General features: G+C 54.0%; 56 protein-coding genes, 2 tRNA genes and 1 pseudogene (1 of these 59 cut by a window edge). 15 read left to right on the forward strand and 44 right to left on the reverse strand.

Going from position 1 to position 57172, the window contains the following annotated elements; all coding sequences use genetic code 11:
- The 3 genes and pseudogenes from AC2FLB_RS05990 to AC2FLB_RS06000 all read right to left on the reverse strand — a co-directional run.
- Positions 1–3129 (reverse strand): calcium-binding protein (locus AC2FLB_RS05990; RefSeq protein ID WP_496708841.1); only part of this gene is annotated, 3129 nt, incomplete at its 3' end.
- Positions 3130–3167: 38 nt separating this feature from the next.
- Complete coding sequence (locus tag AC2FLB_RS05995; RefSeq protein ID WP_496708842.1) at positions 3168–3614, reverse strand: hypothetical protein; 447 nt, start codon at positions 3612–3614, stop codon at positions 3168–3170.
- Between the two features lie 172 nt (positions 3615–3786).
- Positions 3787–3996, reverse strand: a pseudogene (locus AC2FLB_RS06000) (transposase); the annotation flags it as partial.
- 535 nt (positions 3997–4531) lie between these two features.
- Here AC2FLB_RS06000 and AC2FLB_RS06005 point away from each other — a divergent pair.
- Positions 4532–4717 carry a hypothetical protein gene (locus AC2FLB_RS06005; RefSeq protein WP_496708843.1) on the forward strand — a complete coding sequence of 62 codons (186 nt, stop codon included), beginning with the start codon at positions 4532–4534 and terminating at the stop codon, positions 4715–4717.
- Positions 4718–5115: 398 nt separating this feature from the next.
- On the opposite strand, the gene AC2FLB_RS06010 is transcribed toward AC2FLB_RS06005, so the two are convergent.
- Positions 5116–5541 (reverse strand): hypothetical protein, encoded by a 426-nt coding sequence (locus tag AC2FLB_RS06010; RefSeq protein WP_496708844.1) that lies wholly within the window; start codon positions 5539–5541, stop codon positions 5116–5118.
- A gap of 161 nt (positions 5542–5702) precedes the next feature.
- Here AC2FLB_RS06010 and AC2FLB_RS06015 point away from each other — a divergent pair, with 161 nt between their 5' ends.
- The 3 genes from AC2FLB_RS06015 to AC2FLB_RS06025 are packed head-to-tail and all read left to right on the forward strand — an operon-like array spanning position 5703 to position 7517.
- Positions 5703–6149, forward strand: coding sequence for a hypothetical protein (locus tag AC2FLB_RS06015; protein ID WP_496708845.1), 447 nt, complete (start codon positions 5703–5705; stop codon positions 6147–6149).
- 40 nt (positions 6150–6189) lie between these two features.
- Entirely contained in the window at positions 6190–6426 is a 237-nt protein-coding gene (locus AC2FLB_RS06020) for a hypothetical protein (protein ID WP_496708846.1), read from the forward strand.
- Entirely contained in the window at positions 6426–7517 is a 1092-nt protein-coding gene (locus tag AC2FLB_RS06025) for a tyrosine-type recombinase/integrase (RefSeq protein ID WP_496708847.1), read from the forward strand. The genes AC2FLB_RS06020 and AC2FLB_RS06025 overlap by 1 nt, the downstream gene beginning before the upstream one ends.
- A 41-nt stretch (positions 7518–7558) precedes the next feature.
- Here the strand turns inward: AC2FLB_RS06025 and AC2FLB_RS06030 are convergent.
- The 6 genes from AC2FLB_RS06030 to AC2FLB_RS06055 all read right to left on the reverse strand — a co-directional run bounded on the left by AC2FLB_RS06030 (position 7559) and on the right by AC2FLB_RS06055 (position 10685).
- Positions 7559–7633: transfer RNA gene (locus tag AC2FLB_RS06030), tRNA-Phe, on the reverse strand.
- Positions 7634–7712: 79 nt separating this feature from the next.
- Positions 7713–7895, reverse strand: a complete 183-nt coding sequence (locus AC2FLB_RS06035) for a DNA gyrase inhibitor YacG (RefSeq protein ID WP_281995647.1) — start codon at positions 7893–7895, stop codon at positions 7713–7715.
- Positions 7892–8914, reverse strand: coding sequence for a ribonuclease E/G (locus tag AC2FLB_RS06040; RefSeq protein WP_142639006.1), 1023 nt, complete (start codon positions 8912–8914; stop codon positions 7892–7894). Before AC2FLB_RS06040 ends, AC2FLB_RS06035 begins: the two co-directional genes overlap by 4 nt.
- Entirely contained in the window at positions 8911–9489 is a 579-nt protein-coding gene (locus AC2FLB_RS06045) for a Maf family protein (protein WP_496692242.1), read from the reverse strand. Before AC2FLB_RS06045 ends, AC2FLB_RS06040 begins: the two co-directional genes overlap by 4 nt.
- Positions 9490–9499: 10 nt before the next feature.
- Entirely contained in the window at positions 9500–9718 is a 219-nt protein-coding gene (gene infA / locus AC2FLB_RS06050) for a translation initiation factor IF-1 (RefSeq protein WP_005978431.1), read from the reverse strand.
- Between the two features lie 91 nt (positions 9719–9809).
- Positions 9810–10685: a carbon-nitrogen hydrolase family protein gene (locus tag AC2FLB_RS06055; protein WP_496692241.1), complete on the reverse strand. Its 876-nt coding sequence runs from the start codon at positions 10683–10685 to the stop codon at positions 9810–9812.
- A 169-nt stretch (positions 10686–10854) separates the two neighbouring features.
- Here AC2FLB_RS06055 and AC2FLB_RS06060 point away from each other — a divergent pair, with 169 nt between their 5' ends.
- A complete protein-coding gene (locus AC2FLB_RS06060) occupies positions 10855–11772 on the forward strand; it encodes a hypothetical protein (protein WP_496708848.1) in 918 nt (305 codons plus the stop codon).
- A 50-nt stretch (positions 11773–11822) separates the two neighbouring features.
- Here AC2FLB_RS06060 and AC2FLB_RS06065 read toward each other — a convergent pair whose 3' ends face one another.
- The 10 genes from AC2FLB_RS06065 to AC2FLB_RS06110 form a co-directional block, all read right to left on the reverse strand.
- Positions 11823–12416, reverse strand: coding sequence for a GNAT family N-acetyltransferase (locus AC2FLB_RS06065; RefSeq protein WP_496692239.1), 594 nt, complete (start codon positions 12414–12416; stop codon positions 11823–11825).
- Positions 12409–12807, reverse strand: coding sequence for a ketosteroid isomerase-related protein (locus AC2FLB_RS06070; RefSeq protein WP_496701175.1), 399 nt, complete (start codon positions 12805–12807; stop codon positions 12409–12411). The genes AC2FLB_RS06065 and AC2FLB_RS06070 overlap by 8 nt, the downstream gene beginning before the upstream one ends.
- 2 nt (positions 12808–12809) lie before the next feature.
- Positions 12810–13262, reverse strand: a complete 453-nt coding sequence (locus AC2FLB_RS06075) for an arsenate-mycothiol transferase ArsC (protein WP_142639018.1) — start codon at positions 13260–13262, stop codon at positions 12810–12812.
- 3 nt (positions 13263–13265) lie between these two features.
- Entirely contained in the window at positions 13266–13745 is a 480-nt protein-coding gene (locus AC2FLB_RS06080) for a UPF0262 family protein (RefSeq protein ID WP_142639020.1), read from the reverse strand.
- Positions 13746–13831: 86 nt separating this feature from the next.
- Positions 13832–14629 carry a hypothetical protein gene (locus AC2FLB_RS06085; RefSeq protein WP_496708849.1) on the reverse strand — a complete coding sequence of 266 codons (798 nt, stop codon included), beginning with the start codon at positions 14627–14629 and terminating at the stop codon, positions 13832–13834.
- 120 nt (positions 14630–14749) lie between these two features.
- Positions 14750–16051 (reverse strand): histidinol dehydrogenase, encoded by a 1302-nt coding sequence (hisD, locus tag AC2FLB_RS06090; protein WP_496701177.1) that lies wholly within the window; start codon positions 16049–16051, stop codon positions 14750–14752.
- Positions 16052–16111: 60 nt separating this feature from the next.
- Positions 16112–16633: a GNAT family N-acetyltransferase gene (locus AC2FLB_RS06095; RefSeq protein ID WP_496692235.1), complete on the reverse strand. Its 522-nt coding sequence runs from the start codon at positions 16631–16633 to the stop codon at positions 16112–16114.
- Positions 16623–17099, reverse strand: a complete 477-nt coding sequence (locus tag AC2FLB_RS06100) for a DUF2948 family protein (protein WP_496708850.1) — start codon at positions 17097–17099, stop codon at positions 16623–16625. The genes AC2FLB_RS06095 and AC2FLB_RS06100 overlap by 11 nt, the downstream gene beginning before the upstream one ends.
- Positions 17096–18364, reverse strand: coding sequence for a UDP-N-acetylglucosamine 1-carboxyvinyltransferase (gene murA / locus AC2FLB_RS06105; protein ID WP_496708851.1), 1269 nt, complete (start codon positions 18362–18364; stop codon positions 17096–17098). Before murA ends, AC2FLB_RS06100 begins: the two co-directional genes overlap by 4 nt.
- Positions 18365–18370: 6 nt before the next feature.
- A complete protein-coding gene (locus AC2FLB_RS06110) occupies positions 18371–18526 on the reverse strand; it encodes a hypothetical protein (RefSeq protein WP_496696796.1) in 156 nt (51 codons plus the stop codon).
- Between the two features lie 229 nt (positions 18527–18755).
- Here AC2FLB_RS06110 and AC2FLB_RS06115 point away from each other — a divergent pair.
- A tRNA-Thr gene (locus AC2FLB_RS06115) sits at positions 18756–18830 on the forward strand.
- 146 nt (positions 18831–18976) lie between these two features.
- Here AC2FLB_RS06115 and AC2FLB_RS06120 read toward each other — a convergent pair.
- The 6 genes from AC2FLB_RS06120 to AC2FLB_RS06145 form a co-directional block, all read right to left on the reverse strand.
- Positions 18977–20143: a tyrosine-type recombinase/integrase gene (locus AC2FLB_RS06120; RefSeq protein ID WP_496708852.1), complete on the reverse strand. Its 1167-nt coding sequence runs from the start codon at positions 20141–20143 to the stop codon at positions 18977–18979.
- 419 nt (positions 20144–20562) lie between these two features.
- Positions 20563–21285, reverse strand: a complete 723-nt coding sequence (locus AC2FLB_RS06125; RefSeq protein ID WP_496692232.1) for a hypothetical protein — start codon at positions 21283–21285, stop codon at positions 20563–20565.
- Entirely contained in the window at positions 21282–22043 is a 762-nt protein-coding gene (locus AC2FLB_RS06130) for a hypothetical protein (protein WP_496692231.1), read from the reverse strand. The genes AC2FLB_RS06125 and AC2FLB_RS06130 overlap by 4 nt, the downstream gene beginning before the upstream one ends.
- The gene (locus tag AC2FLB_RS06135) at positions 22036–23904 is read right to left on the reverse strand and encodes a hypothetical protein (protein ID WP_496708853.1); all 1869 of its coding nucleotides are present in this window, start codon (positions 23902–23904) and stop codon (positions 22036–22038) included. Before AC2FLB_RS06135 ends, AC2FLB_RS06130 begins: the two co-directional genes overlap by 8 nt.
- A 121-nt stretch (positions 23905–24025) precedes the next feature.
- Positions 24026–24250: a hypothetical protein gene (locus tag AC2FLB_RS06140; RefSeq protein WP_496692229.1), complete on the reverse strand. Its 225-nt coding sequence runs from the start codon at positions 24248–24250 to the stop codon at positions 24026–24028.
- A gap of 122 nt (positions 24251–24372) precedes the next feature.
- Positions 24373–25878 (reverse strand): DNA cytosine methyltransferase, encoded by a 1506-nt coding sequence (locus tag AC2FLB_RS06145; protein WP_496692228.1) that lies wholly within the window; start codon positions 25876–25878, stop codon positions 24373–24375.
- An 83-nt stretch (positions 25879–25961) separates the two neighbouring features.
- Here AC2FLB_RS06145 and AC2FLB_RS06150 point away from each other — a divergent pair, with 83 nt between their 5' ends.
- Positions 25962–26405, forward strand: coding sequence for a very short patch repair endonuclease (locus AC2FLB_RS06150; protein WP_496692227.1), 444 nt, complete (start codon positions 25962–25964; stop codon positions 26403–26405).
- A gap of 566 nt (positions 26406–26971) precedes the next feature.
- On the opposite strand, the gene AC2FLB_RS06155 is transcribed toward AC2FLB_RS06150, so the two are convergent.
- The 3 genes from AC2FLB_RS06155 to AC2FLB_RS06165 form a co-directional block, all read right to left on the reverse strand.
- Positions 26972–29374, reverse strand: coding sequence for a bifunctional DNA primase/polymerase (locus AC2FLB_RS06155; RefSeq protein ID WP_496692226.1), 2403 nt, complete (start codon positions 29372–29374; stop codon positions 26972–26974).
- Positions 29371–29577 (reverse strand): helix-turn-helix transcriptional regulator, encoded by a 207-nt coding sequence (locus AC2FLB_RS06160; RefSeq protein WP_496692225.1) that lies wholly within the window; start codon positions 29575–29577, stop codon positions 29371–29373. The genes AC2FLB_RS06155 and AC2FLB_RS06160 overlap by 4 nt, the downstream gene beginning before the upstream one ends.
- A gap of 103 nt (positions 29578–29680) precedes the next feature.
- Positions 29681–30256 (reverse strand): hypothetical protein, encoded by a 576-nt coding sequence (locus tag AC2FLB_RS06165; RefSeq protein ID WP_496692224.1) that lies wholly within the window; start codon positions 30254–30256, stop codon positions 29681–29683.
- Positions 30257–30484: 228 nt separating this feature from the next.
- Between AC2FLB_RS06165 and AC2FLB_RS06170 the strand changes: the two genes are divergently transcribed.
- A complete protein-coding gene (locus AC2FLB_RS06170; protein WP_496708854.1) occupies positions 30485–30586 on the forward strand; it encodes an LCI fold-containing protein in 102 nt (33 codons plus the stop codon).
- A 609-nt stretch (positions 30587–31195) separates the two neighbouring features.
- On the forward strand, positions 31196–32671 hold the full coding sequence (locus AC2FLB_RS06175; RefSeq protein WP_496708855.1) for a DNA/RNA helicase domain-containing protein: 1476 nt from the start codon (positions 31196–31198) through the stop codon (positions 32669–32671).
- A gap of 104 nt (positions 32672–32775) precedes the next feature.
- On the opposite strand, the gene AC2FLB_RS06180 is transcribed toward AC2FLB_RS06175, so the two are convergent.
- The 3 genes from AC2FLB_RS06180 to AC2FLB_RS06190 all read right to left on the reverse strand — a co-directional run bounded on the left by AC2FLB_RS06180 (position 32776) and on the right by AC2FLB_RS06190 (position 37479).
- Positions 32776–33303, reverse strand: a complete 528-nt coding sequence (locus AC2FLB_RS06180) for a GIY-YIG nuclease family protein (RefSeq protein WP_496708856.1) — start codon at positions 33301–33303, stop codon at positions 32776–32778.
- A gap of 76 nt (positions 33304–33379) precedes the next feature.
- On the reverse strand, positions 33380–36778 hold the full coding sequence (locus tag AC2FLB_RS06185) for an AAA domain-containing protein (RefSeq protein ID WP_496708857.1): 3399 nt from the start codon (positions 36776–36778) through the stop codon (positions 33380–33382).
- A gap of 380 nt (positions 36779–37158) precedes the next feature.
- Entirely contained in the window at positions 37159–37479 is a 321-nt protein-coding gene (locus tag AC2FLB_RS06190) for an HNH endonuclease (RefSeq protein ID WP_496709002.1), read from the reverse strand.
- A 1290-nt stretch (positions 37480–38769) separates the two neighbouring features.
- On the opposite strand from AC2FLB_RS06190, the gene AC2FLB_RS06195 reads away from it, so the two are divergent.
- Positions 38770–39738 carry an NAD(P)-dependent oxidoreductase gene (locus AC2FLB_RS06195; protein WP_496696795.1) on the forward strand — a complete coding sequence of 323 codons (969 nt, stop codon included), beginning with the start codon at positions 38770–38772 and terminating at the stop codon, positions 39736–39738.
- A 302-nt stretch (positions 39739–40040) separates the two neighbouring features.
- Here the strand turns inward: AC2FLB_RS06195 and AC2FLB_RS06200 are convergent, their stop codons facing one another.
- From AC2FLB_RS06200 to AC2FLB_RS06230, 7 genes are all read right to left on the reverse strand, one after another.
- Positions 40041–41777: a Mur ligase family protein gene (locus AC2FLB_RS06200; protein ID WP_496708858.1), complete on the reverse strand. Its 1737-nt coding sequence runs from the start codon at positions 41775–41777 to the stop codon at positions 40041–40043.
- Between the two features lie 14 nt (positions 41778–41791).
- The gene (cphA, locus tag AC2FLB_RS06205; protein ID WP_496692217.1) at positions 41792–44587 is read right to left on the reverse strand and encodes a cyanophycin synthetase; all 2796 of its coding nucleotides are present in this window, start codon (positions 44585–44587) and stop codon (positions 41792–41794) included.
- Between the two features lie 22 nt (positions 44588–44609).
- A complete protein-coding gene (locus AC2FLB_RS06210) occupies positions 44610–45497 on the reverse strand; it encodes a cyanophycinase (RefSeq protein ID WP_142637921.1) in 888 nt (295 codons plus the stop codon).
- A 55-nt stretch (positions 45498–45552) separates the two neighbouring features.
- Positions 45553–46716, reverse strand: coding sequence for a beta-aspartyl-peptidase (gene iadA / locus AC2FLB_RS06215; RefSeq protein WP_496708859.1), 1164 nt, complete (start codon positions 46714–46716; stop codon positions 45553–45555).
- Positions 46717–47005: 289 nt separating this feature from the next.
- A complete protein-coding gene (locus AC2FLB_RS06220) occupies positions 47006–47320 on the reverse strand; it encodes a DUF1244 domain-containing protein (protein WP_142637917.1) in 315 nt (104 codons plus the stop codon).
- 88 nt (positions 47321–47408) lie between these two features.
- Positions 47409–47648 (reverse strand): DUF6868 family protein, encoded by a 240-nt coding sequence (locus AC2FLB_RS06225; RefSeq protein ID WP_496696785.1) that lies wholly within the window; start codon positions 47646–47648, stop codon positions 47409–47411.
- Between the two features lie 77 nt (positions 47649–47725).
- Complete coding sequence (locus AC2FLB_RS06230) at positions 47726–48463, reverse strand: N-formylglutamate amidohydrolase (RefSeq protein ID WP_496708860.1); 738 nt, start codon at positions 48461–48463, stop codon at positions 47726–47728.
- Between the two features lie 133 nt (positions 48464–48596).
- On the opposite strand from AC2FLB_RS06230, the gene pyk reads away from it, so the two are divergent.
- Positions 48597–50042, forward strand: coding sequence for a pyruvate kinase (gene pyk / locus AC2FLB_RS06235; protein ID WP_142637911.1), 1446 nt, complete (start codon positions 48597–48599; stop codon positions 50040–50042).
- Here pyk and AC2FLB_RS06240 read toward each other — a convergent pair whose 3' ends face one another.
- A complete protein-coding gene (locus AC2FLB_RS06240; protein WP_142637909.1) occupies positions 50043–50516 on the reverse strand; it encodes an Lrp/AsnC family transcriptional regulator in 474 nt (157 codons plus the stop codon).
- 188 nt (positions 50517–50704) lie between these two features.
- On the opposite strand from AC2FLB_RS06240, the gene AC2FLB_RS06245 reads away from it, so the two are divergent.
- From AC2FLB_RS06245 to rplT, 4 genes are all read left to right on the forward strand, one after another.
- Complete coding sequence (locus AC2FLB_RS06245; protein ID WP_142637907.1) at positions 50705–51142, forward strand: universal stress protein; 438 nt, start codon at positions 50705–50707, stop codon at positions 51140–51142.
- A gap of 13 nt (positions 51143–51155) precedes the next feature.
- Positions 51156–52703: an alanine/glycine:cation symporter family protein gene (locus AC2FLB_RS06250; RefSeq protein WP_496708861.1), complete on the forward strand. Its 1548-nt coding sequence runs from the start codon at positions 51156–51158 to the stop codon at positions 52701–52703.
- Between the two features lie 180 nt (positions 52704–52883).
- Positions 52884–53084 (forward strand): 50S ribosomal protein L35, encoded by a 201-nt coding sequence (gene rpmI, locus AC2FLB_RS06255; protein WP_010443552.1) that lies wholly within the window; start codon positions 52884–52886, stop codon positions 53082–53084.
- 14 nt (positions 53085–53098) lie between these two features.
- Complete coding sequence (rplT, locus tag AC2FLB_RS06260; protein WP_142637903.1) at positions 53099–53464, forward strand: 50S ribosomal protein L20; 366 nt, start codon at positions 53099–53101, stop codon at positions 53462–53464.
- Between the two features lie 138 nt (positions 53465–53602).
- On the opposite strand, the gene AC2FLB_RS06265 is transcribed toward rplT, so the two are convergent.
- The 4 genes from AC2FLB_RS06265 to dgcN form a co-directional block, all read right to left on the reverse strand.
- Positions 53603–54415 carry a methyltransferase domain-containing protein gene (locus AC2FLB_RS06265; RefSeq protein WP_496708862.1) on the reverse strand — a complete coding sequence of 271 codons (813 nt, stop codon included), beginning with the start codon at positions 54413–54415 and terminating at the stop codon, positions 53603–53605.
- 437 nt (positions 54416–54852) lie between these two features.
- A complete protein-coding gene (locus AC2FLB_RS06270) occupies positions 54853–55713 on the reverse strand; it encodes a D-amino-acid transaminase (RefSeq protein ID WP_282022056.1) in 861 nt (286 codons plus the stop codon).
- A gap of 10 nt (positions 55714–55723) precedes the next feature.
- Entirely contained in the window at positions 55724–56689 is a 966-nt protein-coding gene (gene dgcA, locus AC2FLB_RS06275) for an N-acetyl-D-Glu racemase DgcA (protein ID WP_496701193.1), read from the reverse strand.
- Between the two features lie 70 nt (positions 56690–56759).
- Positions 56760–57172: the 3' end of an N-acetyltransferase DgcN gene (gene dgcN, locus AC2FLB_RS06280; protein ID WP_496708863.1), read on the reverse strand. 589 nt of this gene lie beyond the right edge of the window; only the last 413 of its 1002 coding nucleotides appear in the window; its start codon lies off the right edge, out of view — the gene reads right to left on this strand; the stop codon is at positions 56760–56762.

The raw sequence follows: 57172 nt of genomic DNA on the forward strand, positions 1-57172 counted from the left end.
CGTTAGGTACTTGCTTAAATCCAGCGTATCGAAACCATCATTTCGGTTGGTGATCCGGTCATCGCCCGAGTGATAGACAATCGTGTCATCGCCATGGCTCGCGTAGAACGTGTCATTGCCCGCTCCGTCGACAATCGTCTCGCCATATTTGGTTCCAACAATCGTGTCGTCACCATCTGTCGATTGATCTGACAGTGCGCGATCTCGGATGCCGATTTCATCCAGTGTGCCATCGGAGAACATGATGGTTTCAATATTCGTCCCGTCCGCACCGATGTCATGATAGTGCTGATACGTCAGGGTGATCGTTCCGTCAGGAGTCTCGATGAGTACAGAGTCACCGCTGCTGGAGAAGCTGACCTGATCAGATGAATACTTGCTCAGATCAAGCGTGTCCTGACCCCGGTTCGAATGGTGGCCATGAATGACGTCATCACCCGAATTGTAAATGATCGTGTCGTCGCCATATCCAGCCTTAAGTACGTCGTTCCCCGAACCGCCAATAAGCTTATCATTTCCACCACTGCCATCAATCACATCGTTGCCAGCCCCACCCGCAAGAACCTCTGCCTCATTGGTTCCGGTGAGGGTTTCGTTTGCATCAGTTCCGAGTATTTGTGCCGCCGCTGCGGCTTGCCATTCAACAAGAGAAACGTTGAGCAACGTTATTGATTCATCATTGCCATAAGTGACGACGACGTCGCTGTTTTGCTGCGCAATCGAAACGCCTGCTGGAGGTAAACTGGGATTTAATGCAGCGCCCGAGATTGTAATCACACTTGATGTGGGCTGAAACCCTGTGAAGTACTTGTTGCCGCTCCCAGGCTCGACGTTGATTTCCGTTTGATCTCCAATGTCCTCCGGGCCAGAGGGTGTTTGTGGGTCATCCAGCGTAATGGTAATTGAGCCATTCGATGAAACGGAATTTCCGTCAAAACTCCCGCCGTGCACAAACCAAGTACCCAAATCTGCCGCGTTGGAAATCGTTCCAACCTCATGAAGGAAAGACGTGTAATCGTCGAATTTCGCAACTCCGGCACCATCTTGTAGATAAACGTCAAAGAAGTCGGTGGAGGACACACCGGCCGCCGCATATACGATCCATGATAGAAAATAGTAATCGTTAATGTCTGGATCTCCGGATGATTTTAATCCGGACGCGAAATCACGAGTACTTTTGTTTACCCAATCCTCGAAATTGTAGACTTCACCGTCTAAGTACTCGTCCCCGTTTTCATCTATGAAGACTTGCAGGGTTACGTCGCTAACACGGATTGCGTTTGTTTGCACCGAAGCCGTTGCCTGACCCTGAATTCCCAAAAAGTCGACAATCATATCCTCGACGCCTCCAGGCGAGGGCGACTGCGAGCTTCCTACGTCGGCTTGGAAGGAGTAGGTCCATACAAGCTCCGCGCCGGTTGAAGGCGCGAAAGCATAAACGTCTTCAGCGTGCGTATCCACATCAATCACGCGACCATCAACAGCGACGGTATCAGTGCTGTCCGGATTCAGGAGGACAACGTCAATTTCGTCCCAGTTGAAACCTGGCCCGAGACCGAAATCATCAAGCGTCATAGTTTGGAAATTGTCTTCGGTAAGGTTGGTTACATCAACGACCAAGATCCCTGCTTGGTCACTTGGGCTTTCTGAGGTCAGTTGAATCTTGTCAGCACCTTCGCCGCCCCAGACAATAGCGGTACCAGTAGACCCGATGTCTATGTTGAATGCATCGCCAAGATCACCACCAGCCAAAAATGAAACGTCATTGGCGTTGGCGGTAAACTCGTCGACACCAACGCCACCAATGGCAACTTCGATACTGGAACTCTCGAGGTTCAGAGTGACACCGTCAGTTCCCTCAACGATGGCGGTATCGCGCCCCTCGCCGCCATCAACCACAGTATCTTCGGCGTCGAAGTAAAGGATGTCATCCCCCGCATCACCGCGGAGAATATCCGCGCCGCCGCCACCGAACAGCATGTCGTCGCCAGCGCCTCCGATTAGAGTGTCATCGCCGGAAATTACGTTTGGTTCTTCAGCGCCATGATAGTTTTCCTCACTATTGTCGCCATAAAGTACATCCGCGCCCTCTTCACCTTCGATAACGTCGTCGCCAGAACCACCGACAAGCACGTCGTTGCCGTCACCACCTAAGAGGTTGTCGTTGTCCTCATGGCCATAAAATCTGTCGTCCCCGGTGCGGCCCATTACAAGGTCCCTACCCTCACCCCCCAGAACAAGGGCCGGGGAGCCACCAAAAAATTCGCCCAGGGCTTCAACATCAATTACCTCGGAGCTGAAGTTTCCAACATAGATAGTGTATTCATCGATGTGGTATACAGCTGCGGCTTCAATTTCAGCTTCTACAGTCAGATTCCCTTCCGGATATGGCAAAATGGAAGATGTTTTATCAACATAATCTTTGTCAGAAGAATAATCTTTATCAGAGTATGTGAAGGTTTGTATTGAACTGTTGTCATAAACAAATTCAACCCTTATTCCGTTTTCATATGGGTCAATATCCGATCCATAGATGTAGTTGAAAATATCCGATAAAATACCACCTCCGGTGAAGTCAAAATTGTCCTGGAAAGGACGGATCTCCGCATTTAGTATTTCTTTACTACCATCTGGATTAATTACAAATTTCAAATCTGATTGATCTTGCGGTCGGCTTCCAAGCAAATATGAAGAGTTTTGAAAGATATAGGATCTCTCCGCCGTCAAGTCATTGTCATCATATTTGTGACTGTGTTTAATTACCAAGTTATCTGAATAATCCGGGTGAAAAGGAAGGCGCCCTTCGAGTTCGTTCACTATCTGAGAAAGTGTGTACTCCCCAACAGGCAAAGTTGAAACTTCGAAGAAGTCTCGGACAACTTCGAATTCAGATAGCTTCACAAACCTACCCGCACCATTACTCATCATATCTTGACCGTCGATTTGCAACTTGACTACGCGCACCAGTTGACCATCAACTAATTCAGTTGGGAGTGATTGAATATAGGCTTCTGACTTCAATCGGTCATACAAATTTTCAGGTAAACTCTTCTCACCCCACAAAAAAATATTTGTAATTGTTTCAGCGTCAAAAACTGAAAGGGTCTCGCTGGACGATGTCAACTTCATATCTCAACCTTTATTAGTCTCACTGGCCAGCAAAAGTATTATTTACAAGAAATCTGACGATGCTTGCTCCAAGCCTTTTTTTCAATATTCACTTTTCGCACAGAAAAGATTTTCCCATGCTTGGAAACTCGGAAGTCTATGCTATCTGCCGATTTCCTCGATTCATAATAAATTGCAATGCTATATCGCGGTCGTTTCAACTTGGATTCACTTACGATAGTATCGCCGACCCTATAATAGTTTTCCATGTAGTTTTCAAATGAACCAAACTGGTGGGGTTCTCCCTCAATAGTTTGATACCATTTCAATGCAATCTCGCAATCACTAATACCTCTTGGCAATGTATCATGCCACCCTGCAATGTGAATAATAACTCGCAATACTGCCCAAAAAAGAAGAGGTGTCACAATCACATATAGTAGGTATTTTGATTTAAGTATATCTTTCGAAATTTGAATCATAAAGACCCGATCAACATCAAACACTGTGGTATAACGCCGCTTTTTAGGTGTGCAATTATAGCGTTGTTCTACCTATGGTTATCGATCTAATTCGCTTAGTGTCAAGTGCTTACTGTCCGTCGTCAGATTTTTTGACACCAGTGGCGGTGTAAACTGAGAGAGTGTTCGGCTCATCTGTTTGGGCTAGGCTCAGGACTCATAACCAGAGTATAACTGTTGCGTCGAGAGCTATTGCAGATAAGAAGACCATTGGGCACCGGTCATAGCGGGTTGCGACACGCCGCCAGTCTTTCAGTCGACCAAACGTGATCTCGATCCGATTGCGGCCTGGGATGCACGCGCTTGTGCCTCTGACTTTCAACGCGTCTCTGAACCAATCGGCATCGTAACCGCGATCACCCAGCAACCGTTCGACATTACAGGTCACGGAATAAGCTGTTCTGACGGGAGAATTTTCAACTACGTAGACAGCCATGCACGAGGTTGCGCGAGAAGTTCCGTTACCGTTAGCCGAACAGGCTTCTGGGCCTACGACATCAATCCGTCGCCACATTGTACTTCGCATTATCGCCTCCGGCCAGCGCTATTGCATTGCTTGTCCCATAGTAGACGTTCGTGCGCCTTGCAGCATCGGTCAAAATGGGCTCTGAGTTTGAATTCGCTGCGCCTTGCACGAACGTCCGGTGTTGGGGCCAAACGGGATCAGTGAACTTGAGTGCACCGCGATTTGGTCGCTGTCCATCGCCCCGAGTTTGTCGGAGACCATCTACTTAGATAAGAATGATGGACATCTCAAAGACTAAGATGGAAAATCCTGAGCCCGATTTAAGTATTTAATAACAATATTTTACCATGATACTTCTTACAGGTTGGCAGGAAATCATTTAGGATTTAGCAGGAATGGCGGGAAAAACCCGGCATAGAACCCACGGGATCAATCTATGACCCACCCAACAAATTTCATCGAAATCATCGAACAAGCTGTTGCCGCATGTGAGGCTGGTGATGCGCGCCAAATTAAAGCCCTGATGCAGGTCAATAACCATGCGTTGCAAGCGCGGGATGAACGAGATGCGGCGGCAGCGGCGTTGCGGATATTTGCAGATCACATTGAAGCCGCAGCCTGACAGTCGATCTGTCTGGGCGGCCAAGTGAACTCAAGTTCACTGCCATTCCCGTCGTTATCGATCAAGCAAAGACGGTGCCCGGAGCTTCCGATTCACCAAGGTCGAAGAAAGCTATTCTGCCACATGAAGCAAAAGAAATTGTCGAGCCTCCTGGTTAGAGACCTACGAGCCGCAATGCTGCTTGTTGGACGTCCAGGCTCTATCGTACCTATTTGTGCGTATACTTCTCCCCCTGACGAATTTCTCCCCTGATAGACCCTGAAAAATTCTGACAAGAAGCAGCCGACCTATTTCAGGGTGGCTGCGTATTCGTTGAGTGTATGTAGAAGTCCTTATACGTATAATCTGGCCCCTTTCCGCCCCCTCCCTGGGGCAATTCTGCCCCCTCCCTAGGGTACCTAAGCACCTTTGTCTTGGGTAACGGAACCCCCAGAGGGTGAGCCGGGTTCGGCGACAACATGGGAACTTTTCGTGACCGGTACCATTCCCTCATCGAGGAGAACCCTAATCTCTTTCTGCGGAAGGTTCCGAAACGTACCCATCCTCGTTTCGATAAGCCCCATCGTCTCAAGTTTCTTGACGTGACGCTCCATGGTTTTGCGATCCATCTTCAATGTGTCCGCCAACTTCCGGAGCGACACTACAGTCCACTTATAGCCGTCTTCATCGGTTAGGATAGACGTGCGCCACCACGCATGCAGCCGCCAAAGCATGACGCCACCATAGGTGGTTCCGGCCTTGTCGAAATAGAACTCGGAATAGCGCGATACCCCTTCTGGATCACGCGCTTTGGACTTTCCGTCACTGGCTTGCTCACTTGTCAACGCAACCTCCCGCAGTTGTCCCCCTGACTTGGCGCATGGTGACACACGGCGGATGTTGAGGGCCGCTCGGAAGTCTTTCTGCGACTAGCGGAGAAATAAGCCTATTGCATGAAGCAATAGCATGTCCTATTGTCTCATACAATAGGCCGAGGAGGACGGGTATGGCAGTCGAAATTATGCACCCTGGAACAACTGCATGTAAGGTGGCCGGCATAAACAAGCAGCGGTTCAACGAAGCAGTCGCGGCTGATCGCTACCCCTGCGCGCCGGCTGTTAAGAAGGGCGGCACCCGATATTTCAATCAGGACGACCTAGTCGCGTTGTTTGTCTACGCGCGCCTGATTGAGCAAGACATTCCGGCAGGTGTGGCCGGTGAAATCGCGTGTGACCTCAGGTCCAAGCTGAATGATTTCCCCAACGCCGTGGAAGTGAAAATTCCGCGACAAAAGGAACATGTGAAAGGGCCACAGGGACAAGAAACCGGCACGCCTCTTGTTGAGGGCGAAGAGTATTCGGTCCTGATCGAAATGGCGTTCGACGTAGCTGGCATCCGCGGCGAAGTCGAGCGCAGGCTCAAGATTGGAGCCGGAGACTGCGAGACTGGATAAATGAGACGGATGAAGCCGAATTCAGAATGTGGGGATGCTGATGGCTAACGCCAACCTTAACATCAGTGTCGTCGAGAAGCGAATGCTGAAACAGTCTGAGGCGGCGGACTATACCGGCCTGCCGGTCAAACACTTCAAGACAACCTGCCCGGTTCAACCGGTTGAGATGCGTCCCGGCTCGATCCTGTGGGACAAGCGTGACTTGGACAAGTGGATTGATGCGATGAAGGAAGGGGCTGAGATGGCGACGCAAGACGCCATCCTCGGCAAGCTGTAATGACGCGGATAAGGGTGAAGGGCTTTAAGATATTCGATGATCGACACGGGATACCGCGCTGCTATCATCGCGCTACGGGCCACAAGATCGACCTGAAAAAGAACCCGCTGGGATCGGCTGGGTTCTTCGCGGAGTGCGCCCGTGTTGCGGTCATTGCAGAGGCGCGGAAGGCGCAAACCCCCAAGCCGGGAACGCTTGCCGGGCTGGTCAATTTCTATTTTCAGACTGAGCACTTTGGAAATCTGGCGGACGCTACCAAGCGCGACTACCGCAAGTGTGCTGACTTCTTGCACCCGATCCGCGACACGCCCGTTTCCGCGATCACGACACCCCTTGTGTCGGGCATCCATGACAAGGCGGCGGGAAAGATCGGCTGGCGGCGCGCAAACTTGGTCCGCACATTCCTGAGCCAAGTCTTTCGGTATGCCATTCCGAAAGGGCTGATCGATCGGGACTACGCAGCGGATGTCATTCCCAAGCCGCGACCGAAAGATCGGCCCTATGCCAACCGTCCCTGGACGGTCGAGGAACGGGCGGTTGTGCTGGACCGGGCCGCGCCTCACGTTCGGACGGCGGTCGCACTCATTATGAACACTGGCCTTGATCCGTCCGACGCGCTCAAGCTGACTCGTCGCCAGATCGATGGCAACACGATCTGGGGCGTCCGGGGCAAGACCGGGCAAGAGGTCGCCATTCCGATCGGTCCGACGCTGCAAGTTGCTCTGGACGCTGCGCCGGCCCACGACGCGGTGACCATTCTTGCAACGTCTAGCGGGAAGCCGTGGACCTACAACGGCTTTTCGACGGTCTGGCACCGATTCAAGAAGAAACTAGAGGCTGAGGGTATGGTGCAGCCGGGCCTGACCCTCAAGGGGCTGCGGCATACCGTGGCCACGACGCTGCGCGAGGCGGGGCTTGAGGAACGCCAGATTGCGGACCTGCTTGGGCAAAAAACTCCGTCGATGGCCCGTCACTATTCCCGGTCCGCGAACCTTGCAGATCGCAACCGGGTCACAATGGAAAGGCTGGAGCAGGAGAACGAACGTAGATCGAAAGTTGTCAAACCCTTCGGAAAAAGTGTCAAACCCTGAGGGGGTTGGATGATAATATCTAGCAATATCATATGATTAAGTGGTGCCCGGGGGCGGAATCGAACCACCGACACGAGGATTTTCAATCCACTGCTCTACCCCTGAGCTACCCGGGCACGGATACGGCTTTTGCCGTTGGGTGGAGGCGTTCTATGACTTGCTACTGGCAGTGTCCAGAGGCTTTTTTACATTTTTTCAATGTGGGCGCGGCATCTCAGTTTCAGTTGAAGAAACATCCTGTTCAACGTCTTCTTCACGCTGCGAAGGAACCGCGTAAGACCCGTTCAGCCACTTGGCCAAATCAATGTCTGCACAGCGTTTCGAACAAAAAGGACGGAATTGAGACACCGTTGGTTCGTGACAGATCGGACAGCTCATTTCAGCACCTCCGCAAGGGAAATCCGGCCGCGTTTGCGTTGCAACTCATAGTGACCCAACGGGGTCCATCCTGCCAGAATCGTCTCGATCGGATCAGACTTGAATGCAGATCGCAAAGCGGCTTCGAAACCGCGCCGGTCTTTCTTGGGCATTGGAGCGAGGTCGAGCGTGATCTGCCCCCCCAACCCACGGACACGCAATGCACGTGGCAGTGCTTTTGCGCAGGCGAAATTGGCCTTGGTTCCGGCGGCCATCGAGGTGTCTGAACCCGTGTTTACATCTACGGCCACCAGGGCGCGGGTGGGCTGGATATAGATGTGTCCGCCCCCGGCCAATGGTTCTGATATTCCGCCCGCCTGATCCAATGCATCCAAGACACCATGCGCCTCAAAGGCGCCGGGCTCGGTGACGACCTCGGCCGGGTCGGTCCAGTCGCGCCAGGCCAAAACATGCGGCCCATCACCTGCGAGCAGAACCTCAGGCTCGGTACCGGGATCGTTCATCACAGCATCGGCATGAGCCAGCATGACGCCGATATCTTCAGCAATCTCTTGGGCATTCTCGCCCTGACAGCAGGACCGCAGGATCAACCCATGTTCGCTGCCCGCCATCGCCTCATGTGCAATTTCCAGCAAGCGGTCGCGTTCATCCTCATCCCGGATACTGCGCGAGATATTCAGGCCAGGCGCATCCGGTGTGACAATCGCAAAGCGGCTTTTAAACAGCACGCGATCCGTCACCGGCAGCGCCTTTCCGGGTTCGACAAAACCGGTCACCTGGACCAGCTTGAGCTCTCCGGGGGCCAATCCTTTGACCTGTCGCAAAAAGGCCTGGCCGTCCGGCGTGGCCAGAAACATCCCACCCTGCCCCTTGACCGGGCGATCCGCCCGCGCCCGGTAGATAGTACCGGGGGCCGGGGCTTCGGAAGCAATCAGGAAATCGTCAAGCTTTCCGTCCACCATCAACGCCGCTGCCTCGCGGTTGTTGATGTGGTCTAAAACGATGGTACGCCCCTTCATAGTGCCTCGCGATACAAAGGATAGCCGATGCCCTGCAGCAAAGCGGCAGTCTCGGATAATGGTAGTCCCACGATGCCGGTAAATGAGCCGGAAATCCATGGGATGAACGCCCCTGCAGGCCCCTGGATTGCATATGCACCGGCTTTGCCTTGCCAGTCACCGGTTGCCAGATAGGCATTGATCTCAACATCCGACAGGCGCTTGACCTTGACCTGAGACACCACATCGCGTTGCGATATGCGGTCGCCGCGCCGAACCGCAACCGAGGTAATCACCCGGTGCCGCCGTCCAGACAGAGCGTGCAGAAACTCGGCCGCCTGACCTGCATCTTCAGGCTTTCCCAAGATGCGCCGACCCAGCGCGACCGTGGTGTCCGCACAAAGTGTGACATCATCGCTTTCGGCGGGAACAGCTTGCACCTTGGCGCGTGTGATCCGGTGGCAGTAGGGCACCGGCAGCTCACCTTTCAAAGGCGTTTCGTCAATGTCCGGGGCGCGGATGGCGTCGGGCTGCACACCAAGCTGCGCCAGCAGGTCCAGCCGCCTTGGACTGCCCGATCCGAGAATAAACGCCATGTGTCGGGCGTTACTTAAAGCGATAGTTGATCCGACCTTTGGTCAGATCGTAGGGGGTCATCTCGACTTGAACTTTGTCGCCAGCCAGAACACGGATGCGGTTTTTGCGCATCTTGCCTGCCGTATGTGCGATGATCTCATGGCCGTTTTCCAGCTCGACCCGAAACGTCGCATTAGGCAGGAGTTCCTTCACGACACCGGGAAATTCGAGCGTATCTTCCTTGGCCATGTTGTCTCCATAATTACGTTGCACCCGCAGAATCTACGGGGATGTGCGCCTAAATGAGCCTATTTGGGGCTTATTTCAAGGGCGTATTCACCTAAAGAGAGGATATTGTGACTGTTTCGACTCGACCGCACTGCTCGTCCCAATGGGCGCGGTTCAACACATGGCCATCCCGGCGCACATTGGCGATCGTTGTCAGGTCGACGTCGGCATAGGTCCAGCCAGGTTGGTTCAGCGCACCCTCTGCTAACACTCCGGTCGCGGGAAAACCCTTGTCAGGTGGACCAAAAATACCACCCGTTCCTGTATTCATATCTACCGCATCGGACCATTCGTTTTTGCCCACCAGAGACGCCATGACCGTAACACATTGGTTTTCCAGCGCACGCGACATAGCCCCGATGCGGACACGCCAGTACCCTGCCAACGCCTCGGTGCATGAGGGAACCAGGATTATATCCGCCTCACTTAGGGCTCTGCCCAGCAAGGGGAATTCACTGTCATAGCAGATCAGGATTCCGATTTTTCCAAGTGGGGTATCAAACAATTTCAGTGGTCCGCCCGGCGCGATATCCCAGTCTTCGCGTTCAAAGCGGGTCATGATCTGTTTGTCCTGATGGTCAAACGTCCCGTTCGGAGCGTAGAGCACAGCCCGGTTTACCGGACGGCCTGACCCGTCAATCACCGGAGCGGATGCGCCCAGGATGTAGGTCTCATGCTCTTGAGCCAGACGCGAATGCAGGTCCTGCACGTCCCCCATCCGATCTGAAACAGCACGGATCGAGCGTTCCAGATCACCCGCTACTTCGGCCCCGTCCAAAGTCGACAATTCCATCGCGCCATACTCGGGGAAAACGAGAAGATCTGCCCCCTGCCCTGCGGCATCCGAGACCCAGCGGGCCAGCTTATCTTCATACTGCGCCCAGTTTTCGAGCCAGTCGAGGTTATAGGCGGCGGTGGCAAGTCTCATGGGGCATTCCTTGCAGTCTTAACTCGGCTGAAATCTAAGTGTGCGTTCGTGGACTGTATAGCCCAACCGTGACACATTGAATTTAGGACAGCTAGTTCATTTGTAAGCCCATGGCATACGAACTTCAGCACTGGTAAATGAGAGCAAGAAAATTGAGGATTTTCCAGTGATGAATTTTAGAATCCTTTGCTTGGTTTTAGGAACAACGTGCTTATCTGTGCCCGCGCTTGCGGACTGTTTTGATACGCCAACATGGCACGACGAACCGCTTACTCAGTTGTTTTTGGATGGTTTGGGTGATGGCAAAGAGCAAGACGTTAGACGAGCCAGTTTGACCATGTTGCTTATGTCCAAAGAACCCGCCCGCGAACAGCGGGATGAGTTAAAGTTCTATTTGATGCGGACGGCATTAATGCAATTCGATGGCGACAAAGGGGCGCTCAGGAAGAAACTGCAAGATGGTTCGCTTTATGATGTCATTCAACTGACTGACTTCTCCCGTTCGAACCCGAGGGATCAAAGCAGGATCATCTCCGCTTACTGGTTAAACGGGTGCGTTGAGGAAGCGCTTGAATTACTTGCCTCGACGAACAACTCGCTGACAAGCCAATACTATATGCCAATAGCCACCGGAGATGCTGAGTTACTTCGCAGCCTAGCGCAACGCCTGGAGCCGGGCGGATACCATCAAAAAAGACTAATTACTTTTGCAAAGCTGCTTGAGAGCCCGGACACCAAAGAAGAAACTCTTCAAGAGTTTTTGGATTATCTGGAGTCGGAAAGAACAGGTGCCGAGTCAGAGGATTGGATTGACAGCACTGGAGTAAAGGTTGCTCTGAACGTAATCCGAGGCAAGCAACTGGACCTGGAGCTGTTACCGACTGAACCTGTCTATGACCCGGTCGAACTAGAGCTCAGCGGTATGCGATTCTCAGCCTATGTCGCATGGATGGGCGCCGCTGGATTTTGCGAAGCGACTTGGAAAACATCTTTTGTCCTTCTAGGCACGCCAGCCGAAATTATGCCCTTCAATCGCGAGCTTCTTGAAGCGTCTGTGATCAGGTGCGTAGAAAATCATGATGGATGAGGGCCGGTAGACGTTGATTTCGGCTTTCTCTGCATAGTGGCCAAATCCATCTACAAATCCCTGATCCAGAACAGCAGCGGCTTCAGCGTCTCGCCTTCTTCCCCGATATCCCTCCACGAGAACTGCGCGACGACGCCGGGCAGTGGCTCATACCCTCTCGCCCGCCAGAAAGTGTCCAGCTGGCGGTAGGTATCAGGCCGCATCGGGTGATCGGTCGTGCGTTGCACACCGCAAAAGGCGCATTTGGTGAAGCCAAAGTTGCGCGCATGGGCTTCGCGCAGGTCAAAAAACCTATGCCCCACGCCCTGCCCGCGATAGTTGGGCAGCAAGACGGATTCGGCGCAGTAGAAGATCTGGGACAAGTCCAGCCCAGAGCCATCGAAGGCCGCCGCGAAATCGGCGGCATGGTCGACTAGCGGGGCGCCGGTCGATGCGCCGATCAGACGATCCCCGTCAAAGGCACCAACAACGATGGATCTGTCGCTGTCACGGTAGGATTGCAGGTATTTCCGCTCGTATTCCAGATCGCCGTCATAAAGATACGGCCATGCCCGAAACACCTCGATCCGCAAGCGAGCGACGTCATCCAGAGCCGCCTCAAGCGCCGCCCCGGTCAAGGCGCGAACGCCTGTGACCTCAGCCATTCGAGACCTGCTTGGTCCAGTCGGCCAGGTTGTAAAAGGTGGTGACCCGCGTGATCTTGCCATCCTTTAGGTCAAAGAACGACCCGGCTGGTAGGCGGTAGGTCTGCCCGCGTGCTTTGGGCAGGCCTTCATCCGTCTCAAGATAGGTGCCGTTCACGATGAATTCAGCGGCGGCACGGGTACCGCCATCGGCCGCGAACACAACGATATCGGTGAGGTTCTCGCGATAGCAGCGGTTCATGTGGTCACAAAAAGCTGCGAATTTCTCTTTGCCCACTCGTATCTGCCCTTCGTTCACATGATGGGCCACGTCGTCGGACAAACAGGCCAGCATGCCGGTTACGTCCCCGGCGTTGAAGGCTTCGAAATAGGTTTTGACGGTTTCGTTCATGGTCACTCCGTTGGTTCACCCCAGCGGTCCTTCAGATGCTGAATGATCTGATCGCGGGTCTGTCGGTAGTGATGTAACTTTTCCTCGCGGCTTTCACCCAGCCCGGTAGGGTCCATTATTGGCCAATAATCGACATCCAGATGAAAAACCCGCGTCAAATCCAGCGCACGGCGCTGGCTGGCCGGCGACAGCGCTACAATCAGATCGAACGAGCTGAGGTCGTCGCCCCATTCCTGCATTTCATCAAACGACCGGGACCGGTGACGTGAAAGCTCGACGTCGATTTCATGACAGACCGAAATGCAAAAGCCATCGATCTCAAGATCGTTGTGCACCCCGGCGGATTGCACATAGGTGCCGGTGCCATAAAACTTCTTCATGATGCCTTCGGCCATCGGAGATCGGACCGAATTGTGGTCGCAACAGAACAAGATGGACTGCGGCAGAGACGTCACCCGTCACCCCCCGAAATGCAATACGCAGATCAACGTAAACAGGCGACGGGCTGTGTCTGAATCAACTTCGGCCTTGCCTTCCAGCCGTTCCTGCAACACCCGACTGCCTTCGTTGTGGATACCGCGCCGGGCCATGTCGATGGTTTCGATCTGGCTGGGCGGCAAAGTCTTTACGGCGTCGAAATAGCTTTCACAGATCTGGAAGTAGTCCTTGACCACCTGCCTGAATGGTCCAAGGGACAGATGGAACTCGGCCGCTTTTTCTTCGGCTTCGGTGGCAATGTCGAAGACCAAACGCTTGTCACGGATCGAGAGTTGCACATGATACGGCCCTTCCGGAACCACACGATCATCGCGTTTGGGCAGCGCGAAAGCGTTATCCTCAAGCAGATCATAGATTGCCACCTTGCGCTCCTGCTCGATCTCGGGTGTCGGCGGGGGCAAGTTTCTATCATCCAGTTCGATGTGCGAAATTCGGGTCATGGTCGTTTGGTCCGTTCAGGTCGGGACAGACTTATCCCAATGGAAATAAATGGGCAACGCAGTGACGGGCCGTCCGACGAAAATCGTCAAAGCGGGTGTTCGGACGGATCTATTCCGTGTTTGCGCAACAGCGTATCGACCAGTGAACCAGAGTTGATTTGGCGGCCAAGAAAGATCTTTCGGAACCAGGATCCAAAAAAATGGACAGACATCTGTTGGTCCCACTTCAGAAAATCCAGTTTGGAAAGGTCGGGGTCATTCCAAAGGCCGCGATATCGCAATGGGATAGGATAGAGGACCGACCTTTGCACAGCCATCTCATGCTCTGGTGTGCCATAAAGAAAGTGAAACAGCATGGGCGGACCAAAGCTGAAAATTGGCAGGCTCCAATAGGTCGACCCGTTGAACATTTGGCTGTAGGTTTCCTTATGCTCTTGTGTCCACCATGGCGGCACCAGATCGCTGTCAAAAGCATATTTGCACATGGCTTGCAGCCCCGGACTGTCGCTGGGCAACGCAAGTACACCGTTCATGATCCGTTGTTTCTTGAGGTTCGCATTCGGAAAAAGATACCCGTTCTTTGTCTCAAATGGCCGGACCGCATAAGCATCCGCATCGGCCCAGATATAGTCGGTTTTTTGCATCAACTGCAGACGGAAAAGATCTGCATGAACGGCCACGGATCGGGTTATCGGATCGCGGTAGATCTCGGGAGTATCATAAATTTCGCGGGCATTGCGCGGCTCGATATAATCCGGAATGTCTTCAAGATCGCCATAGTGATAGACGATTGGCTTCTGGTCGACATCGGCGAAGGACTTCAGGCACAGATGTTCCAAAAAGCTAAAGCGCTTACCGATCCAGAGGGTCGCCACACGTTCCAAATCAACCTCCTTTAGATCCGGTCGCACATAAAGAGCGCCGCAATTTGCCCCTTGATTTCAAGCCCTATCGGGGAAAATCGGATGAGGTAATTGCAGGTGTGACCCTCTGACCATAGGTGATCAACCGTTCAATCGTTTCAACCGTGCGGTCACGGACAGCCCGTGCGCCTCAAGGCTTTCCGACTGCGCAAGTTGCTCTGCCGCTGGCCCGATTGCCCGCAGGGCTTCGGGTGTCATCTGGCTGAGAGTCGTGCGTTTAAGGAAATCCATCACACTCAGACCGGAAGAAAAACGCGCCGACCGGGCGGTGGGTAGGACGTGATTAGGCCCACCAACATAATCCCCGATTGCCTCGGGCGTGTACTGACCAAGAAAGATTGCACCTGCGTGAATTGTCTTTTCGCTCAGAGCGACGGGATCTGCGACGCATAGCTCAAGGTGTTCCGGGGCAATTCGGTTCGACAGAGAGGCTGCCTCATCCAGACTGCCCACAGTGATCACCGCACCAAAATCGCGCCAACTGGCCCCGGCTATGGCCCGGCGTTGCAGGGTTTCAAGACGTTTTTCCACGGCTTGCGCCACGGCCCGTCCAAAATCGGCGCTATCCGTGATCAGAATGGATTGAGCACTTTCGTCATGTTCTGCCTGGCTGAGTAGATCCAGTGCAATCCAGTCGGGGTCGTTGTCTTTGTCAGCAATAACCAGAATCTCGGACGGTCCCGCAATCATGTCTATACCGACCTTACCAAAGACTCGGCGTTTGGCGGCAGCAACAAAAGCGTTTCCGGGGCCTGTGATCTTGTCCACCGCTGCGATGGTATCTGTTCCATAGGCCAGTGCCGCAATCGCCTGCGCCCCGCCGATGCGATAGACCGTAGTCACGCCTGACAGGCGTGCGGCCAAAAGGACCAGAGGGTTCGCCTGACCGTCTGGGGTGGGCACGGCGATGGCCAGACGCTCGACCCCTGCGACATTGGCCGGGATCGCGTTCATCAGAACCGACGACGGATACGAGGCCAGCCCTCCCGGCACATACAGCCCCGCCGCAGACACTGCGGACCAGCGCCAGCCAAGGGTCGCCCCGGCCTCATCCGTCCATTGGTGATCGGCGGGCATCTGTTTCTCGTGATAGGCCCGGATGCGTTCGGCTGCCAGTTCGAGCGCCTGACGATCCGCGTACGAGACCAGCGCAATGGCGGCGTCGATTTCCTCTGCCGAAAAAGCCAGCGTATCCGGTGTCAGCTCTAACCGGTCGAATTTGGCCGTCAGTTCGATTACCGCCTCATCCCCACGGACCCGCACATCGTCAATGATCTGCGCGACGATGGCATCCACATCCGGGCTGTCTTCGCGCTTGGCCGACAGCAGGGTCTGAAAAGCCGCGTCAAACTCGGGCGACGTGGTGTCTAGAAAAACGGGCATGATCTGGCACTCCGTGGCGTTTCACCGGGTCATATCGCCGGGATGGGCTGTCCTCAACCCTCAGTCCACCGGGTGCAGCGATTTGCGCATCTCAAAACAGGATATGCTTTTGCGCGCCGCGCAGCCGCCAGTCGGTTTCCAGCCATGCCGGATATAAAACGCCTGGGCCGTCCGTGTCCCCTCAAGCTGTGCCTCGGTGCAACCGGCAGCGGCCAGTTCCTGTTCCAGCCGGGCCAACAACGCGCTTCCCACCCCAAGACCGGTATGAGCCGGGTCGATATAGAGCAGCGTGATCTCGCCGCCCTCACGCAATCCGCCGACAGCCGCAACCTGACCTGCGCGCTCGGCCAGCCAAATCTGCGCTCCGGCCTTGATCCAACCCCGAATGGTCTCCGGGTCTTTATTGGCGGTCCATTCCGCAACGGCCTGCGGATCATCGCCATGATCCGCCTCGCACAGCTGCGTGATCGAACGGATCAGAACCCGGCTTAGATCAAAGACATCAAACACGGTCGCGCGGCGCAACATCAGACCAGCGGGTGGTTCTGAGAAGGCCTGCGCGATACCGCGCTTATTCTGCATGATGCGGCGCTTGCCCCGAAGGCGCCTGATAGGGGCGGGTTACATCCTTGAGCGTGACGTCTATTGCCTCGACCGATAGACGGATCGCGCCATCTCCGGCCAATGTAAGCAAAATCTGACCCGCGCCGTCTTCGCCGGGTTCAAAATCGACCGAAAGCAAGGACATCACCAAATCCTTCTCGCTACGGTCGATACCCTGGCTGGACACGGTTAGAACGGAAGCGAACACCAGCACAGACTGCACCCTTTCGAATGGACGGCCCCGGCGCGTGGCCGCATCCTTGTCCTCCCAGCGGAAACGGTTCAGCAACAGGCCAAAGCGGCGCTGCGACGGGTGCCAGGTCATTTCGGATACGGGGAACACCGCATCCTGTGTCAAAGTCGAGATCACCTGAAGGTCATCCCCATCCTCTGCACCCAGATTCAGTGGAGCCTCACGCCCATCGTGGAAACTTGCGTCTGTCATTGGTCTTTGATCCGTTCAATTTTGGCGCCCACGCCTTCCAGCTTGCGCACAACATGCTCATACCCACGATCCAGATGATAGACCCTGCTGACAGTTGTTTCACCTTCAGCAGCCAGCCCCGCCAGTATCAGCGAAACCGAAGCGCGCAGATCTGTCGCCATAACCGGTGCGCCCTTCAGACGTTCGACACCAGTCACGGTTGCCGTGCCACCGTGCACTTCGATATTCGCGCCCATCCGCACCAATTCGGGGGCGTGCATGAAACGGTTCTCGAAAATGCGTTCTTCGAGCACCGAGGTACCTTCGGCCGTGCACATCAGCGCCATCATCTGGGCCTGCAGGTCGGTCGGAAAACCCGGGAACGGCTCGGTCACGACATCCACGGCTTTGACGCGCCCGTTCTTGCGGGCGACCAAAAGACTGTTTGCTGTTTCCGAGACATTCACGCCCGCCGCATCCAGTTTCCCGGCAAATGATTCCACCAGAGACATCCGCCCGCCCAACAGTTCGACCTCGCCTCCGCAGATCGCCGGGGCCAGCATATAGGTGCCCAGCTCGATCCGGTCAGTGACCACCTGATGAGTGGCACCATGCAACCGGTCTACGCCTTGAATTTCGATGGTCGGCGTGCCTTCACCGGAAATCTGAGCACCCATCTTCCTCAGACACTCGACCAAATCGACAATTTCAGGTTCGCGCGCCGCGTTCTTCAGAACCGTTGTGCCTTTAGCCAGCGTGGCCGCCATGACAATGTTCTCGGTCGCGCCCACGGATGCAAATCGCATCTCATGCACGGCACCTTTCAACCCGCCCACAGCTTTGGCATGCAGATACCCGTCCTTAAGCTCAATCTCAGCGCCCAGCGCCTCGAGCCCTTCGACGTGCAGATCCATCGGACGCGCGCCGATTGCACAGCCTCCGGGCAGCGAGACGACCGCCTGCCCGAACCGCGCCAGCAAAGGACCCAGCACAAGGTTTGACGCGCGCATCTTTCGCACGATGTCATAGTCCGCCGTCTGACTGGTCAGGTCGTGGCTGGACATTGCGATCACCTGACCATCCTGCAATGACGACACCTCGGCCCCCAAGGACTGCAGCAAAGCCGTCATCGTCTTGATGTCGCTCAGCCGAGGCGCATTGGTCAGCGTCAGCGGTTCTTCGCTGAGCAAGGTCGCCGGCATCAGCGTCAGACACGCGTTTTTTGCCCCTGCAATCGGTATCTGACCTTTAAGCGGCCCGTTGCCTGTCACCAGAATCGAATCCATCTGCTCTTATCCCTCGTCTTTGTCGGCTTTGCCGTTCTGGGTTGCCCGCGCCTTAGCCTGCGCCTTACGCCGCGCCATATTCGCCTTGAGCGCCGCTTTCAGCCGCTCTTCGCGCACATCGCCGGATCTGCCGTGTTTTTTAGGTGTATTTTTATCTGCCATAACCTTTCTCTACAGGAGGCGAAAAAAACCGTCCAGACACCCTTGCGCCGCGTTTCGTTTGAGTCTAATCACCCGCCCACAGCGCTGCTGTAGCTCAGAGGTCGAGCACTCCCTTGGTAATGGGCGGGTCCATTCCAAGTTTGATTGTTCGAACAATGAGTTAGTGGAGCGTGGTGGAAATTAGTAGGGTATTAGTAGGGCGTTTTTCCCGGTGCCCTGAAGTGGATAGGCTGCTGTAGCTCAGAGGTAGAGCACTCCCTTGGTAAGGGAGAGGTCGAGAGTTCGATTCTCTCCAGCAGCACCATAAAGCACTGATTTTACAGAGAAATTCTTCTCTATCCGGGCGAACCGATTGGCTGCTCGGTACGGTTAGCTCCATCCTAATTGACATGGGACTAGAGCTTTTGTGCTCTCCTTGTGTACGATCACCGTAGATGTAGCGGCTTGCAATCAGTCTTTCGCCTCTTTCATGTCCAGAATGCGTTGTGAAATGAGTTCAACGGGGCCGCGTAATCTGTCAACGTTGATGATGATATAACCACCAGTCACGTCAGCGGATGAGCGGTGATTTAGCAACCGTTTGAGCGCGTAGTGTGGTATGTCAAGACTTTCGGCGACTGTTATGTAAGTTCTGCGTAGGTCATGAAGTGTGAAAGCTACACCTGAGGAAGCGGTGACCCGTTGAGAGAACTTCTTCGGCTCCACAATATGACCAGCGGGTCCGTTGCCCGGAAATACCCATGGCGATGCCCCCGAACTCTCTTTTCTTTGCCGAAGCAAAGTGAGCAGAAAGTCAGAAAGTGGAAGCATAAGCGGATCGCCGTTCTTGGTTGTCGGCAAGTGCAGCTTGCGCTCGTCAAGGTCGATGTTCGTCCATTGCAGGCTTGCGATTTCGTTACGGCGCATCCCGGTGAACAGCGCAAGTAGCAGGAAGTCGCGCGAGTATGTGGGCTCTTCCATCACAGCGGCCCACCATGCGGGAAGCTGTTTGGCTTCGATAATGGTTTGGCGTCGCCGCTCCTTGTTCCAAGCTCTAGCTTGGCTCAGAATACTTACTGGATTTGGCGGCAGGTTTTCTTCTGTCGCAGCGATAAAATTGTAGACTGAGCGAAAATGGCGAAAAGAGTCGTTTGCAGTGACTTTTCCATTCTTGCGCGACATCTCTTGATGCTTCTTCAGCACCATCTGCCGTGTGATCTCATTGACTGGCTTTTTTGCCCACGACTTAAGGTAGATGAACCCCGTGCGCGAATAATTGTCTAATGTTGCCTTTGCCAGATCAGGTCGAGCTTCAAAGAACTTGTTGAAGGCCCTCTCAACCGACATCTTTTTTACAGCTTCTTTGCGCTTCTCCGCCGTCGGATCAACGCCATCTGCCATGTCACCCAAAACGACGAGTGCTTTGCGCCGCGCTGTTTCCGGCGCAAAGAGGTCCGCTCGCCCAATTGTAACGCGTCTGGTCCGACGATTGACCTGCCCTTCGACAATGTATGTCTTTGATTTTGCACCGACGCGCACGCCAAAACCTGGCAACATCGTATCGCGATAGAAAGCTTGCCCGCGTTCGGGGTGCGGTATGTCATCAACACTGCGGCGAGTAAGACGTAAACTTGGCATCGTGACCTCCTTGTGGCCACAACTCAGTATAAGCACATTTCGATAAAAAGCTCGAGTTTTCTGATAGTTATGTGATCATAGCGCACTGTGTCTAGCACAATGAAACGCTATCCAACTCTGTGGCGGCAACCAGAGTTGAAGGCTTGCCCAATCACGATCACCTATGACAACGTAAAATGGTCTTGCAGGCTACGGTAACAGGACGCGGCGGCTAAGTTGAGTACAAGTCCGGCCACCGGCGCAAAATGCACCCGTAGGCCGAGCCTAGACTAGAGCAGAACGCTTCTCGGTTATCTTGGTCCAATGAACAGAGTTTCCTACGCCCCATTGGTGTTTCTACCGCACTTTGACAAGTGTCTAACCGCAGCTGAAACTTCGGCTCCAAATGGAGTCTCGCAGTCTTGCAAGACCGACTTCTTTTAGATTGAGTCTGAACTCTTGGAACCCGTGAACTTGTCAAATTCAGCAGGCAAAAGACGCACCCAGTCATCGACTAGGAAGCTATGAACATCCCAAGTGACCTGGAACTGGTTGACAATCTGCGGTAACCGCCGGGCAGAACCCCCTCCTTTGCCAGCGGAGCCGGTCTTGTTCGTGCCCTTTCCGGGGTCGAAGTATAGTCGCTTGCAAAGCTTTTGGAACTCGTGAGTGAACATACCTTGTTGACTCGTAGTCTGTTCCCGGACCTCACCAGGGGTATCGGGCCTCCCACAAAGTGCATGATCAGCGTCATCACCAAACTGGGTATAAAGCTGAACTGGCATTCGCACCTTGTGCCTTTGAGCTTTTTGATAATCGTTTGGGTCCGTAGGCATCCAGACTTCATAAGCTCCAGGTTTTAGTGTGCCGTCAGGACCCTTTTTGAATAGTGTGTCGCGAAGTACGAATGTTAGCCAGGCCCAGAATTCTGAGGCGCTTAGAAATTCATCCACCTTCAGGCTGTCCATGGCTTCGAGCACTGCTCGTGCCATTTCTTTTGTTGTGTCAAAGGATTTGGCTTCGAAATTTCGTGAACCCTGGACTGGCGTCGCAACACTAAGATCAGTGGGGTCAATTTGATCCGCTGAAATATCCCCTTTGAAAAAGGCTTTGAATCGTTCCATGCCAAGTGGAGTAAACTGGTAGAGACTATCGAAGGTCATTTCTCCGCCTCCTGACCTACAAGGGTTGCCAATGCGTCCGGCAGAAGATCCATTTTTGCTAGAATTGTCGATTTCGCATTGTTTACCCAATTTGAGAAGTCATCTGGGTCGGACCCAGTAGGGAACTTGTCGCACCCCATTGTTTTTTCGGCCCAAAGAACCCATAAGTACATCCATCCCTCATCCAGCTTTCCATTCGTCTCAAATATCTTTTGGAACACCTTTTCGATTACTGTTGGAAATACTGAGAGCAGAAATATCGGATTTGATTTCACCCAAATTATTGGATCAACTTTTCCTTCCATCTTCTCGTTTAGGAAAAGTGTCGGGAAAGCATCCTCTTCAACGGAAAGCTCCCAAAGGAACGGTGATGTGTCCCTTTTCTGAAAGTGAAGAATTCCTTCCGCATCTCCGGAGTTGTTGCTCTTTGGCAGTTTCGTAGAGCCAAGTAGAAGATGGTTCCTTTCAGTGCCGTGATGGGCAATGCGCAACTCCGCTGACGGCGATACCCAGCTAACTCCTTCAAATGACACGCTGGACTTCATGCTTTCTAGCGTACCAAAGTCGGCGAAATGGACGCTCTTATTCTCGCTGAGCATCACCTGAATTCTGGAGTCGGGTGGAAAGCTCTGAACTTGGCTTTTGTCAAGAATATCAAGAAAGCAGACCACTCCGTTTGCAGTGTCGTTCCAGTCAAAGCTAAATGCACTCTGGGGAAGCGATCGCCTACCAGTCAATCTGATTGATGTCTTAGTCATTCTTTGAACCTTTTGGGCGCAGCGGCGTATGATGGACGATCAATTCGCGGTTCTTGTCGAACCCTGTGATCCGTGCACAAAAATTCTCGTCGCATCCGACAAAGTGGAATCCTGCCTTTCGCTCTTTTGTAGATTCAATCACGTTGGTCTTCTGCGCGCCTGAAATCGATTTATCCAGATCACTGACCCTAAAATCAAACTTGCTCCAATGGGGTTTGGCGCGACCATCAGCATACGCAAACTGAACATTCAGGTTCAAAGGCCAACCCTCACCAGACGGGCTTGCCTTGATTTCGAACCCGTCCTCTAAATCCAAGATATTGAAGTACCTCACAGACCGCTTGGGCGGATCCACAATGACAGTCTTTTTTTTCTTCTTCTTTTTCTTTGACTGCTTCGGTGCATTAGGCACTGAGAACCACTTTGCGAAAACCGAAGCGTCAGGTTCGTTGCTATCTGATTGAACGAGGCTTCGTATCTTTCGCGGAAGCGTATTCACAAATCGCTTTAGACCAATTCGTCCTTCGTAACCTTTCTCGTGGAGTTTCTCGAGAACTTCACTGTTCTCGAGAAGTCCAAGGTGAGCCTTACCTTCGCAGAAGTTTAGATAGACACTTAGAATGTCGTCCTGACAAAACATGAAGGCATCCAAGTCCCCCTTGTTCGCGGCCTGCACGTTTGGGAGATACATTCCACCACGATAGAATATATCCGTTGGGGTGTGGCCCATCGGAGTTGATCTGATGAACACGTAGATTTCACCGCGCGAGAATTTACCGTTTCGTCGCACAGGGACGTCAAACAGGAATGATGCACAATCATCTTCCTCAAGCTTCTGCAAGATCTGCTCTTGGAGTTCATCGCTCAGTCCGTCTTTCAAAGGTCCAGAGAAGTTTCCTTCTTTGACGTCAATCTTGAAATCGGCGTCACTCCCACTCTGCAAGATAATGGACAGGATACTGCCTGGGTCTTGCTGGAACGATGGGTTTGTGAATTTTTCCTTGACCTCAGATGCAACGGCGCCCAACGAGCTTGCATCAATCGTTTTGCTTCCCACCTCGACTATCAAGTCACCTGACGCGATTGCTGGTGCAAAATTTTCGATCGCAGCCGCACAAATTGTTTGTTCGTCAAGCTCCTTTCGAGGGAATGGGATCACAAGAGACAAACCTGAGGCGCCGCCTCCCTCATAACGGTTTGTCTCGAAGCTCTCAGCGATATCCATTGCGATTTCACTTGGATAGAGCTCAAGGATGTTTTCTTTCTCTGCCTCGGCAAAAATCGCGAAACTGCCACGAAACTTTTCGTCCCATTCTTCAGCCCTTAGAACGCTCATGCCACAAGAAATGACTTTGTCTTCTCCTTGGCGACGAGTGATTCCAATTACAGTGTGGATTTGCGAAGCAAGCAGAAAAGTTACTCTACCTATCCCTCGCCCCCCACGACCTTCCCCGGACTTGTTGGACCTACCAAAGTTCAGCCAGTAACCCCAAAAGTCGCTTTTGCGTTGAGTCAGGTCTCCAAGTAGACCTGTGGCGTTCTCGTCCTCGACCACCAGCCAACGCATTTTTTGTTCGGACCACTCTTGTGGCCAAGGAAGGCCGCAGTGGTCGCGTTTGCTTACCAAATCGACGAGATATTTCTCTCTGCTAGTTAGGTCTCCACTACAAAAATTGAATTTCGCGACCACGGAGCCGGCATCTTGCCGTTTTGCATCAAGAATATTCTGAATGGCCTCGCGCACGAATGTGTGTGCATGAGGGAATTTCTCGGTATCAAATATCTCACTATCCAATCCCTCATGAGAGGGGGAGGCGCCAACGCTTGGCCACTGCCACGGAATATTGTCTAAATCTGTCATTGAAAGGCTCATTGCTTAGAAATTCTCCTGTCCCTTTACCCAAGAGTCGGTATGGGTTTTTGCTCTGCCGAGACGTTCTGGTTCTATGACGGGATTAGGGAAAGACATTAAGAGATCGCTCCTAAAGCTTGAATTTTTCGTCGGAGGCATGGGCTTGATTGAAGCGTACTTTCAACGCCTTAACCTCGTCATCGAGTGCTTTGATGATCTTCGCGACATCGGCGCTGTCGTATGAGTAGTTGTTCCGGCTTGACAGGTTTCCAATCAAGCGGAGGTCCTTGATCGCCCTATTGACGCGCTTTTCAGCGAGTTCTTCGAACTTCTTTCTTTTGTCTCGGTCTGTCATCAGTCGGCCACTCCCCGCTAGTACAAAGACTTATCTAGGGGCGTTTGGCAAGAATGTCAACTACATATACAGTATGTAGCTCTTATATAGTATTTGTAGTGACTAAAATGGATGCAAAGTTCCTATCTGGAGAGCATTTTTGATACTGCCATTGCGATTTGAAAAGCTAAGAAAGGCGGTACTGCATTGCCCACTTGGTGATACTGAGCGGTCCGCCCCCCATGAAAAAAGTAGTTGTCGGGAAAGGTTTGCAGCCTCGCGGCTTCTCGTACCGTCAACGAACGACACTGAATTGGGTCTGGGTGAATGAAGTAGTGGCCGTCTTTGGAAATATGACTGGTGATTGTCGTGGCAGGCCGATGAGCAACTTGTGTGCGAAACCTGTCTGCGAAGTGACCACTGTTACGGCTCCTATGTTCAGGTTGAAGGAACCCAGGAAACTCTGAAAGCTTTGGAGAACGATCGAATTCTGACGAGTGAATCGAAGAAAACAAATAACGACCAAGATCACCGCTGATGTGGCCGCGCGTTTCATGGTGCAGGACACTTTGTAGCACGTCGTCTTTGAGCCATCTTTGCAAGTTGCCGAGCGGTGAGCGCTCGTTTGAATAATGTCGCGACTTGCGCAGAGTTGGCAAATGAACGCTCGATGCAATCGAGCGGGCTCGCCGTTTGATTTCGTACGGAACTTCATCCGAATCTGCTAGGGCTCGGGCTTGAGCTCGCACGGCTTCTTTCCATGCCTCGAGTGTGTCCCCCTTGCTAAGTCCGCTCCGAAGCCTTGGGAGCCCAACTAGCGTCTCCTCGACGGTAGGAGCTGTGAGATGCCTCTCAAGAAGTGGCTGCGTACCCAAATCCAGTTTTTCCGCAACATCGTTTCGGAAACCAAGCACTATGACTCTGTGCCGAGCTTGGGGCACACCGTGTTCCTCAGAGCGAACTATGAAGTCACGAGCCGGCGGGTGCTTCTTCCCCAAATTCAGGGCAGACGGCGCCAAGGGGACCAACGTGTAACCCTGCGCGGCGGCGCGGAGGTCATCCAGAACCCTGTGAAAGATACCACCACCGCCTACTTGGCTTGATAACATGCCCTTAACGTTCTCCATGACAAACGCTGCAGGCTCCAACCTGCTTAGGATGTCGACGTACTCCTTGTAGAGGTAGTGGCGGTGATCATCCTCGGGGACGTACTCTTCTTTCCCTTTGTTTCGCGATCTCCCTGCAAGAGAATAGGCTTGGCACGGCGGACCGCCGATCAGTATGGAGTTTCCGTCAAATTCCTCGCGAATACGGTCCAGAGTTGGTGCGAGCTCTTCAAACACGCCTGGTTCGCCAAGGGTCAGTTGTCTGACTTCGGCGTTCGCTTTCTCCCACTCCGTTGGATATATGTCCACCCAATCCGGTAGGTCTGTTCCGGAGTGCAAGGCATCATAGTACTCTATTGGCAGCTTGTCGCCAAAGTTCCTCAAAAAGGAACGTAGTCGCAAAGTACGAACAGCATTTGGCTCCATCTCCACTGACAATTCGATCGTCATGGATAGACCACCAGACCTTCCGGCTTGGGCGAAACCTTCACCCAGGCCTCCTGGTCCTGCAAAGAGATCAACAATGGCGAAGTCGCTACTCATTTCATTTCCGCTCTATTTTTCACTATATTGCGCCAAGAAAGCGCCTTTCGCCAGGGCGAAAATTTCTTGCAGAAAGACAGTTCATGGTGGACATCGTTACACGCGAGGTACGCTCGAAAATGATGTCACGGATCGGCAGACGTGACACCAAACCGGAGCTCGCTTTGCGTCGTGCCCTGCATGGCCGCGGATTTAGGTATCGCATTGATGATCGGCGGCTGCCAGGTTCACCTGACGTTGTACTGCCTAAGTGGCAAACGGTTTTGTTTGTGCATGGTTGCTACTGGCATAGACACATGGGCTGCCCAAAAGCGACTACACCTAGCAGTAACGCGGAATTTTGGAACAAGAAGTTTCGGCAGAATGTAGAGCGCGATGCAAAGAACCTAGAGCGGCTAGCATTGGCAGGCTGGAGAGTAGGGATCGTATGGGAGTGCGCAATTGGTTCTAAGCCATCAATTGATCTGCTGGATCGCCTATGCGAGTTCATTACCTTGAGTCGGGAACCGCAGATGACTTTCGAATAGCGATTTCTCTCGCTGGAAAGCACATCAAAGCTAAATTGAATATGCTTCGTTTTTGCCAGTGTTTTATGTTTTGACCTGTTTGAGGGCTTTGTACGGCGCGCCTGCAGGGCACGCAGGGCCAAAATAAACCCTGCACACCCTGCAAACCCAAACATCGCTCTCAGAAGGCTGTGTGGTCCGCTGGAGGCGACCCCAACTCTTCAACCGTGTACCTCTTAGCTTTTGATGGGTCGTCAAACCGACGCCATGGACGGGATGGTGTCGAGGCCGGAAGGACCCTGGCGGATGCACTAGCCGAACTGAATGATGATACATCCACAGACCGATCTACTGAAAAAACCGCAGTACGATTTTGGCTTGAAGGATTAGAATAATGAGCCGCTGCTTGTTCGGGAAAGGAATCCAAAGCATTGAATTATAATAGTTTATGTCCGGGTTTGCGGTGTTTGCAGGGTTACTTTGGCTTGCGCAAATATGTGCAGCAAAAACAAACCCGCAATACCCTTAAAACCAGTTGGGCATGCAAACCACACGCGCCCAACCAAGTGTTTGTAGGCGACTCTTCTCTAGAACGGGGTATCGCCCGACAGTTGCCCAACCGTTTCCAAGCGGTAACGCTTAACGCCAGAGGGATCATCGACACAGCGAAGAACCCGCCCACCGACAACACGGTCTTTGTGTTTTCCCAGATACCGCCCAACACTCCGGGTGTTGAATGTACCCTTGTAGGTTCTGTCAGCCAGCGCATCATGAAGTACTGTGACTTTGCCGTTTTGGTTATGGCCCGCAGCCTCTCCAATCTCTGCAAGTGTTGTTGGTTGGCCTCCCAGCGCATCAGCCCAAAGCTCCAACAATTCTGCTAGATCACCTTTGCGCGGATCGTCGGCGATGACCCGCTCGCGGGTCGTACAGGGGTCGGCCTCATCCAACCATACAAGCGCTTCCCGGATCGTGTTCCAACGTTCAAATGAACCCATGGGCACCATGCGGTTTGGGCGCCCAGCGGCCTCATAAGCACGTAGGATTGTGAGACCAGCTACAACCAAGGCCGCCCTTTCCGCCCGCGCTTCTTCAACAGGATTAAAGTCATGCTCGATTTGATCCGGACGTTCTTCACCAGTATCAATCCGACATAGCAGTGTGCGGCGACCAAGGTCCCCCAAAACTTCAAGGTTGTTCCCCGTTGCCATGAATACCGCGTTGGTCAGGACGCGCGGCACCTCAGACTTGCCCAGTATCCTTGCCGCAATGACTTCTTGGGTCAGAGCAGAACACAGTGTGTCGCCGCCAAGGGGACGATCGCAGTTGTCAAAAACGAGAATCGGATCACCCGCCATTAGAACGCTGGAGATACGTTTTTCGTTCTCTTCATCTGTCTTGCCTTGCGAGATCATAGTCGGTTTGTGGCCAGTCGCGATGACACCAACCGTTTCACACAGCAATGACTTCCCAGAGCCTGCTGTCGGCGCGTCGATTGCAAAGAGTGGTGCCGAAGGAAGAATCCGACGCACAATTGCCGTCAATGTACCACTAAGCAGAACACTACGATCTGCAGGGGTGGCAAACTCGAAATTACGAAACGGCGCAAAAAGAACGTCTCGTGCACGCAATGCATCTTCACGTGTTGGTGCATCTGGTACAGCTGGGAATTCGACGCCGTTTGGCTCGAAAAGAAGACCAGAATCTGGGTCGTATCCAGGGGTTTGGAGAATGGTGCCATCTTTACGCATGGTCGGGCTGGAAACCACACCATGCAAAACCGGCACGTTCCATTCACCCACGCGCGCCAAGAGCGCGGATACATGCCCACCAGGTGGATTGATCGGAATGTCCATCTCTTCACCGGGCTTCAGCCAGAGCGAAGCAATCGCAAACTTTTCCTTCAACCAGGGCTGCGTCAATTCGTTGATCACCAAAACACCACCGGACCGCTTTACGCCATCTTCTCCGATACTTTGCGGAAGACGCACAACGCGAACCAATTTTTCACCCCGCTGATAAACGCCAAGATCGGCAGCTAGCAAAGCTGCTTCCGCTTGGTCAACTTCCTCAGGTGTGTGGCCCGCGCGTACAAGAATACGTGGACGCGGATCACCGGTGGAAGCTCCACCACTCAAGCGAAACCAGTCCCGCAACTTTGGTTCGAGCGGCTCCATTTTCAGACGCGCGCAAAGTTCCGGAAGGCCCCAGACTGGTTCACCCGCTTCAATTTTTTCGCGGGATGCAGCTGCCTTTCCGCCGCGCTTTTCAGCTTCATCATCTCCAGCAGCGGTAGCAACCGCTACAACAAGTTGATCCACTTCGTCGTCCGACAAATCGCAACGAATAAGAACGCCCGTCAGGATGAGGCATATCTCATCCCGTTCTCCGGCCACCTTAGGGTAGTGCATTGCGACGGCTGATAGCGCAGCTAGGAGACCACAAAGACGCGCGAGTTCGCCACCATCAATTGTAGGGATGTCGCGCGGATCATCATGCCACCCGACAGCATCTCCGCTTGGATGCGTAGATGGTGGAAACATAGTCTGGTGGCCATTGCCGCGAACCTCCAGCAGCATTGCGCGATCCGCACCGATAGTGTGAGCTACTGCATTGGGAAGTTGAAAAGCCAGTTTACCTTTCTTCAACTTCGCATATGCGACGCGGTGGCTAAAAGGCGATCCTCGGCGTCCGAAGCTTGGAAGATTGCTAAGTACAATTTTCGCAAGTTCCGCAGCTTCAGGACAGTCAAAATCGATATCAATAAGGCCGCTGGAGCGTTTGCCAAGCGCGATTCCAACATTCAAGCTGCCGCTGAATTCACTCTTGATAGTGTCGGGTGTCCACGCGCGGGGTTCTTTCCATTTTCCGCGCGGGGTTTTCTCTTTGAAAGGAAGGATCAGCGGTTCCCAACCAAGATTTGTGTAAGTGAGCGCGGCTTCTGCCGCACCCCCAATTCCATAAGTAATATTTGCAGATGATTTTTTCATTTTTGGTCTCCCACCGGGGTGACCATGTGCTCTTCAAGCCAGCGTATGACGTCGGACAGCCAGTATAGCACGAGGTGGCCGCGCTTGATGTATTTGGGGCCTTCGCCGCGGCAGCGGAGCTTTTCCCAGTATGATTTGCTTGTTTTAGTCAGGCGCGCTACCGCCGCAGTGTCGATCAGTGTTTTACTTGAGTCTACTAGCATCAAAATTCTCCGTGTTTGGTTTACACGTAAGAAACTGATGGAAATTGCGTCACCGATGTTGCGGACAGAATTGCTATTTCTGCGCAAATTCTGACGGCTAAAACTATACCTTGAAGGGTATACCCATCGACTCTAGCTCTCGGGCGATCACCAAAAGCGACTGGCGCTCCAAAGACTCCGCTACAAAGTCCTGTTCTGTGACCTGGTACATGTATGTTGCGCGGTGATCGACACCGTCACGACCTTTGAGCTTCTTTTGATAGCTGCCCGTGTAAAGTTCGCGCAGCTTCTGTCGATTTGCCTTTTGCGTGTCCGGATTCTTTGAACCGAAAACTTTCTCTTCGGCAATTTCGGCTAATTTATGTGGCGTACGCACCTTTGGTGCCGCCTGATCAACATCCGTTTTGTGCCGGTTCTTCCATTTAAAATCAAAGACGGCTGCAGCATCTTTGTGTTCCAACTCAGCCATCAACAGGCAACCACGTTCATAGGGATCATTAGGCAGAGGCCCCGGAGCGGCCTTTTCGCCGGTAATCGCCAGCATTGCTTGGTTCAATCGTTTTGAGCGATCTTTGCCACCGTTGGTGTGTCCATCGATAAGTGCTAGCAAAAGCAGCTCTAAGGGTGGTCGCGCAACGCCAGTGTGAGGAGGATGTTCTTCATCTTCATTGTCAGTCATGCTGCATAACAGTCTTCTTTTTTGTCATTGCGAGCCAACAAGACGATTTTCTGGGCAAATACATCGACTGGCTGACGCAAGCGTTCGACATCTATTATTATATACCTGACCTTCAACAAAGAAGACTTTGGACCGCGCGCCAACACGGATTCCTAGTCCGCGCGGGAAAGTATCACGGTATAGAGCTTGGCCTTTTTCGGGTGAGACAACGCTTCGATTGAGCGCTTTGTGAAGTGTAAACTTGTCATTGAGACCTCCTCTGGCCTCAACTCAAATTATTTCGAAAATCTCGGAATTACATTCATTATCAGAGGCTTATATAAAGCATGAGGTAGCGTCCAACCTCATCACACCGCGCGCGCATGCGAAGGCGCAAGTATTTGATCACCGGCTATATACATAGTGTGTGTGCCGCTCCCAATTTGTACGTCATCACGACTGCCACAAGCCGTTCCGGTAGGCAGCCATTGGTTCCAAAAAACCTGACGACGGACAAGAATCAACGTCGATCGCCAGCTCGCTCGATCCGGGGATGGCTCGCCCACTGTAAGCGCTGTCCGCCGTCGATGGGTGGGGTTGCCCGGGTTTGCAGTGTTTAACGGGTTTGGTGCGGCCCGTGGCAATGGCGCAGCCTGTTAACATAACTGCGCTTACGGGAGTTTTGCTATTGTGGTTTCAATGGATGGTGACAACGCGGAGAGGCTATGAGCCTCAATTTTTTTTCATCTCAAAAAACCGTTACGGAACAGGTATCAAAAGGCGCCCGTTACAATTCTTTTTATGGATTTAGGGTCTTTGAAATCAACGCGACAAATTGTTCGAAAGCAGTTTTAAGGGACTAGTTGATGGAGCGTTCCCGTCTCATCGGAAACATCGTTATCGAGAACCGGCCCGCAACGTCTAGTGTGCCATTTCGCATCTACCAGAGAGGATTCAGCAGTGCCCACCCCGACGAACCTTCTATCTTTGAGACAAGCACATGCAAGCCTTTCAACACCGGTGGTTGAAAGTTTCAAACAACACTTTGATGTTGCATTGAAGGATGACGAGGTCTCGGATCTAGTGACGCTTGTTGACGTATTGTCTGCAAATGAAGTGAAAGCAGACAAACTGAACGAGTTCTATGTTGGCTACAAAATCCCACAAATAGGAAAAGAGTTTGACCTGCTGCGTTTCGGCAAGGAATACACATTGAACATTGAAATTAAGCGGACGCGAGACGACGAAAAAATTCTCAAGCAGCTTGTCCGCAATCGCTACTATCTTGAAGCTCTTGGCCAACCATCACACCACTTTACTTTTGTCTCCAACGACCAAACCCTAATCCACTTGAGTGAAGAAGGCGTTCTTGAGGAGTGTGCCGTCGGGCTACTCATTAAGATATTGGTGGAACAAGATGTCTTGGTAGGGAAAGACCCGCACGATCTATTTGAACCATCGAAGTTTCTTGTTTCGCCATTCAACTCTACGGAGAGCTTTCTAAGCGGCCACTACTTCCTAACTCATCAGCAGGAGGAGTACGCCAAAAAAATCCAGATTCTCCTCAACCAACCCCGCGCACCCCAATTCATTGCTCTTACCGGCGGCGCAGGAACTGGGAAAACTCTTTTAGCCTATGATATTGCGTCGTCTGCAATTTCAGCTGGCAAATCTGTTTTAGTTTTTCACTGTGGTAACTTAAACAGCGGCCAAGAAATTCTTCGTGATAATGGTTGGGAAATCGCTCGAATAAAGCGACTTCATATTTATGATCTTTCAAAATACGACCTCATTGTCGTGGACGAAGCGCAACGGCTTTCCGGCGACCAGATTGATCATATAAATGCGAAAATTACTTCAGTCGGTGGGGTTTGCTTGTTCTCATTTGATGGGCTTCAGACACTTGCAAAGCACGAAGAACGCGTTGATGCGAGTGGCAAAATTTCAACTCTATCGCCACTGTCAACATTCAATCTTTCAGAGAAGATTCGCTCAAACAAGGAAGTGGCGAACTTCATCAAGATGCTTTTTGATAAGAAAAAAAGTGCGGCACTGACCGAACGAAGTAACATCAAGCTGGAGTACTTTTCTGATACTGAGAGTGCAAAGCAGTATATCTTGTCTCTGGGCGATTCTGAATGGGAGATTCTTCGATTTACGCCCTCTCAATACGACAACGAGTTCCACGAAACCTATTATCCGAGTTGGAGCAAGGTTTCGCACTCCGTCATTGGTCAAGAGTTTGACAATGTTGCAATCGTCTTGGATAGATTTTTCAATTATGACGATAACGGTGATTTGATCTACACCGGTCGTACGTATTACGAGTCGTCCAAGATGCTTTTTCAAAACATTACTAGAACAAGAAAAAGGCTATTGGTGATAATCATTAAAAATGAGGGGTTGCTTGAGAGATGCATATCAATCCTAAACTGAAGGATCACATCAAACCTCAATTCCGTCCATTCACAGTACAAGAATTGAGAAAATGGACGCTATGGGCCGGTAACATAATGGACCTTACCTGACTTCAAAGCCTATCAACTACAACTAGAGATAGCCTGCATTTGCATCAATTTTCGGCCGTCTGAGATTGCCTGATGGGTAGAGGATTGCAGGCATCCTGTAAGGTTAAGGGGCGGTGAGTACTTGTGAAGTAGAAGCCGCTCCGTGGGCTCCGGCCGTTCCTCGTGAGCAATCGCCAGCAAAAGGTTGTCCATCATCCAGTCGGTCAACCGGGTTTCACTTTGCGTTTCTAGTGTCCAAGTAGGAGGGGAATTTGGTTTTCGCACAAGCTCTGGCGCCAGCGTCAATATCTCTCGTAGGAGGAATGCTAGACTTTTTCGAGGTGAATGATTTCTTGTCTTGCCGAGGAAGTGGCACCTCCCTTTGAGCCCCTTTGCTCCTGATGCCTTACCAATATAAATCAAACCAGCCACGCCGGGTTCAATTTTGGGCAGGTGGGCGCCAAGGCGCAGGAAAAGCGCATACAAGCCATTTTCAGCGCCAAGATTGAATTTTGACCTTTCAGCCCTCGGCCAGGTCATCACGTCTAGAACATCTTTCATCTCAACTACCCCAATTTTTTGTCGAGCTTGGTAGACGCATGACTCACTTCACATAATGAATTCCATCGATGTGCGATTAATTCTCTCGCCCGCCAAGACTCTGGAAAATAGTACTAATTTCCACTTCCAGATGCTGCCCCCTATACACAAATGAGGTTTCGTGGCGGGCATACTTACCGTGTCGATCGGCGCTCATCCAATTGTAAGACCCTATAGCCAATAGGTCGTCGTCGATTGCCACTATCTTACTATGCAACCGGGGAACTTTGTGAAGTCGCACACCAATATCAGTAAGTGCAGCTTCGGCGAGTGTCATTTGGGTTTGGCCATTCGATCCGGTCGAATTGTTCAAGAGTGGGTCTGTGTAAACGTCGACACTGGCTCCTCGGCCAATAGCTTTCTCAAAAGCGGACAGGAAACCAACGTTTTCCATGGTGCGAGTGACAACCCAGGGGCTAACGATGGAATAGCGCCGCCCGCTTCCAGCAAGAGCTTCAAGAAGGAATCCGTCATGCTCCGCAGCGTCGCGAAGCATCTGAAGCTCGCCATTGTCGATCTGCAAATCACTTCTTGGTTCAGTCTCAAACTCAAGCGCATTGTCTGTGGAATTGAAGAGGAAGTCTCCAAGCATGGCACGAGGCGACCCAGGGGCGGCTGTTGCCAGAACGTCCATATCCCCAAACACAAGGCAACTGTCTTTGGCGCGTGACACTGTTACATTCAGCATGCTCGACGAGGCGTCGATAAAGTTGCCGTCGGCATGTTTCGAATAAACAGGAGAGAAGATAACAACTGGTCGTTCAGCGCCTTGAAGCGCATGAACTGTTCCGACCGTCATGCCGTCGCGCAGGTCAACGGAAACTCCCTTGTTTGCCAAAGCGGTCCGTATTTCACCTACTTGTCTGCCAAATGGCGTCACTACACCTACAATTTGTTCAAGTCGCGCCTTATAACGGCTCTCCAACTCCGATCTGTTGGCTTCAAGCCATGCCGCAATCGTCCGGGCCTCCAATGGATTTGCACGGCTACTTCCAGCCCGCATTGCTCGCCCGTCTACATGCAAGTAACCCAAGCCCGGCAACTTGGTGTCTGGCGGCACACGCCCACGCATTGGCCGTAGTTTTCCTTTGTAGCACAACGCATTGCTATAATCGATTATCTCGTCATAGCAGCGTCTGTGCTCAAAGAGATACAGACCCTTTTCAAGTTCCTCGTAGGGTGAAATCTGGCAAGCCTCTTGTGCAAGGCGCATAGCGCTGCCGGTGGTAGTACAAAGCCCGCGTGCTGAGAGAGCATCCCAGTCTTCGTCGTTTTTCAGAAGGCCGACTTCCCGCAGGTTTCCGACGTCCACTGGCTTTGGCACGGAAGAGATGGGTCCGATCTGTTGTGTATCGCCAATGATCAGAGCACGCTTTGCCAGAGAGAAACTAGCTCCGGCTACTTCCGGCAAGACTTGCCCGGCTTCATCCACGATCAAAAGATCGATGAAGTTATAAAGATACTCCTTCGCCCATTTACCCCCTGTCTTGCGGCTGTAAGCTAACTTGCCTGGCAAGCTTGCGAATGTGGCAACGGCGCAAGGTGTCAACATCATGCGTCTATGCCAGCGCGGGACTATTTTTGCTTTCCCCCGCTTGTTTGAAGAACCTGAAATGCCAGCAAGGTCGGCCTCCATCTCCAGCAGCCACCGCCCTTCCCAGTAGTGTGTGGCAAGTAAGAAAAGCTTGAAGCGGATGCTTAGATCCGCGATCTGCTCTAGCTCCGAACTTTCGACTGCCTCGCCAAGCGCGGCCTTCGCACTTTCCCACCGACTTTCGGCGCCCGCTAAAGAGGAACGAACTGTCCGCGCTCTTTCAAGTTCCTGTTCGGCTCTTCTTCTTGCCGCCTCCGCCGAACGCAAGCTGTCAGCTAAATAGACTTCGAGCTCATCCACGCGCCTAAACTCACCAAGGTCAGGCATGAATTCGCGGACGGCTTGCCGGGCAAGCAAGACCCGCTTTTTCTTGATTGCCGGTAGAAAATTGAAGAGAGCCGCAAACGTAGATTCGGCCGCAAGGTGTGCCTCGAGTGCAGATTTTGCAGCTTTGCAACTTGACTCACTGCTTTGTCTCTCGCTGGTCGACTTGATCAAACCTTCTTCGGCTTCGTCCGGGTTTGAGCCAAGGAGCGCATCGACTGCTTTCTGGGCTTCTCCAAGCGCCTCAGCCGCACGATCTAATTCAGAGAGTTTCTCAGCTTCGTGCACCATCGCTCCCTGAATAGCATCAACAACGGACTTCACACTCGTTTCGGAAAGGGAAGGAAAAGCCTCCTCTGCCGCCTTAAGATACGCCTCCTTCGCGCCTGAGAAATACTCGACACTCTCGCAGGCCCTCTGAAAGTCTTCAGTCTGATACTTCTTCGCGGCTTCCAGCTTGCGGGAGTGAGATGGCAGGAAAATCCCAAAGCTATTTACATCAGGCAGCCATCGACCTGCAAAAGGCCCCTCGCCCTGAGCAAAATCCTTGCCAAACGCGTCAATGATATTGGTCACAGCCTGGTTATTCGTAGAGGCGGCAACGATGACCGGTGCATCTTCACCCTTTAGGGCGGCTCGTATCCAAACACTTGCGACCGCGGAAAGTAACATTGTGGTTTTGCCAGTGCCTGGTGGGCCATTCACTGCGATGACTTCTCCTGGCTCTGACAGATCAAGGTAGGCCATGACCTGCCGTTGATGCTCAGATAGTGGGAAGTTTGGGTTTGAATGGCCGAGACGGCGACCAAACTCACGCTCAATTTTGGGATTTGGGCTCGTCGTTGATTTGCCAGGCTGAGCGACCTGGCTCAAGAGGCGTGCATCTGGCTTGTCGCTGAGAAGTTTGTCATAGAGGTCCACGATGTTGCGAATTGTGGCACTGGCATCTTCGGCCAGTTCTAGGAAACCAAAGCCCATCGACTGATAATCGTCGTCGCCGCTTGGCCAACCTTCTGCGACAGCGTCGACCATCTTGCGGCAATGACCAAGATACTCTGGCCATGAACCTTCGACGATCATTTCTGGCAAGGGGGTCTCGGTCAGAAATCTATCAAGATCGTCGACGCTGCCGATTGAAAATTCGCCAGATGGTAAGGGTGACAGCACGTCGCGCGCCAGAGCGTTGCGCAAAGGGGTAATCTGTCCGTCGCGATCAACCGTTGCTTCGCTCACTACCGGCGCGACAATCTCAGGCAATCCATCAACCAGTGCTGCGCCGTGAGAGGATTTACGAGCCATGACCAGCGGCCAGAATCGAACGGCAATGCTTTTTGCCGACTTCTGTCCTGCAAACACCCTGTCGACAACCGCCTCCGGAAGAATTCCGGAACGAACGGTTTCACCCGAAACCTCTATGAACCGCTTCCGATCCCGTTGCGTGAACTTGCCGTCTCCTAGCGCACTATCAGCCAGTGAAACGCGCCAATATTGGAGTACTTTTTCTAGTTCTTTTTTCATATTGGCTACTGCTAATCTGCGTTGGTGCACTTGAAGTTTTAGTATGTCGGGCCGTCGAGGGAGACCAGCTGCCTATTCGAAAACCACGATTGCCTAAAACGACTAGCGCATTGTTTTGCTAAGATTATGGCGCCCAAGAATACAAAACCAGGCGAAATGCCTTTGGTCATTGCCTGACCATCGTCCGCACTCATTCAAATTTTTCACACGCCTTTAGTGGCGAACAGCTGGGATTCTGGCCTGCAATGTAGCTCGCCAACTCCTTCGGAGCGGGACACGCAGTTGGGTGGCCTGTCTCTACACCCGTCGATGGGGTGGGGTCAGACACGCCATACTCTACGACAGGTGGGGCCAATCGGCGTTTCGACCGGGATGTCTTCCTATGCTCTGCTGACACAGATCGCGACCTGCGCCGCCAACCACCGGCCCGCCGCCATGCGCTGCCGCACACGCGTGCGATGAGTCTCCGGAGTCGGAGGGCATTTTCTCCTATGCCGCGCTGTGTTGCAGTACCAACAGGCGGCAACGATATTCTCGGCGGTATTCGCTCCCCCCTCTGAACGAGGGAGAAGATGCTCGGCGGTGCATCGAAGGAACTTTGGCAGTCCGCTAGATCTACAAATTGTGGGCAAACGGTGATCGAGGGCTGTGTCCCACATTGGCAGGTCACAATAGTAGCAACGCCCACTCTGTTCGAGCATCTTGGTTCGGCGGATATTCTTTAGTGCTTTTTTCACGGCACGGGTACTCCATTCAACTTCGTGAGAAGCGAATGCGCGACGCCCAGAATGGACGCTCCCCGGCGGGAAGCTTTTGCTCGCGCGAGACCCGATTTTCGTAGTTTCGCAGACCGGAAAGTGAAACCTGAAGGTTTATACCTTCAGATCTGATCAGCCTTTTGGTCTGATCAAGACAATCAAATTGTCTTCAATGCTCCTAAAATAAACGGCAGCGGGGCCTGCGTCAACACAGCCGATCAAACGAGCGCAACGTGCGGCCAGAGATGGCACGGCGTCTGAAGTCAGCGAGCGGCTATTTTTGTGGCCGCTCAGATCACTCGATAAAACTCGCCAACTCCCATAAACCGGGATGGCAACCACCGTCCCTCTGCCTGCGCTCGTCCATGGGGTGGAGTCACTAGTAGGGGATTAGTAGGGGAGCGGAGTACAACTGGAGCTAGCCACATGCGACGCCATGCAAAATGAACTGAGTAAATTGCCCAAAAATAACAGTCAGTTATGCTGACAGAGACGGCTTAATCAACTCACATCAAACCCAGTCCAACAGATTTAGAAACACATTGGTAAGGGAGAGGTCGAGAGTTCAATTCTCTCCAGCAGCACCATCTCATCTTTGCACCTCTGGTTTTCTTTGAAGCTCCGAAACGGGCGGGCAAATGACGTTGAGATATGCCTTGTTTCGACAATATCGCACTGGCTCCGCCGAAGCTGACCTACGTAGCCGACCATGTACAGCTAGGCTGCCGCAAGTTTTGTCCTGACCATCTCTCGCATATCCCTAATCCGGGGCAAACTGTCCACGCAGCCAAGCTTCCAACAGGTCGACATCGATATGCGAAACGTTCAAATGTCGGGCCGCTGCCTCGAAGCTGCGTAACCAACTATGGGTATTGGGTTTGATCTAATCTAGCGACAAATAATTTTTGTGGTAGATAGCCTGTTTTATCATTTTCACTTGCGGCTCAGGTCGCGATACAAGTTTTTGAATTGTCTCAAATCCGAACAGGAAATCTGGACTTGATCAAACCAGACGTCTCATCGACGAAAGTCAGAATTGCCGCATTCGTGGCCAATCCGGCGCTTGGCTTCGACTTCGTGGCAAACGCGGCCGGTCCTGGCGTTATTGCAGGTTCCAACGTCGTTCATCAGACAAAGGGGTCGGTGGCACCTTGTTCTCGGGAATCGCTTATCGACCGCTCACCTAGCGGATCTTTTTGTTTGGATTTTTCGTACACTCGGAAGGAATAGAAGATGAAAGTAGGGTTCATTGGACTTGGTAATGTCGGCGGAAAGCTTTCAGGCAGCCTTTTGCGGAACGGAATCGACCTGACGGTTCTTGATCTAAACCGCGACTTGATGGAAGCGGCGGCGGCCAAGGGTGCCAAGTTGGCGGAAAATGCCGCAACATTGATGCGTGATTGCGATGTCGTCATCACCTGCCTACCCTCGCCTGCCGCATCGGACGCTGTCATGCAGGAGATGCTGCCAGAGGTGAAAGAAGGCAAGATCTGGCTGGAGATGTCTACCACTGACCAAGCCGAAGCCGAACGCCTTGGCGGTATCGTCATCGCCGCCGGTGGTGCCGCAGTCGATTGCCCGGTATCTGGCGGTTGCCACCGCGCCGACACTGGAAATATCTCGATCTTTGCGGGCTGTGACCGCTCAACGTTCGAGCGAGTTCTGCCGTTACTGAAGACAATGGGACGCCGTATCCTGCATACCGGTGAGCTTGGCAGCGCCTCGATGCTCAAGGTACTTACCAATTATCTGGCCACCGTCCATCTGGTCGCCAATGCCGAAGCGTTGGTGACGGCGAAGGCTGCAGGTATGGACCTGAACACAGCCTACGAGGCGATCAAAATTTCGTCCGGTAACAGCTTTTCCCATGTTACCGAAAGCCAGGTAATCCTGAACGGTTCGCGCGATATCTCATTCACCATGGATCTGGTGAAAAAAGATGTGGGCCTGTTCCAGAGTATTGCCGAACGAAACAATGTGCCGCTGGAAGTCTCTCCCTTGATTTGCCAGATTTTTGACGACGGCATTGCACGCTATGGCGATCGCGAGCTATCGCCCAACATTATCCGTCGGTTAGAGGACGCCACCGGTCTTTCCATCCTTGCCCCCGGCTTCCCTGCGGAAATGGCGGATGACGAACCAGAAGAGCCTGGATACGAGGTGATCCCGCAGGGTTCGTCGCACGTCTCAGCCGGCAGCTAGAGCCCGTTTCGGCAGCCACGAGCAAGTTGAGGGCAGGTATCATACCTGCCCCAACGGCCAATGATCAGGGGCTCAATGCCCTTTGAACGGCGTCGCACCAGCTAACACGGCCTCGAATTGCGGGACTGTATGATGCAATGCGCAAAGCAAAAAATCCGAGGATGAGGCGGATATACGATAGGGACGACGGTCCGACAGGGCCGTATTGATATTGGGTGAGGGCGTCGGATGTGGGCTGCCGACCGCCCAAAAACTCATTTCCTAACACGCTCTCTCTGTGATCCCGACACGCGCCTCTGCTCTTACCCGTCGAGCATAGCGAGAACAGCGTCACGATCGGACAGAACCAGCAGCAAAGCGATATCATCCGGTTGTAGCTTTTCAAGTATCATTGATGCGGCTTGTGTGGGCGAAGCGGCTCTGAGTATTTGTTCTGCACCATACCCATGTTCCAACGCTGTCCTTTCGATCAGATCAGAAATTTCCCCCGGCTCGCGGCCTCTTAGATACCCTTCCAGCTCGGTTGCGACGACCACGTCGGGTTGGAAATTTAGCGCTGTCGCGGTTACGTCCCGGATATCCTGATCCGATCTGTCCCCCGCATGGCTGAGCATGATGAAACGCCGTTTTGCTGGCAAGCTCGACAGCGCATCGCAAACGGCGGAAATCGAATGCGGGTTATGTGCAAAATCCACAAAGACCCGTGCCCCGTTGTATCGGAACTCGTTGCAACGGCCTGGATTATCCTTGGCGTCTGGTTTGAACCCGGCCAACCCATCCCGAGCCGCCTGAACGGGCAAGTCCAGCGCCAAAGCCAGGCACAAGGCCGCCATCGCGTTCAGGATATTGTATTTCGCAGCGCCGCCCATGGTCAGGGGGACATCGGAAACTGCGATCACCACCTGTTCCGCTGTGCCGTCGAAAAACACGATATCACCCTGCCGCACATAGGCGCAGCACCTGTCTGCATCGCGCGCCCGGCGGATCAGGTCGTTCTGCGCGTCCAGCGAAAACCACCAGATATTCGCCGAGGTATTCTCCGCCTCGGCACGGACAAAGCCGTCATCGGCATTCAGGGCCAGCACGCCCCCCTCGGCCAATGTTCGATGTACGGCGAATTTGGCCTGGGCCAGTTCCGGCACCGTGTTGACCCCATATTGGCCCAGATGGTCGTTGGCCACATTGGTGACAGCCGCCGCCGTGGCGGCGCGGGTCGGCAGACCCCGGCGCAGGATGCCCCCACGGGCGACTTCAAGGCAGGCAACCTCCAGCCTTTTATCGCGCAGCAACATCCGCCCGCCGCCGGGGCCCGAGTAATCGCCACGGTCCAGTATATCATCGCCCACGCGGACAAACTCGGTCGAGGTTAGCCCAGCGACCTTGCCCGAAGCGCGTGCGATAGCCTCAAGCAGCCGGGTCGTAGTGGTCTTGCCGTTGGTTCCGGTGATGAACGCGACCGGGACATCATGCAGCGCAGACCAGTCCACCTCACCCGGGGTGGGCAGCCCATCAACAGGCCAAGTCTGACTGCCTGTACCATGCCCGATCGACACCTCGTCATCATCGCAAAGGATATCCACGCCATGCGCCTCAGCCGCGGCGATCAAGGCGATCAGAGCAGGATTGGCTTCCATTTCCATGACGCCTTTGACATCCGCAACCATCTGATCGAAATCTCCGGGCTCGGATGCCAGCAGTTCTGCAGCACAGAAATGCCAGGCGGTTTGCGCCGCGAATATCCCGGAATAGAGCTGATCCATCGGTGCCGAGATCGCCAGATTGACGCCGCCCGTAAAGGTACGGTGGATCAGACCCTGCCCCTGCCAGCCCAGTGCGTCCAGAACCCGGCGCGCATGCTTCTCCCACAAGTCGGTGATCTGCGTCGCGTCGATATCAGTGAAGAAAACATCCATCACCGCGCCGGGTCGGTTCCATAGCAGGCCCGGCCCGGTCAGACGCCGGGCGTCATCCACCTGAATATGGTCAACGGTCGCGCTTTCTATTATCAGCGCGGTCTCAAGCTCTTCGATCCGGTCCATTCCGGTGCCTCCGCTCAATCCGCGTCTTCGCTGATTTCACGGGCCAGACGCACGCCACGCTCATCCCGGATCAGGTTCTGGTCGCCTTCGAACATATCTTCGAACGAGGTTTCGGCGGGGGCTGCCACAGGTGCGACCTCGGGTTCTTCGCCATCAGAATTGAAATAGATGATCTGTTTCCAGCAGCGCGTTGTGTCATCACCAAAGATCACCAACAGATCGCCCTGTCCGGCCTGTTCCAACGCGGCACTGACCGCTTCGACCTCGTCGGGGATGACCGTGATGGCTGCGGCATCCACGCCGTTGTCGATCAGGGCTTGACGCATCATCTGCGGCACCTCGTCATGCCCGCGTCCGCGACGGCGGTCATCTGCCTTGCAGATGAAATGATCAAAATGTCCGGCCAGGGCGGCGGCCCCATCAACAATATCTTCGTCGCGCCGGTCGCCAGGCATCGCTACAACGCACAGCCTGCGGCCCTTGATCTCTAACTGATCGGCCAGCGCCGCCATCGCTTTCAGCGCGGCGGGGTTATGGCCATAATCGAGGATCACCTTGAAGGGATGTTCGTCATAGACATTCATCCGTCCAGGTGCCTGAAAATAGCTGGTGTCGAAGGTGCGCAGCCCATGACGGATATTATCTAGGTCCACGCCGAAACTATAGGCCATCGCGGCGGCGAACATCGCATTCTGGACGTTGAAAATTGCCTTGCCTTCCAACGTCGCCGGGATCAGATGCGACCACAGAACCGGGATATGAAGCCCGTTGTCATAGATGGTCAGCATGTCACCATTCATGCCTTTTTCAAGCACGATAGCCTTGCCGCCGGCCTTGATATGTTCCTTGACCAGACTGTGCGCTGGATTGGTCGTGACATAGAAAATCTGATCCGCTTGAGCGTAGTCGGCCATTTTCAGACAGTTGATGTCATCGGCATTCAGCACTGCAGTATCCACAGCGCTTTCAACCACCACGCGCTTGACAACGGCCAGCTCCTCGACCGTGTTTATGCCGCCAAGACCCAGATGATCGGCCGAGACATTCAGACACGCCGCCACGTTCGACCGCTGATAGCCCAGACCGGACCGCACAAGCCCGCCGCGTGCGGTTTCCATCACCGCAAAATCGACCGCCGGATCACGCAGGACGATCTGTGCGGATTTCGGTCCCGTCATGTCGCCCTTGACGCTTAGTTTACCGTCCACATAGACGCCATCGGTCGAGGTCATCCCAACGGTCTTGCCGCTGGTTTTCATGATGTGACCCAGCATCCGCGAGGTCGTTGTCTTGCCGTTGGTGCCTGTGATCGCCGCAATCGGGATGCGGGTTTCCTCATTGGCGGGGAACAGCATGTCGATCACCCTGCCCGCCACGTCGCGGGGCTGACCTTCGGACGGCGCCACGTGCATCCGAAAGCCCGGGGCGGCGTTCACCTCGACGATAGCACCGCCAATATCCTTGTAGGATTTGGTGATGTCGTCGATCAGAAAATCCACACCTCCCACATCCAATCCAACCGCCATGATGGCGCGTTCGGCCATGTCACGATTGTCAGGATGCACCACATCCGTCAGATCAATTGCTGTCCCCCCCGTCGACAGATTTGCCGTTGAACGGAGATAGAAGATCTCGCCTTCCGGCAGCACGGTTTCTTCGGTCACGCCCGCATTCTCCATCAGGCGTTTGGCCTGATTGTCGATTTCCAACATGGTCAGCACTTTCTCGTGTCCGATGCCACGGCGCGGATCCTGGTTCACGATGTCAACCAGTTCGGCAATCGTGTGTGTGCCGTCGCCAACGACATGTCCGGGGACACGCTTGGCCACCGCAACCAGTTTGTTGTTCACAACCAGCATTCGGTGGTCAAAACCGGTGATGAAGCTCTCCACCAGAATGGCCCTGCTGCGAGAATGTTCCTTGGCTTCGGCAAAACCGGCCTCGACCTCGGACTCTGAATTCAGATTGATCGAAACACCACGCCCATGATTGGCGTCAAGCGGCTTGACGACGACAGGAAACCCGATACGTCCCGCTGCTTTTGCCGCCTCGCGTGCCGAATAGACCATGCGCTGCTGTGGTACCGGCAGGCCCAGATCGTTCAGCAGATTGTGGGTATCTTCCTTGTCGCAGGAAATCTCGACCGAGATATGTTTGGTCTCAGAAGTGATGGTAGCCTGGATGCGTTTCTGATACTTCCCGTGTCCGAACTGCACCAGCGAGCCAGAGTTCAGCCTGATCCACGGAATGTCCCGCTCTTGTGCCGCCTTGACCAACGAGCCGGTCGAGGGGCCAAATTCTTTGCGCTGCGCCCGCAGCACAAAGCTGCGTAACTCATCATCCCAGTTGAAATCTGGATCAAAGTCGTAATCCACCTGGTCCTTGAGGGAGTGTGGCAACAGATGCATTAGCAGACGCATCGCCAGCTTGCCCGCATCCAGTCCGACATCGCGCTGGCGGTATTCATAAACCATGTTGTATTGGCCGGGTTCGCCAGTGCCGCGCGTTCGGCCAAAAGTCACATCCGTACCAGCTACGTTCTGAACCTCGATAGCGCAATGTTCCAGCACATGACCCAGCCAGGTGCCTTCATCTTCGCGCAGGCGGCGGATGAACCCGCCGGGTTCGCGATAGGAACAGCCATGTTCTGTCAAACCGGGAAGTGCCGCGACCAGAGCGTCGATAAATTCCGAACCAATCTTTGCCGAAGGCCATTCTTCCAGAATACCCAGATCGATAACGTGGCGAATAACCGGAAAACTTGCCCAAACATTCGGGCCGACAAAGACGTTGGTCGAAATTATTTTCATGAGGCACCCTGTTGGTTAGTTTTTATTTTCCCCCGCCGGCGCCCTCGTCCCCGGACAGGTCCGGCAATGTACAGAACGCCATATGCTCATCCGGCGGAAACGCCTGGCGAGCCGTCAGATCATAACGGCACCCTTCGCCCAGAACGTCAAGCCGAAGTCCCAGAAGGCTCAACGCCTCTCCGCGACGGGCATCCCACATCGATGAATGCGTCAGATGGCTGGCATCCACCACAGTGACCGTTCCGCTGCCCACTACCTCAAGGACGTTATCGGGCCCAATGAAGGCCGCCGTGTCTTCGTCAACGCCCAGCCCGATCAGGAAAGGGTTGAAAGATGAGGCGGTTAACAGGCGCCCCAGGCGGTTACGCTGCGTGAAATGCTGGTCAATGATGACCGCATTGGTCAAACCCATGCCCGGGGCCAGAGTGATATTGCCTTCAGCCGGGGCCGAATTGCTGCTGCCGCCTGCAACCATATGCTCGGACATGACCGACGCCCCGGCTGAGGTTCCCGCAATCGGTATCCCCGCCGCATTCCGGCGCCGGATTTTCTGAGCAACAAGCGTGCCACCCAGAATCGCCGACAACCGAAGCTGGTTCCCGCCGGTCATGAATATCCCAGTGGCGCGGTCCAACATCTCGGCATAGTCGGGATTGTCGCAATCGGCGCGGCGCGAGATGGGCAGGAACTCAACCTGACCCGCTCCAAGCTCAGAGAAAATGCGGTTATAATCCGGCCCTGTTTCTTCCAGCATCGAGGCTGTCGGGATCACGACAATATCGGCATCGCCGCCGCCGGACAGCTCCACGAATTTGCGGTGAATCTGCATTTCCTTGACGCGGTCTTCGCCACCGCCGATCGGGATGATGAACCCGCGCGGGGTCTCTGCATCAATGGGTGCAGGGCACATATCTTAACTACCTTCCGGAGCTATAGCGGGCAGCCACCGGGGACCGCGCGGACGTTCAAATCTGTTCATACATGCCGCGCCGGGCTATCTGGCCATCGCGGACATGCCATTCCCCCCGGGCCATCACATGCCGCACAGCGGTGTTTTCGTCAAGAACCACCAGATCGGCGTCCATACCCACTTTCAAACGGCCCTTTCGATGTAGCCTGAGCAGATCGGCGACATTAGAGGTCATCGGAGCAAGCGCATCAGACAGAGGCATTCCTTTATCGGTCAGGTCGCGCAGTGTTTCAGGCAGAGTGTCGGACAACCCCACACCAAACCGTGTCAGATTGCCCTCACGGTCAAAGGCCGGCAGGCAGCCACCCCCGTCAGAGCTGATGGTGAACCGGTCCGCGCGGCCACCTTGATCGCGGAATTGGATATAGGCCTCGGCGGCTGATATGCCCGGCTCGATATGCTCGCATGGGAATGCGGTCGCGTCGATGTAACATCCGTGCCGCGCCAACGCGACAGCCTGTTCAAAGAGGGGTTTGTTGCGATTGACATGAGTTGGATTGAAGACGCGTGCGGGGATTTCGCAGGTCGCGATTGCCTGTTCCAACATCGACAGGCCCCTGTCGCCGTCGCCCATATGGCAATGCACGATCCCTGCCTTGCCGGTCATCAGGCCCGCGACATGCGCCTCACTTGCGATCCGCAGAAACTCGTCCAGTGTCGGTTGGCTTGACCGGTGATCACTGATCGCCAGCTCCCCAACGCCGATAACCGGATCAAGGAATACGATATCACCCCGGGCGGAACCGGTCAGCGTGGTCAGAGGGACGTGATAGCCACCAGTGTGACACCAAGCCGAAAGCCCCTCCTCCCGCAGCCCATAGGCCTGCTGCACCAACGTCTGCGTGTTGCGGGTCAGATCGTCCGTCCCCAACACCCCGACAACCGACGTGACCCCGGCACGGGTGAACGAGGACAAGACCATCGGCGGCACCCGGCTGGCTGGCCCGGTTTCACCGCCACCACCCGTGATATGCGCATGTCCGTCGATCAAACCAGGAACAACCGATGCACCTTCGACGTCAACGACTTCAGCCTGAAGCGGATCCGGCAGTTCGGGTTGAGCGCTACCGAGGTAAATAATGCGTTCCCCCGCGGTGAGAATATGGCCTAGACCAACAGGCTCAGGCGTATAGAGCCGCGCATTCTTGATCAGTTTCAACACGTTTCATACCCGTCAGTAAGAGCAAAGACATTCTTTCTTGCACTGAAAGTCAGCAGAAGAACCATCCCTTAATTCGGAGAAAGCGTAAATGTCGGGCGCAGGCCATAAAGGCAAAATCTTAGGAGCGCTGAGGTAAAGCTGGGCATTTGCGCAATTCGCCGCGCCCGTCGCTTTCGGATCGGAACAACCGTAAGAAGCGAATGTAGCGGAGGCAGTGAAACCTTTGTTGACAGCCGCCTCACTGAGAAAAGGCCCGCTGGAATGGTGGGCCTTTCTATTTTCACGTTCAGCTCTTTTTGCCGACATTTTCTTCGAATGAGACTTCAAAAGCCGCCTGTTTTTCAGGGCTGGCTTCGGTCTGATACTTGGCTTTCCATTCGCTCATGGTCATCCCGTAAAAGATCTGACGGGCTTCGTCCTTGTCCATCTCAATGCCCTGTTCATTGGCCGCTTCCTGATACCAGCGCGACAGGCAGTTGCGGCAAAATCCGGCCAGGTTCATCATGTCGATGTTCTGAACATCGGTCCTGTCTTCCATCAGGTGCTGCTGCAACCTGCGGAATGCGGCGGCCTGAAGTTCGGTTTCAGTTTTCTGGTCCATGTTCTCGCTCCGGATGCTTGCCCAATATGTTCAAGATGACCTAACAACCAAAGCGGGCCGTTTCAATCATCAGCAACACCTCAGTGCGCTAGGCCAGTTTCAACGCCAGCCAGGGCACGATGGAAAAGATAAGCACCAGAATTTTGTAATTGGCCAGATACCTGAAATACGCACGTTTTACATCCGCGCGGTCCATCTGGAACATCCGACTATGGATGCCAGCCGCCCAATCCTGCATCAGCACGACCATCAGGGTCGAAAATAGTAACACAGCAAGGTTGATCACCACCATCCAGCCGAAAACAGATGTCAAAAGCTCTTGCGTCATGATCGCCTCCTTTCGCCTGATATATGGGGTTTCGGGCGTGGTCGCTCAATGGTGCGTGCGCTCTCAGCTGCCGAAAGTCACAATTCGCTATGCGAAAGGGCGTCTTCCAGGACAATTCCCAGACGCTCGGCCCATGCACGCTGCCCCGCGTGATCGGCGATCAGGTCATTGCGCAGTTCGATTAACGCATTAGGGCGGCCAAAGGCAGTGCAATGCTTGTCGATCGCATCGCCCGGCAGAACGCCAGTATAGGGTTCATTGACGCCAACACATAGGTCCTTTTCAGCCTGCAACCGGTGGATCAGTGGGCGCGAAAAACGCTCATCCGGAGTGTGCAGCACACCGACATGCCAGGGACGCGGTTCGCGTCCACGCAACTGCCGGGTGAAAGAATGCATCGACACGATCACCGCATGGGGCAGTGCGGCCAGCTCAGCCAATGCCCTATGGTAAGGGCGGTAACATATGTTCAGACGCCGCTCGCGCTCATCCGCATCGGCGCTACGGTTGCCGGGAATGATTGACCCATCATACAGTTTCATCACAAGAGTCGGGTCGTCCTCGCCTCGGTTCGGATCGATCACAAGGCGCGAGAAATTCGCGGCGATCACAGGCGCGTTCAGAATTTCACCCAGATGTTTCGATACTTCATAGGCGCCCACGTCATAGGCGATGTGGCGCTCCATATCCTCACGCGGCAAGCCAAGATCCCCACCATTGATTCCCGGTGGAACAGTATTGGTCGCGTGGTCACATGTGATCAGCCAGCGGGAAGGGCGATCCGCGCCATGGATAAAAAACGGAGAATACGTCATAAGCCTGTCATGTTGTTTCCGGCAGGTTTAGGACAGTTGCTTCGGAAAGGGAATTGCGCAATAAGCGGGCAGAGTCGATGTTTGCGGTAACATTCGCGCAAATTCAGGACATGATTTGAGGAGAACAAGGTCAATGCGACGCCTGAGAAATGTGAAAATCGTGGCGACGCTGGGGCCGGCGTCCAATGACTATGACACCATTCGCGCATTGCACGAAGCCGGAGCCGACGTATTTCGCCTGAACATGAGCCATGGCAGTCATGACGAAATCCGCGAGCGGCACCGGATCATCCGTCAGGTCGAAAAGGATCTGGACAGCCCTATCGCCATTCTTGCAGATCTGCAGGGGCCAAAGCTGCGTGTCGGCGTATTTGCCAATGATGCGGAAGAGCTGATCGAGGGTGCCGTGTTTCGGTTGGATCTGGATCCGGCCCCGGGCGACGCAGGCCGCGTATGCCTGCCCCATCCCGAGATTTTTGCTGCGCTGGAACCCGGTGCGCGCCTCTTGGTCAATGATGGTAAAATTCGCCTGATCGTACAGGATTGCGGCCAGGATCATGCGAATTGTACCGTCGAGGTCGGCGGGACAATTTCGAACCGAAAAGGCGTGAACGTGCCGGATGTCGTGCTGCCCTTGGCCGCGTTGTCCGCCAAGGATCGTGGTGATCTGGAATTCGTCTGCCAGCTGGGTGTGGATTGGTTGGCGCTGAGTTTCGTTCAGCGGGCCAAGGATGTTTTTGAGGCTCGGGCACTGGCCGATGGGCGTGCTTCGATCCTGTCCAAGATTGAAAAGCCTGCTGCGGTTGAAGCGTTTGACGACATCCTCGATGCCTCTGACGGCATTATGGTTGCGCGCGGAGATCTGGGCGTGGAGCTACCGGTTTCCGCGGTGCCCCCGATCCAGAAACGTCTGGTCCGCCGGTGCCGTAGCGCCGCCAAGCCGGTTATTGTGGCCACACAGATGCTGGAAAGCATGATCGAAAGCCCGATGCCCACGCGCGCCGAGGTTTCAGATGTGGCAACCGCAATCTACGAAGGCACGGATGCCATCATGCTGAGTGCGGAATCTGCCGCTGGCTCATATCCGATCGAGGCCGTGCAGACCATGAACAAGGTCGCCATCGAGGTCGAAGCCGACCCCACTTATGATCAGATTATCGCAGCATCGCGCACGGCAAAGGGAACAACCGTGGCCGATGGTATCGTCGCCGCCGCTCGCGAAATTGCCGAGAAAACGGATATCAAGGCCATCTGTTGTTTCACTCAAAGCGGCACAACTGCGCTGTTGACCGCGCGCGAACGCCCCGGAGTTCCGATCATTGCAATGACCCCGGCAAAGGGAACGGCCCGTCGGTTATGCCTGAGCTGGGGCTGCCATTGCGTAATGACGCCCGAGCTTGAGCGTTTCAAAGGGGCGGTCGTCAGCGCCGCCCGTGCTGCTCGTTCTGGTGGATTTGCAACTGACACGGATCAGATCGTTGTCACCGCTGGTGTTCCGTTCAACGTGCCCGGCACGACCAATATCCTGCGGATCGCGCCTTGCGACGAAAGGCTGATCTATAACACGGATCCTGGCTGATCAGGCGGGTATGACATTCTGCCCGACCGGTTCCTTGACGATTTCCATCACGGTAAAGGAACTGGTCTGGTGAATGCCCGGAAGCTTATTTATCTTTTCCCCCAGGGTCTGGCGGAAATGGGCGATGTCGCGTGTGCGAACGGTTAACAGATAGTCAAACGACCCTGCCACCATCAGGCAGCTTTCGATTTCGGTGACATCGCGCACGGCATCGTTGAATTTATCCAATGAGTTCTCAGACGTTGCAGCCAGGGAAACCTGCACAACCGTCATATGCCCGAGACCCAACCGCTCCTTGTCCAGAACGGCGCTGTATCCGGTGATATAGCCGGTTCTTTCCAGTCGTTTTACACGCTCTGAGCACGGGGTGTTGGTCAGGTTTACCCGCATGGCAAGCTCGACGATCGGCAGGCGGCCATTGGCTTCCAATTCCCGCAGGATGCGTTGATCGATCTTGTCCAATTCTCTGTCCATTAGGAAAATTCCCTGTAATTTTGGCGTATAATGGGATAATTTACTGAGAATAGACCAAAAATAATACCATTTCCTAGTGATTTTTCCTGATACTGACTTGAGGGCAGTCTACAATAAATGCTCCAAGTTCCGGCTGCCCTGCCGGGGGCACGGGCCCCGGTCAAATGAACAATAAATGGAGGAACGAGATGACAACAAAAATTGTCATAGGACTGGACGGGACAGAATCCGGAGAACGTGCCATCGCTTTCGCCAAAGATTTGGCTGAAAGAATTGGTTCATGCGAGCTTCTGGTTGCATATGTCATTGAATGGTCGCCCTACACTTTTCAGACACCTGAAGAAAACGCAAAGCGGCACATGCGGCGTGAGGAGGAGATTGAACTAGCAACGACACGGGTGGTGGCACCCGCCGTCGACGCCCTGAAGGCCGCGGGCTTCGCCGCGACCGGAGTGGTGCGCCACGGAGATGTAGCTGAAACGCTGAATGCCATCACGGTAGACAGCAAGGCCGTACAGATTGTCGTTGGACGCTCGTCCGCGGATGGCCTCAAAAAGCGTATCTTCGGCAGCTCTACGCAAAACCTTGTAATGCATGCCGATGTACCGGTCACGGTCGTGAATTGAGGGAGGCACAGGAATGAAAACACTATCTCAACTGGGATTGGCAGTCGCCACCCTGATGGCCAGCCCCGTCGCCGCGCAAGAGGCGCCCGGGTTGGACGAAAAGATCAATCAGGCTTTTGCTGATATCACTGGGCCATTCGTTAGCTTCATATTCGCACCAATTCCCGGGACAGGATTTCCCTGGATCGTGATGTGGTTGGTTATCGCGGCGTCGGTCTTTACTCTGTACTTTGCTTTTGTGCAGATGCGCTTTTTCGGCCACGCGATAAGTCTGGTCAAAGGCGACTATTCCGATCCCAACGATGCGGGTGAGGTTAGCCACTTTCAGGCATTGGCCACTGCCCTGTCGGGCACGGTCGGGCTTGGCAATATCGCAGGCGTTGCCGTTGCTGTTGGCATTGGTGGCCCCGGGGCGACCTTCTGGATGATCCTGGCTGGTCTTCTGGGCATGGCGTCAAAATTCACCGAATGTACACTTGGCGTAAAGTATCGCAACGAATACGAAGACGGCAGCGTCTCGGGCGGCCCGATGTACTATATGTCCAAGGGTTTTGACGAGCTTGGCCTACCCGGAGGTAAGATCCTGGCGGTTGTGTTCTCGATCTTCTGTATTCTTGGAGCGCTGGGCGGGGGCAACATGTTCCAGGCCAATCAGGCGCATCAGCAGATTGCAGGCATCGTCGGGAATTACCCGGGTTGGATCACCGGTGTGGTCTTTGCGGTTGTCGTGTTCATGGTGATCGTCGGTGGACTTAAATCCATCGCGCGAGTGACTGAAAAAGTTGTGCCCTTTATGGGCGTGATGTATGTCGCGGCGGCTCTGGTCATCATCGTCATGAATGCGGATATGATCGGTTGGGCCTTTGGTCAGATCTTTGCCGGTGCGTTTACCGGTCTTGGTGTGGCCGGCGGCATGGTCGGTGCTCTGATCCAGGGCTTCAAACGGGCCGCGTTCTCGAACGAGGCCGGCGTTGGGTCTGCTGCGATTGCCCACTCGGCGGTGCGCACAAAGGAGCCGATCACAGAAGGCTTTGTTTCGCTGCTTGAGCCGTTCATCGATACGGTCGTGATCTGTACCATGACTGCGCTGGTGATCATCATTACTCAGCAGTTGATCATCGACCCCGAGACCGGCAACTATATGTTGAACGAAGCAGGAAGCGCTATTGCGACCGTTGACGGCAACTCAGGCGTCAGCCTGACCTCTGCCGCCTTTGGCAGCGCGTTCAGCTGGTTCCCCTATGTTCTGGCGATTGCGGTGATCCTGTTTGCTTTCTCGACTATGATCAGCTGGTCCTACTATGGCCTCAAGGCCTGGACCTATCTGTTCGGTGAGGGGCACACCAAAGAGCTGGTGTTCAAGATCATCTTCTGCGTCTTCGTGGTGATCGGTGCTGCGGCCAACCTCGGCCCGGTTATCGACTTCTCGGATGCGGCGATCTTTGCGATGGCGGTTGTGAACGTCTTTGCGCTCTACTTCCTGATGAAGATCGTTCGTCAGGAACTGGCATCGTATAGTGAAAGACTGAAAAGCGGTGAGATCCGCAAATACGGTCACTAAATAGACCACCGGGGCGGCCTGCGTCGCCCCGGTGCCTGACTGGGCTGCTAAAATTGCAGATTCAGCCAAAACCCCCTTGCCAGTATGGTCGAACTTGCGTAAACGGCGCTTCTGATCGCGTGACCGGCCGAGATGGCATGCCGAGTCGCGTTTCGAACCGAACCCCGAAAGGAGACGGAAATGCCTAAGATGAAGACAAAGTCGAGCGCCAAAAAGCGCTTTAAGGTGACTGCGACCGGTAAGGTCCTTGCTGGCCAGGCCGGCAAACGTCACGGCATGATCAAGCGGACCAAGAAATTCATCCGCGATGCTCGTGGCAACACCACCCTGTCCGCCCCCGACGCCAAAATCGTCAAGGGCTATATGCCCTACGATCGATAAGAGGAGATTAAGACATGTCCCGCGTTAAAGGTGGAACCGTAACTCACGCCCGTCACAAGAAGGTTATCAAGGCCGCCAAAGGTTACTATGGCCGCCGCAAAAGCACCTTCAAGGTTGCCCGTCAGGCCGTAGACAAGGCCAACCAATATGCAACCCGCGACCGTAAGAACCGCAAGCGTAACTTCCGCGCGCTGTGGATCCAGCGTATCAACGCTGCTGTACGTTCGCATGACGAAGCCCTGACATATTCCCGCTTCATCAACGGCCTGAACTTGGCCGGTATTGAAGTGGACCGTAAAGTTCTGGCCGATCTGGCCGTGCACGAACCGGAAGCGTTCGGCGCGATCGTCGCCCAGGCTCAGGCTGCTCTGACCGCCTGATCCTCTGTAAAGAGACAGTGAATAAAGGGCCGTTCCGTTTGGGGCGGCCTTTTTTGTTACTGGAAACTGGTAGGGTCCGCTTTGAACCAAGAAGGCCGGATGCTGTGCAATGTCTGTCTGCCCGATTACTGAGAACGGTCAAACGATCTTGGGTTTATTTGCGATTTGGCTCACATAGGACATAAAACCAAAAAACATCTTGGCAGATACTCTGCGTTTCGCTTCTGATTTCAAAGCCTCTGCAGTTTCGGAAAATAACAGACCCTCTTCCACCATGCGGTCCGCTCCGCGTTCAATTACGGTGAGAAAATAGGTCGCTTCCCCTTCTGCCACATATCCATGACCTTTCCGGGCCCCAAGTCGAAATCCCGCATCGACCAGGATGGCTGAAATCTGACGCATTATCCAAAGATTAGTGACATTTTGATTGATCATGAATTTGATGAGTTGATCGAGCGGATCAAAGTCCGCGATCTGTGCAGTTGCAGTGCTGTAGTCGCCATCACAAATTGCCAGCACACCTCCGGGCTTCAAAAGGCGGAAGGCCTCTTGAACAACGTCTTCCGGTCCAGGGACGTGGCACAACAACGTGTGCATTAACACAAGGTCAAAGGTCTCGCTTTCAAAACCTGTGTTTTTGGCATCCCCGATATCAAAGCTAAGTCGATCATCATCCCCAAAGCTCTTCTGGGCCCGTGCGACCATGACGGGCGAGGGTTCAATTCCATGAGCCGTTGCGGCTCCTGCAAGCTCCAACAAATCTCGGGTAACGTGTCCTGTTCCTGAACCAAGCTCCAGCGCCCGTGCACCTTTGGGGAGCCTCAGGTTTTCCATGTAGGCTTTGCGAATTGCAATCTGCGCAGGCTCTAAACAGCGCACTTCCATTGCTGTTGCGATCCGCTCTTGAAGGGCGGTGTCTTGCGCGCCGAGGTCAGAGTATGGATCGGCCATAAGTTAACTCATTTGAAATGGACCACAGGAGGACATGATAGACCAACATTTTCATCGGCGCCAATAGCGGCCATTGAGGCCCATTAGTCGTGTGACGGGGCATCTCCGGCCCTCTGTCCCCTAGCTACACCAGCAACACGTAGGGGCTTCGCCATCATCATGTGTGAAGTTGGCTCCTGAAAACCGCAACTCAGCGCGTAATATGCCGCCTGGTTTCGGCCATACCAATACCCTTTGTCAGGCTGAGTATGCCTATTCTCAAAGCGGCCTGTCAGGATGCAGGATCACCAACTATCGTGTTCAGATCGCGCTCAGAGATTTTGGTGCCGCACCCTCTTTGCGCCGTTCATCCCGACCAAGACCTGCACGCGGCACCAAATGTTGTCAAATTCGTTGCGACCACCCCATGCCACACAAACGCCCAGCATGGGATTTCTTTAGAGTGCTGCCTTGCGGCTTTCGTCCAGATAAATCTCGCGCAGACGTTTGGCTAAGGGTCCCGGCGTGCCGTCGCCCAGCGCTGTGCCGTCAATTTCAACCACAGGCATGACAAAAGCACTGGCAGAGGTGGTGAACGCCTCATCAGCCTCCTTGGCCTCGTCGATAGTGAACAGGCGTTCTTCGACAACCATCTGCGCTTCAGCTGCCATTCGCAGAACGGCCTTGCGGGTGATGCCGTGCAGGATGTCGCTCGACAACGGCCGGGTGACAATCTTGTTGCCTTTGACAAAATACGCGTTGTTGCTGGTGCCCTCGGTCACATAACCGCCTTCGACCATCCAGGCATCATCACAGCCCGCGGCCTTGGCCATCATCTTGCCCAGCGAGGGATAGAGCAGCTGTGTCGTCTTGATGTCGCGCCGGCCCCAACGGATATCCTCGATCGAGATGACCTTGGCACCTTTCCGGGCAGCAGGGCTGTCTGCCAGACCCGGCTTGTTTTGGGTGAACAAAACCAGTGTGGGTTTGGTATCAGCCGCAGGAAATGCAAAATCCCGGTCGCCGTCGCTGCCGCGCGTGACCTGAAGATAGACCAGCCCCTCTTCAATGCCGTTCAACTCAACCAGCTTGCGGTGGATCTCCAGCAGCTCGTCCTTCGAGCAGGGTTCAGCCATCTGCAATTCGTCCAGCGAGCGCTTGAGGCGGACCGCGTGGCCTTCGAAGTCGATCAGCTTGCCGTCCAGAACGCTGGTCACCTCATACACGGCATCGGCCATCAGGAAGCCACGATCAAAGATCGACACTGTGGCTTCGGTTTCGGGCAGGTAGTCGCCATTCACATAAACGGTGCGGGTCATGTCAATCTCCTTAGCCCCAGAGCGCCGCCAATGGCGGGTACACTCCGGCATCATCAAAAGTCAGCGGGTTGTCGCGGTCTTCGGCCAACAGAAGTGGTCCGTCAAGGTCCGTTACCATCGCACCCTGCGCCAGCAATGTCGCAGGGGCCATCGCCAAAGAGCTGCCGACCATACAGCCGACCATGATGTCATAGCCTTCAGCAATCGCCGCTTTGCGCAGCTCTAGCGCTTCGGTCAGACCTCCGGTCTTGTCGAGCTTGATGTTGATCACATCATATTTGCCCTTCAGTTTGGGCAGGCTGGCACGATCATGGCAGGATTCGTCGGCGCATACGGGAACCGGGCGCTCCATCCCGATCAGCGCGTCATCGTCACCGGCGGGCAGAGGTTGCTCGACCAAGGCCACACCCAGGCGCACAAGATGTGGCGCAAGATCGGTGTAAACGGCGGCGGACCAACCTTCATTTGCGTCCACGATGATCGTCGCATCCGGTGCGCCTGCGCGAACGGCTTCAAGTCGGGGCATGTCATCCGGCGTGCCCAGTTTGATCTTTAAAAGCGGGCGATGTGCATTCGCAGCCGCCTGCGCCTGCATCACCTCGGCGGTGTCCAACGACAATGTATAGGCCGTGATTTCGGGGCCAGGCTGAGGCAGCCCAGCCAGATTCCAGACGCGTTTACCGGAACGCTTGGCCTCAAGATCCCACAGCGCACAATCTACGGCATTCCGTGCAGCGCCCGCAGGCAATAAGTCCATCAGTTGCACTCGGTCGAAACTGTCGGGCAATCCGGCAATTTCAGCCTCGACCGAATCCAGTGTTTCACCATAACGCGCATAGGGCACACATTCGCCCCAGCCCTGATACTGGCCGTCAGAAATGCGTACAGTCAGAACCTTGGCCTCGGTCCGTGACCCACGTGAAATCGTAAAGACCTGAGCCAGCCTGAACACATCGCGAGAGACGTCAATTTGCATAACATACCTTTTCCTGGCAGAGCCGCCCGGATTTTCCAATTTAGATCCGGGCCGGCGGGACCAGACCGCTTTATACTGCTGCCAGCGCGTCGACCAGCTTGCCTGCACCAAAACGGAACGGGTCCGTCGCGGGCAGCCCCATGTCAGCTTCGACCTGTGCCAGATAGGCGGATGCGTCTGCTTCGCTCATATGCTGCGTGTTGACCGAAACACCGATGACCTGACACTCAGGATTGGCAACCTTGGCCAGCGCCAGCGACGTGTCCCGCAGAGCCTGCAAAGATGGCAAACTATAGGTCGGCAGACCGCGCATATGCTCGCGGGTGGGTTCATGGGACAGGATCAACGCGTCCGGTTGACCGCCATGGATCAACGCCATTGTCACACCGGAATATGACACATGAAACAGTGACCCTTGCCCTTCGATCAAATCCCAGTGGTCGTCATCATTGTCGGGTGTCAGCCATTCGACCGATCCCGCCA

The sequence above is a fragment of the Ruegeria sp. CDSA236 genome (assembly GCF_059611285.1).

Bases quoted from the DNA above. Each gene is read 5' to 3' on its own strand.
- AC2FLB_RS06055 (WP_496692241.1), bottom strand. From the start codon at position 10,685: ATGAGACTTGCCACCGCCGCCTATAACCTCGACTGGCTCGAAAACTGG.
- AC2FLB_RS06015 (WP_496708845.1), top strand. From the start codon at position 5,703: ATGGCAGTCGAAATTATGCACCCTGGAACAACTGCATGTAAGGTGGCC.
- AC2FLB_RS06100 (WP_496708850.1), bottom strand. From the start codon at position 17,099: ATGACAGACGCAAGTTTCCACGATGGGCGTGAGGCTCCACTGAATCTG.
- AC2FLB_RS06040 (WP_142639006.1), bottom strand. From the start codon at position 8,914: ATGAAGGGGCGTACCATCGTTTTAGACCACATCAACAACCGCGAGGCA.
- AC2FLB_RS06125 (WP_496692232.1), bottom strand. From the start codon at position 21,285: ATGACCTTCGATAGTCTCTACCAGTTTACTCCACTTGGCATGGAACGA.
- AC2FLB_RS06035 (WP_281995647.1), bottom strand. From the start codon at position 7,895: ATGAGCTGTCCGATCTGTCACGAACCAACGGTGTCTCAATTCCGTCCT.
- AC2FLB_RS06270 (WP_282022056.1), bottom strand. From the start codon at position 55,713: ATGACCCGCACCGTTTATGTGAATGGCGACTACCTGCCCGAAACCGAA.
- AC2FLB_RS06070 (WP_496701175.1), bottom strand. From the start codon at position 12,807: ATGAACGAAACCGTCAAAACCTATTTCGAAGCCTTCAACGCCGGGGAC.
- AC2FLB_RS06200 (WP_496708858.1), bottom strand. From the start codon at position 41,777: ATGGACCGGATCGAAGAGCTTGAGACCGCGCTGATAATAGAAAGCGCG.
- AC2FLB_RS06005 (WP_496708843.1), top strand. From the start codon at position 4,532: ATGACCCACCCAACAAATTTCATCGAAATCATCGAACAAGCTGTTGCC.
- AC2FLB_RS06065 (WP_496692239.1), bottom strand. From the start codon at position 12,416: ATGGCTGAGGTCACAGGCGTTCGCGCCTTGACCGGGGCGGCGCTTGAG.
- AC2FLB_RS06250 (WP_496708861.1), top strand. From the start codon at position 51,156: ATGAAAACACTATCTCAACTGGGATTGGCAGTCGCCACCCTGATGGCC.
- AC2FLB_RS06210 (WP_142637921.1), bottom strand. From the start codon at position 45,497: ATGTGCCCTGCACCCATTGATGCAGAGACCCCGCGCGGGTTCATCATC.
- AC2FLB_RS06245 (WP_142637907.1), top strand. From the start codon at position 50,705: ATGACAACAAAAATTGTCATAGGACTGGACGGGACAGAATCCGGAGAA.
- hisD (WP_496701177.1), bottom strand. From the start codon at position 16,051: ATGCCCGTTTTTCTAGACACCACGTCGCCCGAGTTTGACGCGGCTTTT.
- AC2FLB_RS06150 (WP_496692227.1), top strand. From the start codon at position 25,962: ATGGTGGACATCGTTACACGCGAGGTACGCTCGAAAATGATGTCACGG.
- AC2FLB_RS06185 (WP_496708857.1), bottom strand. From the start codon at position 36,778: ATGAAAAAAGAACTAGAAAAAGTACTCCAATATTGGCGCGTTTCACTG.
- AC2FLB_RS06165 (WP_496692224.1), bottom strand. From the start codon at position 30,256: ATGACTGACAATGAAGATGAAGAACATCCTCCTCACACTGGCGTTGCG.
- AC2FLB_RS06110 (WP_496696796.1), bottom strand. From the start codon at position 18,526: ATGGCAGATAAAAATACACCTAAAAAACACGGCAGATCCGGCGATGTG.
- AC2FLB_RS06230 (WP_496708860.1), bottom strand. From the start codon at position 48,463: ATGACGTATTCTCCGTTTTTTATCCATGGCGCGGATCGCCCTTCCCGC.
- AC2FLB_RS06195 (WP_496696795.1), top strand. From the start codon at position 38,770: ATGAAAGTAGGGTTCATTGGACTTGGTAATGTCGGCGGAAAGCTTTCA.
- AC2FLB_RS06025 (WP_496708847.1), top strand. From the start codon at position 6,426: ATGACGCGGATAAGGGTGAAGGGCTTTAAGATATTCGATGATCGACAC.
- AC2FLB_RS06160 (WP_496692225.1), bottom strand. From the start codon at position 29,577: ATGCTAGTAGACTCAAGTAAAACACTGATCGACACTGCGGCGGTAGCG.
- AC2FLB_RS06045 (WP_496692242.1), bottom strand. From the start codon at position 9,489: ATGGCGTTTATTCTCGGATCGGGCAGTCCAAGGCGGCTGGACCTGCTG.
- AC2FLB_RS06140 (WP_496692229.1), bottom strand. From the start codon at position 24,250: ATGACAGACCGAGACAAAAGAAAGAAGTTCGAAGAACTCGCTGAAAAG.
- AC2FLB_RS06020 (WP_496708846.1), top strand. From the start codon at position 6,190: ATGGCTAACGCCAACCTTAACATCAGTGTCGTCGAGAAGCGAATGCTG.
- pyk (WP_142637911.1), top strand. From the start codon at position 48,597: ATGCGACGCCTGAGAAATGTGAAAATCGTGGCGACGCTGGGGCCGGCG.
- AC2FLB_RS06135 (WP_496708853.1), bottom strand. From the start codon at position 23,904: ATGACAGATTTAGACAATATTCCGTGGCAGTGGCCAAGCGTTGGCGCC.
- AC2FLB_RS06180 (WP_496708856.1), bottom strand. From the start codon at position 33,303: ATGAAAGATGTTCTAGACGTGATGACCTGGCCGAGGGCTGAAAGGTCA.
- rplT (WP_142637903.1), top strand. From the start codon at position 53,099: ATGTCCCGCGTTAAAGGTGGAACCGTAACTCACGCCCGTCACAAGAAG.
- AC2FLB_RS06240 (WP_142637909.1), bottom strand. From the start codon at position 50,516: ATGGACAGAGAATTGGACAAGATCGATCAACGCATCCTGCGGGAATTG.
- murA (WP_496708851.1), bottom strand. From the start codon at position 18,364: ATGGATTCGATTCTGGTGACAGGCAACGGGCCGCTTAAAGGTCAGATA.
- infA (WP_005978431.1), bottom strand. From the start codon at position 9,718: ATGGCCAAGGAAGATACGCTCGAATTTCCCGGTGTCGTGAAGGAACTC.
- AC2FLB_RS06220 (WP_142637917.1), bottom strand. From the start codon at position 47,320: ATGGACCAGAAAACTGAAACCGAACTTCAGGCCGCCGCATTCCGCAGG.
- rpmI (WP_010443552.1), top strand. From the start codon at position 52,884: ATGCCTAAGATGAAGACAAAGTCGAGCGCCAAAAAGCGCTTTAAGGTG.
- AC2FLB_RS06145 (WP_496692228.1), bottom strand. From the start codon at position 25,878: ATGAGTAGCGACTTCGCCATTGTTGATCTCTTTGCAGGACCAGGAGGC.
- AC2FLB_RS06080 (WP_142639020.1), bottom strand. From the start codon at position 13,745: ATGACCCGAATTTCGCACATCGAACTGGATGATAGAAACTTGCCCCCG.
- AC2FLB_RS06265 (WP_496708862.1), bottom strand. From the start codon at position 54,415: ATGGCCGATCCATACTCTGACCTCGGCGCGCAAGACACCGCCCTTCAA.
- AC2FLB_RS06155 (WP_496692226.1), bottom strand. From the start codon at position 29,374: ATGAAAAAATCATCTGCAAATATTACTTATGGAATTGGGGGTGCGGCA.
- cphA (WP_496692217.1), bottom strand. From the start codon at position 44,587: ATGAAAATAATTTCGACCAACGTCTTTGTCGGCCCGAATGTTTGGGCA.
- AC2FLB_RS06130 (WP_496692231.1), bottom strand. From the start codon at position 22,043: ATGACTAAGACATCAATCAGATTGACTGGTAGGCGATCGCTTCCCCAG.
- AC2FLB_RS06095 (WP_496692235.1), bottom strand. From the start codon at position 16,633: ATGCAGAATAAGCGCGGTATCGCGCAGGCCTTCTCAGAACCACCCGCT.
- AC2FLB_RS06060 (WP_496708848.1), top strand. From the start codon at position 10,855: ATGAATTTTAGAATCCTTTGCTTGGTTTTAGGAACAACGTGCTTATCT.
- dgcA (WP_496701193.1), bottom strand. From the start codon at position 56,689: ATGCAAATTGACGTCTCTCGCGATGTGTTCAGGCTGGCTCAGGTCTTT.
- AC2FLB_RS06225 (WP_496696785.1), bottom strand. From the start codon at position 47,648: ATGACGCAAGAGCTTTTGACATCTGTTTTCGGCTGGATGGTGGTGATC.
- AC2FLB_RS06190 (WP_496709002.1), bottom strand. From the start codon at position 37,479: ATGCTCGAACAGAGTGGGCGTTGCTACTATTGTGACCTGCCAATGTGG.
- AC2FLB_RS06120 (WP_496708852.1), bottom strand. From the start codon at position 20,143: ATGCCAAGTTTACGTCTTACTCGCCGCAGTGTTGATGACATACCGCAC.